The 57671-nt window shown below is 47.4% G+C and carries 48 protein-coding genes, 1 rRNA gene and 1 riboswitch; of the genes, 12 read left to right on the plus strand and 37 right to left on the minus strand.

Annotation, left to right across the window (positions count from 1 at the left end; all coding sequences use genetic code 11):
* Positions 1-349: ribosomal RNA gene (locus tag BVG16_RS33175) — 16S ribosomal RNA — on the minus strand; the annotation flags it as partial.
* Positions 350-829: 480 nt separating this feature from the next.
* Between BVG16_RS33175 and murQ the strand changes: the two genes are divergently transcribed.
* Positions 830-1717 carry an N-acetylmuramic acid 6-phosphate etherase gene (gene murQ, locus BVG16_RS19380; RefSeq protein WP_078500697.1) on the plus strand — a complete coding sequence of 296 codons (888 nt, stop codon included), beginning with the start codon at positions 830-832 and terminating at the stop codon, positions 1715-1717.
* Positions 1718-1752: 35 nt separating this feature from the next.
* Positions 1753-3201 (plus strand): PTS transporter subunit EIIC, encoded by a 1449-nt coding sequence (locus BVG16_RS19385; protein WP_078500699.1) that lies wholly within the window; start codon positions 1753-1755, stop codon positions 3199-3201.
* A gap of 107 nt (positions 3202-3308) precedes the next feature.
* On the opposite strand, the gene BVG16_RS19390 is transcribed toward BVG16_RS19385, so the two are convergent.
* The 10 genes from BVG16_RS19390 to BVG16_RS19435 form a co-directional block, all read right to left on the minus strand.
* Positions 3309-4709, minus strand: a complete 1401-nt coding sequence (locus BVG16_RS19390; RefSeq protein WP_078500702.1) for an NCS2 family permease — start codon at positions 4707-4709, stop codon at positions 3309-3311.
* 128 nt (positions 4710-4837) lie between these two features.
* Positions 4838-4937: riboswitch (purine riboswitch) on the minus strand.
* A gap of 165 nt (positions 4938-5102) precedes the next feature.
* Positions 5103-6017, minus strand: coding sequence for a DMT family transporter (locus tag BVG16_RS19395; RefSeq protein WP_078500704.1), 915 nt, complete (start codon positions 6015-6017; stop codon positions 5103-5105).
* 12 nt (positions 6018-6029) lie between these two features.
* Complete coding sequence (ebgA, locus tag BVG16_RS19400; protein WP_078500706.1) at positions 6030-9176, minus strand: beta-galactosidase subunit alpha; 3147 nt, start codon at positions 9174-9176, stop codon at positions 6030-6032.
* Between the two features lie 36 nt (positions 9177-9212).
* Complete coding sequence (locus BVG16_RS19405) at positions 9213-10025, minus strand: carbohydrate ABC transporter permease (protein WP_078500708.1); 813 nt, start codon at positions 10023-10025, stop codon at positions 9213-9215.
* A gap of 28 nt (positions 10026-10053) precedes the next feature.
* On the minus strand, positions 10054-10974 hold the full coding sequence (locus tag BVG16_RS19410) for a carbohydrate ABC transporter permease (RefSeq protein WP_078500710.1): 921 nt from the start codon (positions 10972-10974) through the stop codon (positions 10054-10056).
* 251 nt (positions 10975-11225) lie between these two features.
* The gene (locus tag BVG16_RS19415; protein ID WP_078500713.1) at positions 11226-12497 is read right to left on the minus strand and encodes an ABC transporter substrate-binding protein; all 1272 of its coding nucleotides are present in this window, start codon (positions 12495-12497) and stop codon (positions 11226-11228) included.
* Between the two features lie 153 nt (positions 12498-12650).
* Positions 12651-13835, minus strand: a complete 1185-nt coding sequence (locus tag BVG16_RS19420; RefSeq protein WP_078500715.1) for a response regulator — start codon at positions 13833-13835, stop codon at positions 12651-12653.
* Positions 13813-15549 (minus strand): sensor histidine kinase, encoded by a 1737-nt coding sequence (locus tag BVG16_RS19425; RefSeq protein ID WP_078500717.1) that lies wholly within the window; start codon positions 15547-15549, stop codon positions 13813-13815. Before BVG16_RS19425 ends, BVG16_RS19420 begins: the two co-directional genes overlap by 23 nt.
* Before the next feature lie 183 nt (positions 15550-15732).
* Complete coding sequence (locus tag BVG16_RS19430) at positions 15733-17445, minus strand: amylo-alpha-1,6-glucosidase (protein WP_078500719.1); 1713 nt, start codon at positions 17443-17445, stop codon at positions 15733-15735.
* Between the two features lie 664 nt (positions 17446-18109).
* A complete protein-coding gene (locus BVG16_RS19435; protein WP_078500721.1) occupies positions 18110-18916 on the minus strand; it encodes a helix-turn-helix domain-containing protein in 807 nt (268 codons plus the stop codon).
* A gap of 261 nt (positions 18917-19177) precedes the next feature.
* Here BVG16_RS19435 and BVG16_RS19440 point away from each other — a divergent pair, with 261 nt between their 5' ends.
* Together BVG16_RS19440 and nagA are read left to right on the plus strand one after the other, a co-directional pair.
* Positions 19178-19951, plus strand: a complete 774-nt coding sequence (locus BVG16_RS19440; RefSeq protein WP_078500723.1) for a DeoR/GlpR family DNA-binding transcription regulator — start codon at positions 19178-19180, stop codon at positions 19949-19951.
* A gap of 23 nt (positions 19952-19974) precedes the next feature.
* On the plus strand, positions 19975-21105 hold the full coding sequence (gene nagA, locus BVG16_RS19445; protein ID WP_144027437.1) for an N-acetylglucosamine-6-phosphate deacetylase: 1131 nt from the start codon (positions 19975-19977) through the stop codon (positions 21103-21105).
* A gap of 64 nt (positions 21106-21169) precedes the next feature.
* Here the strand turns inward: nagA and guaA are convergent, their stop codons facing one another.
* The 5 genes from guaA to BVG16_RS19470 form a co-directional block, all read right to left on the minus strand.
* Positions 21170-22708 carry a glutamine-hydrolyzing GMP synthase gene (gene guaA / locus BVG16_RS19450; protein WP_078500726.1) on the minus strand — a complete coding sequence of 513 codons (1539 nt, stop codon included), beginning with the start codon at positions 22706-22708 and terminating at the stop codon, positions 21170-21172.
* Between the two features lie 96 nt (positions 22709-22804).
* Positions 22805-25243 carry a transglutaminase-like domain-containing protein gene (locus BVG16_RS19455; protein ID WP_158081729.1) on the minus strand — a complete coding sequence of 813 codons (2439 nt, stop codon included), beginning with the start codon at positions 25241-25243 and terminating at the stop codon, positions 22805-22807.
* Entirely contained in the window at positions 25230-26474 is a 1245-nt protein-coding gene (locus BVG16_RS19460) for a DUF58 domain-containing protein (RefSeq protein ID WP_078500728.1), read from the minus strand. The genes BVG16_RS19455 and BVG16_RS19460 overlap by 14 nt, the downstream gene beginning before the upstream one ends.
* A complete protein-coding gene (locus BVG16_RS19465) occupies positions 26471-27460 on the minus strand; it encodes an AAA family ATPase (RefSeq protein ID WP_078500729.1) in 990 nt (329 codons plus the stop codon). Before BVG16_RS19465 ends, BVG16_RS19460 begins: the two co-directional genes overlap by 4 nt.
* A 98-nt stretch (positions 27461-27558) precedes the next feature.
* Positions 27559-28779 (minus strand): polysaccharide deacetylase, encoded by a 1221-nt coding sequence (locus BVG16_RS19470; protein ID WP_078500730.1) that lies wholly within the window; start codon positions 28777-28779, stop codon positions 27559-27561.
* Positions 28780-28942: 163 nt separating this feature from the next.
* Between BVG16_RS19470 and BVG16_RS19475 the strand changes: the two genes are divergently transcribed.
* A complete protein-coding gene (locus BVG16_RS19475; RefSeq protein WP_078500731.1) occupies positions 28943-29548 on the plus strand; it encodes a DedA family protein in 606 nt (201 codons plus the stop codon).
* A 575-nt stretch (positions 29549-30123) separates the two neighbouring features.
* Here the strand turns inward: BVG16_RS19475 and bcp are convergent.
* From bcp to BVG16_RS19495, 4 genes are all read right to left on the minus strand, one after another.
* Positions 30124-30591, minus strand: coding sequence for a thioredoxin-dependent thiol peroxidase (gene bcp / locus BVG16_RS19480; protein ID WP_078500732.1), 468 nt, complete (start codon positions 30589-30591; stop codon positions 30124-30126).
* 211 nt (positions 30592-30802) lie between these two features.
* Positions 30803-31588 carry an ABC transporter permease gene (locus BVG16_RS19485; protein WP_078500733.1) on the minus strand — a complete coding sequence of 262 codons (786 nt, stop codon included), beginning with the start codon at positions 31586-31588 and terminating at the stop codon, positions 30803-30805.
* A gap of 4 nt (positions 31589-31592) precedes the next feature.
* On the minus strand, positions 31593-32387 hold the full coding sequence (locus BVG16_RS19490; RefSeq protein ID WP_078500734.1) for an ABC transporter permease: 795 nt from the start codon (positions 32385-32387) through the stop codon (positions 31593-31595).
* Positions 32380-33426, minus strand: a complete 1047-nt coding sequence (locus tag BVG16_RS19495) for an ABC transporter ATP-binding protein (RefSeq protein ID WP_078500735.1) — start codon at positions 33424-33426, stop codon at positions 32380-32382. The genes BVG16_RS19490 and BVG16_RS19495 overlap by 8 nt, the downstream gene beginning before the upstream one ends.
* 162 nt (positions 33427-33588) lie before the next feature.
* On the opposite strand from BVG16_RS19495, the gene BVG16_RS19500 reads away from it, so the two are divergent.
* The 3 genes from BVG16_RS19500 to BVG16_RS19510 all read left to right on the plus strand — a co-directional run bounded on the left by BVG16_RS19500 (position 33589) and on the right by BVG16_RS19510 (position 36987).
* Entirely contained in the window at positions 33589-34659 is a 1071-nt protein-coding gene (locus BVG16_RS19500) for an LCP family protein (protein ID WP_408635359.1), read from the plus strand.
* Positions 34660-34706: 47 nt separating this feature from the next.
* A complete protein-coding gene (locus tag BVG16_RS19505; RefSeq protein WP_198957505.1) occupies positions 34707-36017 on the plus strand; it encodes a glutamate-1-semialdehyde 2,1-aminomutase in 1311 nt (436 codons plus the stop codon).
* A 283-nt stretch (positions 36018-36300) separates the two neighbouring features.
* The gene (locus BVG16_RS19510) at positions 36301-36987 is read left to right on the plus strand and encodes a TerC family protein (RefSeq protein WP_078500737.1); all 687 of its coding nucleotides are present in this window, start codon (positions 36301-36303) and stop codon (positions 36985-36987) included.
* A gap of 52 nt (positions 36988-37039) precedes the next feature.
* On the opposite strand, the gene bioC is transcribed toward BVG16_RS19510, so the two are convergent.
* From bioC to BVG16_RS19575, 13 genes are all read right to left on the minus strand, one after another.
* Entirely contained in the window at positions 37040-37936 is an 897-nt protein-coding gene (gene bioC, locus BVG16_RS19515; protein ID WP_078500738.1) for a malonyl-ACP O-methyltransferase BioC, read from the minus strand.
* Positions 37920-38654 carry an alpha/beta fold hydrolase gene (locus BVG16_RS19520; RefSeq protein ID WP_078500741.1) on the minus strand — a complete coding sequence of 245 codons (735 nt, stop codon included), beginning with the start codon at positions 38652-38654 and terminating at the stop codon, positions 37920-37922. Before BVG16_RS19520 ends, bioC begins: the two co-directional genes overlap by 17 nt.
* A 1-nt stretch (position 38655) precedes the next feature.
* On the minus strand, positions 38656-39843 hold the full coding sequence (bioF, locus tag BVG16_RS19525) for an 8-amino-7-oxononanoate synthase (protein WP_233147104.1): 1188 nt from the start codon (positions 39841-39843) through the stop codon (positions 38656-38658).
* A gap of 12 nt (positions 39844-39855) precedes the next feature.
* Complete coding sequence (gene bioB, locus BVG16_RS19530; protein ID WP_078500743.1) at positions 39856-40854, minus strand: biotin synthase BioB; 999 nt, start codon at positions 40852-40854, stop codon at positions 39856-39858.
* Positions 40855-40857: 3 nt separating this feature from the next.
* Positions 40858-41583, minus strand: a complete 726-nt coding sequence (bioD, locus tag BVG16_RS19535; RefSeq protein WP_078500745.1) for a dethiobiotin synthase — start codon at positions 41581-41583, stop codon at positions 40858-40860.
* A 155-nt stretch (positions 41584-41738) separates the two neighbouring features.
* Positions 41739-43064, minus strand: coding sequence for a stalk domain-containing protein (locus BVG16_RS19540; protein ID WP_078500747.1), 1326 nt, complete (start codon positions 43062-43064; stop codon positions 41739-41741).
* 80 nt (positions 43065-43144) lie between these two features.
* Complete coding sequence (locus tag BVG16_RS19545) at positions 43145-43381, minus strand: hypothetical protein (protein ID WP_078500748.1); 237 nt, start codon at positions 43379-43381, stop codon at positions 43145-43147.
* 87 nt (positions 43382-43468) lie between these two features.
* A complete protein-coding gene (locus BVG16_RS19550) occupies positions 43469-44350 on the minus strand; it encodes an inositol monophosphatase family protein (protein ID WP_078500750.1) in 882 nt (293 codons plus the stop codon).
* 229 nt (positions 44351-44579) lie between these two features.
* Positions 44580-45350 carry an enoyl-ACP reductase FabI gene (fabI, locus tag BVG16_RS19555; protein ID WP_078500752.1) on the minus strand — a complete coding sequence of 257 codons (771 nt, stop codon included), beginning with the start codon at positions 45348-45350 and terminating at the stop codon, positions 44580-44582.
* A gap of 140 nt (positions 45351-45490) precedes the next feature.
* Positions 45491-46468, minus strand: coding sequence for a UV DNA damage repair endonuclease UvsE (gene uvsE / locus BVG16_RS19560; protein ID WP_078501136.1), 978 nt, complete (start codon positions 46466-46468; stop codon positions 45491-45493).
* 97 nt (positions 46469-46565) lie between these two features.
* Positions 46566-46859: a hypothetical protein gene (locus BVG16_RS19565; RefSeq protein WP_078500754.1), complete on the minus strand. Its 294-nt coding sequence runs from the start codon at positions 46857-46859 to the stop codon at positions 46566-46568.
* A gap of 99 nt (positions 46860-46958) precedes the next feature.
* Positions 46959-48095 carry a D-alanine--D-alanine ligase gene (locus BVG16_RS19570; RefSeq protein ID WP_078500756.1) on the minus strand — a complete coding sequence of 379 codons (1137 nt, stop codon included), beginning with the start codon at positions 48093-48095 and terminating at the stop codon, positions 46959-46961.
* Positions 48096-48149: 54 nt separating this feature from the next.
* A complete protein-coding gene (locus BVG16_RS19575; protein WP_078500758.1) occupies positions 48150-49166 on the minus strand; it encodes an amidase domain-containing protein in 1017 nt (338 codons plus the stop codon).
* 276 nt (positions 49167-49442) lie between these two features.
* Between BVG16_RS19575 and acnA the strand changes: the two genes are divergently transcribed.
* A complete protein-coding gene (acnA, locus tag BVG16_RS19580) occupies positions 49443-52157 on the plus strand; it encodes an aconitate hydratase AcnA (RefSeq protein ID WP_078500760.1) in 2715 nt (904 codons plus the stop codon).
* A gap of 63 nt (positions 52158-52220) precedes the next feature.
* Here acnA and BVG16_RS33180 read toward each other — a convergent pair whose 3' ends face one another.
* The 3 genes from BVG16_RS33180 to BVG16_RS19590 all read right to left on the minus strand — a co-directional run bounded on the left by BVG16_RS33180 (position 52221) and on the right by BVG16_RS19590 (position 53729).
* Positions 52221-52382 carry a hypothetical protein gene (locus tag BVG16_RS33180; protein WP_198957506.1) on the minus strand — a complete coding sequence of 54 codons (162 nt, stop codon included), beginning with the start codon at positions 52380-52382 and terminating at the stop codon, positions 52221-52223.
* A gap of 225 nt (positions 52383-52607) precedes the next feature.
* Entirely contained in the window at positions 52608-53318 is a 711-nt protein-coding gene (locus BVG16_RS19585; protein ID WP_078500762.1) for a pirin family protein, read from the minus strand.
* Between the two features lie 21 nt (positions 53319-53339).
* The gene (locus BVG16_RS19590) at positions 53340-53729 is read right to left on the minus strand and encodes a DoxX family protein (protein WP_078500764.1); all 390 of its coding nucleotides are present in this window, start codon (positions 53727-53729) and stop codon (positions 53340-53342) included.
* A 178-nt stretch (positions 53730-53907) separates the two neighbouring features.
* Between BVG16_RS19590 and BVG16_RS19595 the strand changes: the two genes are divergently transcribed.
* Complete coding sequence (locus BVG16_RS19595; protein WP_078500766.1) at positions 53908-54216, plus strand: winged helix-turn-helix transcriptional regulator; 309 nt, start codon at positions 53908-53910, stop codon at positions 54214-54216.
* Positions 54217-54285: 69 nt separating this feature from the next.
* On the opposite strand, the gene BVG16_RS19600 is transcribed toward BVG16_RS19595, so the two are convergent.
* Complete coding sequence (locus tag BVG16_RS19600) at positions 54286-55029, minus strand: IclR family transcriptional regulator (protein WP_078500768.1); 744 nt, start codon at positions 55027-55029, stop codon at positions 54286-54288.
* Positions 55030-55279: 250 nt separating this feature from the next.
* Here BVG16_RS19600 and BVG16_RS19605 point away from each other — a divergent pair, with 250 nt between their 5' ends.
* A complete protein-coding gene (locus tag BVG16_RS19605; RefSeq protein ID WP_078500769.1) occupies positions 55280-56263 on the plus strand; it encodes an alpha/beta hydrolase in 984 nt (327 codons plus the stop codon).
* A 101-nt stretch (positions 56264-56364) separates the two neighbouring features.
* Positions 56365-57624: a Fe-Mn family superoxide dismutase gene (locus BVG16_RS19610; RefSeq protein WP_078500770.1), complete on the plus strand. Its 1260-nt coding sequence runs from the start codon at positions 56365-56367 to the stop codon at positions 57622-57624.
* Positions 57625-57671: the final 47 nt, after the last annotated feature.

Here is a 57671-nt window from a genome sequence, read left to right on the forward strand (position 1 = left end):
STRCSSATNDATACTNTRYCHNAGCDTCCCAGTGTGGCCGTTCACCCTCTCAGGTCGGCTACGCATCGTCGCCTTGGTGAGCCGTTACCCCACCAACTAGCTAATGCGCCGCAGGCCCATCTGTAAGTAGCAGATTGCTCCGCTTTTCCCAATCCGATCATGCGATCAAATCGTGTATCCGGTCTTAGCTACCGTTTCCGGTAGTTATCCCAGTCTTACAGGCAGGTTGCCTACGTGTTACTCACCCGTCCGCCGCTAAGTTATCCCCGAAGGAATAACTCCGCTCGACTTGCATGTATTAGGCACGCCGCCAGCGTTCGTCCTGAGCCAGGATCAAACTCTCCATTAAAGTGTTTGACTTGCTCATTTAAAACTAACTGACAAGAACTCGAAAGTTCTTCATTTAATGCTTTAATTCACTCGTTGTTCAGTTTTCAAAGATCAATTTTTCTTTCTTGTGTTGAACCGTTGTTCTCAGCGGCAACTTTTATAATATACCATATTGAAGTTTATTATGCAAGCTTTTTTTGAAAAAGTTTTTTGAGTTCTTTTTATCATCGCTTGCTTCGTTGTATCGCGTCTGAAGCGGTAAGGAATACTTTATCAGCATATCTAGCGGATTGCAACTTGTAAAAAAAGCCAATTGTATATTTCATGTTTGTTTTCGAGAAGCTTCATTATATGTGTAAAACAAAGCGTATATGCAATGAAATTATATTCCGAAACATTATTTCAGTAAAGAATAATTATGTTGAAATAATATTTCAGATCATATACAATAACACACATAAAGCGTTTACAAAATGCGCAACCAAAGGAGACAGACGATATGTTGGAACATTTAACAACAGAAGCTCAAAATGAGCGGACGATGAATTTAGATGAAATATCCATTGAACAATTTCTAACCATTATGAATGAAGAAGATGCAAAGGTCTCACGCGCTGTGCGAGAACAAATCCCAAAAATCGCACAAGCTGTCGCTAAAATTGCAGCGTCCCTCCGTCAACATGGACGATTGATCTATATCGGCGCAGGTACAAGCGGAAGAATCGGACTACTCGACGCGGTGGAATGTCCTCCAACCTTCGGTACAGCCCCAGAAGAGGTCGTTGGATTAATCGCCGGCGGCGAAAGAGCATTCATTAAAGCTGTCGAAGGCGCAGAAGATAGCCGGGAGCTAGGAGTCGAAGATCTGAAGAAAATCGAACTAACCCATAAAGACACGGTTGTCGGGATCGCAGCCAGCGGTCGCACCCCCTATGTCATTGCCGGACTTGAATATGCGAATCAGATTGGCGCAAGCACCGTCGCATTATCTTGTAATAAAGATTCACTCATTAGCAAAGCAGCTCAAATCGCAATTGAAATCGTAAACGGTCCTGAAGTGCTCACAGGTTCAACACGCCTCAAGTCCGGAACATCGCAGAAGCTCGTATGCAACATGCTCTCGACCGCAGCGATGATCCAAGTCGGCAAAGTCTACGGCAACTTAATGGTTGATGTGCAGTTGACGAACGAGAAACTCGTTGAACGTGCGAAGCGAATTATTATGGAAGCGACATCTTGTGATTACGCTACAGCTGAACAATATTTAGCAAAGGCTCACAATACACCCAAAGCAGCCATCGTCATGATCTTAACAGGTGCTACGTATAAAGAAACGATTGAAAAACTAGAGAACGCGAATGGCTTCGTACGTCAAGCAATTAAATAACCATCTAAGACCAAATCATCGGGAGGAATATCACTATGAATCCACATCGTGCACTTGCTCAGGAAATTCTGTATGCGATAGGCGGCGCTTCTAATATCAAGAGCTTCACGAATTGTATTACCAGATTACGCATTAACCTCGTCAATCGAGACATTATTGATGAAGCGAAACTTAAGAGCATCAAAGGCGTTCTAGGGGTTGTCGATGATGAGACGTATCAAATTGTTCTTGGACCAGGGACGGTTAAGAAAGTAGCGGACGAGTTCGGGGATATCATTCAATCTGGCGCTGGTGCCGATGAACCGCAACAAGCTACGGCGACGCAAGCTGGCGGACATGATATTAAGGCGGAGCTAAAGAAAAAGAATAATACACCATTCAAAAACTTCTTACGTAAAATCGGTAATATCTTTATTCCATTGATCCCTGCACTCGTCGGCGCCGGTCTTATTAACGGGATTGCAGGCCTCATGGCCAACCTGATGAAGACAGGCTTCTCGCCTGAATGGATGGTAACGCTTCAACCAATCATTAGTGTTATCGGTTCCGCCTTCTTTATGTACCTGACGGTATTCGCCGGGGTTAACGCTGCTAAAGAATTCGGTGGTACCCCCGCCCTTGGTGGTGCAGTCTCCGCAATCATTATCGCACCAAGTGTTGCGAATATTACGTATAGTTATCCGATCTTCGGAGAAATAAAGTTGAATCCGGGCCAAGGTGGGATTATCGGAGCTATTCTCGCAGCGATCTTAATCTCCTATGTGGAGAAATGGGTTCGCAAACGCGTTCCTGCAGCGATTGATATTATCGTCACACCGACGATTGCCCTGCTTGTTGTGGGATTAATTACGATCTTTGCATTCATGCCGCTTGCAGGTATCATCTCAGGTGGAATTGGTTCAGCGACAACTTGGTTGCTTGCACATGGTGGTCCGTTATCTGGATTCGTACTTGCTGCAGCTTTCTTACCTCTTGTTATGTTCGGGTTACACCAAGCACTTATTCCGATCCATGCGGAGTTAATCGCGCAATTCGGTTACACGGCACTCTTGCCGATCCTTGCTATGGCAGGTGCTGGACAAGTTGGTGCAGCGATTGCGATCTACCTGAAATTGAAACGTAACAAAAGTATGCGTAATCTGATTAAAGGGGTTCTCCCTGTTGGATTCTTAGGGATTGGCGAACCGCTAATTTACGGGGTATCCCTCCCACTTGGTCGTCCTTTCATCACGGCTTGTCTTGGCGGTGGATTCGGTGGTGCAGTATTAGGGTTCTACGCCATGTCTGGTAACTTCATTGGTTCCATGGCAATTGGTCCGTCTGGTTTAGTTCTCGTTCCACTGATTACGGGACCACTCGGCATCGGAGCTTCCATCATTGGGTACCTGCTCGGTCTTGGCGCTTCTTATATCGCAGGATTCCTACTCACTTACTTCTTTGGCTTTACCAAAGAGCTGATGTTAGAGCATAACAAAGACAACTAAGCCATACGGTTCTTACATCAACAATCCTGAATCCCAAATAAAAAAGCCGAGTGCCATCGTCACCTTCCTGACGATACACTCGGCTTATTTTTATAAATACGATCGATTTAACCTTCTCCGCCTACGAATACATAACGAGCAAGTACCATGACGAACAAGATCCACATTAACCAGTGTACTTTATGATTGCCTTTGCCTGTGGCTTGTCCGATTCCCGCTAGCAATACATAAGAGATGATTCCTAAAGAAATACCGTTTGCGATACTGTACGTGAATGGCATGAACGCAATCGTTAAGAATGCTGGGATACCAATCGTCATATCCTTAAAGTCAATTTCACTAACCGATTGAACCATCAGCACACCAACGATAATCAATGCCGCTGCTGTTGCCGAGCCTGGAATCAATGCTACAGCTGGAGCCAAGAACAATGCCGCTAAGAAGCAAATACCTGTTGTAACGGAAGTTAATCCTGTACGTCCGCCTGCTGCTACCCCTGCTGAACTCTCAACGAATGTTGTTACTGTACTTGTACCTAATGCTGCGCCGCCCGCGACTGCGATCGAATCGACGAACATCGCTTTACCTACGCGTTTGTTGCCTTCTTCTTTATTTTCCATAAATCCAGCGCGTGTTGCTGTACCTACAAGGGTACCAAATGTATCAAATAACTCTACGAATGTGAACGTTACTACGATGGATACAATCCCTACACCCATCATCCCTGCAAAGTCGAATTGCCAGAAGTTCAACTGGCTGAAATCAGGCATCCATGTCGCTTGTGTTGTACTTGCTGCTTTGAGATGGTCATAGAATAATGCCCAACCGATTAAAGATGTACCAATAATACCGAAGAAAATCGCACCTGGTACGCGAAGTACCATTAAGATGGCGATCAATGCAATCCCGATCAGTGCAAGTAGTACGTCTGGGTTCGAGAAGCTGCCCATAGAGAATACTGTTTCAAATCCTAATAACGGTGTAAATGTACCTGCTTTGATATCCCCTACAGATTCTACAGCTACAGATAACAATCCGCTGTTTTTCAGACCTACAATCGTAATGAAGAAACCAATACCAACTGTAATCGCATGTTTCAATCCATCCGGGATCGCGACTAAGAGCAGCTGCCGGAGCTTCGTCACGGTCAAGATAAAGAAGATAATCCCTGACATGAACACGGCTGTCAATGCAATTTGCCAAGTAATTGGATGATTGCTCGATGCCGTTGAAATAACCACAGAAGCAAAATATGCATTAAGGCCCATACCTGGTGCAAGTGCTACGGGGAAGTTCACGAAGATCCCCATCGCGATGGTGAATACACCCGCTGCAATTGCTGTAGCCAAGAATACGGAGTACCATTCCATTCCTGTTTTGCCGAAAGCTGATAAGACATTCGGGTTGACCGCCAAAATGTAGGCCATGGTCATAAAAGTTGTAATCCCCGCCAATACCTCTGTTCTAACATTTGTTCCGTTTTCCTTTAACTTAAAGAAACGATCCATTGTAGAGACTCCTCCTAAAAGTTTTGTAAGCTGTCGCTTAAGATAGGGAACAACAAAAATAACCTAGGACTAATATCTCCTAGGTTCCGCATCCAAAAGAAATGGAAGCACGCCAATATACACAGGCAGTACTTCTTCTCTCTTTTCGTAGCCAGATCATTACGGTGACCTTGTAGAGACTCTCGGGCCGATTCCCAAGAATATACGAAAAATCGCTTTTCATTTTGTTATTCTTCTCACATTGTAGGGGAAAAACGCGATTGTTGTCAACCAAAAAACGAATATTTCTAAGAAGAAATAATTGTAACGTTCGGAAATACCGCAAATTTAAACTATATCCATCCGAAAAAGACCACCTCCAGACGTACTGGAAATGGTCTTCCTCTATGCTTCTTAAGACATATGGGATTGTTGTGCTTTGGGTGTCCACTTCATTTCAGCGAATATCATGCCTCCGAATATTAACGCACAGCCTACAACGGCCCAGATTCCTAGCTCTTCTCCGGCAAAAGTCAAACCTGTTATCGCCGCAAAAACCGGCTCGGTCGCATAGATGATCGCAACGCGTGAGGCGGAAGTGTACCGTTGTGACCAGGTCTGTGCCCAGAAAGCGAAAGCCGTAGATAACCCGACGGACACCGCTAGAGCCAGCAGTACATCCGGATTGGTGATGGAAGTCCATAATTCGGATGGCGTTCCGGCCGATTCCGTAAGCAGCGATGACACGAAAGACAATACGCCCACCGTGCCCAATTGAATCGTAACAAGCGGCAACGTATCATACTGGGGCGAATACTTGCCTGTCAGGGCAATTTGCATCGCAAAGCATATCGCACATAAAAATACCAGGACGTCCCCTTTGTTCAGCGATAATGCCCCGCCATTAAACGTGAGAAAATATAAACCTATAAAAGCCATGACTGCTGCAACCCAAGTCGTCCATGACATACGCTGCCGCATCAGCCACAACATCGCGAAGGGCACCAGTACGACAGAGATCCCTGTAATAAAACCCGTATTCGTCGTCGTCGTGTGCAAGAGACCGATCGTCTGCAAGGCGTAAGCGCCGAATAGCCAAATCCCTAACACAATCCCGTGCTTCCATAAGTTCCCCGTCCAGTTGTACTTGCTATGTCTCCTCGTTAAGCCCATGACCACGGCGAAGAGCAATGTCGCTCCTAGAAAGCGAAAGGCATTAAAGGCAAGTGGAGGTAACGTCTGGACCGCTTTCTGAACAATGATGAACGTTGAGCCCCATACACAAGCAACGAATAGCAAGCATATATACGCAATCCAAGTACGTTTCACGTCGCCTCCCTCCTATCGATCATCACGCTCGATCATTGTATTTCCTAATGTGACGGGGCGAATCGCTTCCGCATGAAATGGCTGCAATCGAATTTGGAATTGGAAAGGCTCTGGCTTGAGCGCATACGCAGGAAGCTGCGCAGGTCCGCAGCTGTTACTGCCAAGCCCGTTCTGACGATAATCTAAATTCAACGTAATCGTATCGCGTTCACCGAGCTCATGAAGATGTCTCGCCTTCTCCAAATCCTGTGTCGTGTATCGATGCGCGCTAAATTCCAACACGGGATCTCCGATAGCCATGAATCCAACACCGCGGATTTCATTCAAGGCCACCCACCTCACATCCGTGCGGTTTCCATTCTCTTGTGGAAATACGTACGGGAATTGCAGATCTCTGACGTTCTTGTGATATAAACCAACCGCACTGGCAAGCTTGCTATCGGCATAGCTCTCCCCAGGTCCGCGTCCGTACCATGTCGCGCGATCGTAGGCTTGCGGAATTTCAAGCTGCCACCCAATACGAGGGAGCATGTCCGGCAGCTTCCCTTCCGGTTGACCTGCGGCTTCCCACGTCATCTCACCGCTTGGATACACGGTGAATGTCACCACGCAGCGAATGCCGTAATCATGTACGGGCGGCGCAATCCGCAATTGAAATTGAACGATGACTTTGCCATCCTTCACTTCGTAGGTACAAGCATCCACGCGCTGCATCAGACGATCCAGATGCGCCTTCTTCCATCCTTCCAAGACGTACATGTCATTATCGATCGGCGCTCTCCAGAAATTCAGCTTCGGACCTTTATGAAGCAATGACTTTCCTTCATAATTCCAAGACTGAATCGTTCCCGCTAACAAATCGAACGTGACAGAGAACTGCTCTCCCTGAACATATAGTGTGGATTCCTTTTGCTCATAATGCAGCGGTGTGAACAAGTCCTGTCCTTTCCCAGATAAAGTAGGTATCAGATTGGTACCGTTATTCGTTGGTAGCAAGAACTGCGCCCATGCGACTTCATGTCCACGTGCAGCCCATGACTCTTCTTGTCCTAGCGAAAATCTGACGTATAACCATCGCTCTGCATGCATGGATGCGGATGCTGCGTTTTCGGCGGCGTTTATCGGCAGCTGAATTTGCTCAGACCCACCCGCTTCGATATGCGGCAATGTACAGGTTCCGCTTGCTTCGAGCCGCTCCCCGCTCTTGATGGACCAGCTCAGCTGAAGATGATCTAAGGAAATAAAGTCATATAGATTGCGGATCGATAATCGACCCTGTTCAAGATCTACGGCTTCAACGATCAGCGGTTCGATTACTTTCTTATACTCCAGCAATCCCGGAGAAGGTGTGCGATCCGGCTGAATGAGGCCATCAATGACAAAATTGCTGTTATTCGGCTCATCTCCGTAATCTCCGCCATACGTATAATAAGGCTCTCCCGATTCGCTGTGATGGAGTAAGCCGTGGTCGATCCACTCCCACACGAAGCCGCCCTGCAATCGACGATATTTTTTATAAATCTCGTCATATTCTTTCAGCCCGCCGGGTCCATTCCCCATGGCATGCGCATATTCGCATACGATATGCGGCTTATCCAAATCGTCCTGTTGGCCGAAGCCCTCCAGCTTCTCGGGTGAAGAATACATCGTACTGAATACATCGCATACCGCGGCTTCACGGTCTCCTTCATAATGAATGAGCCGGGTAGGGTCCGCCTGACGGCACCAATCACTCATGGCTCTCTGATTACAGCCAAAGCCGGATTCATTGCCCAGAGACCACATGATGATCGACGCATGATTTTTATCCCGATGCACCATTCGTTCCATACGATCTACATACGCTGCTTCCCAAGCCGGATCATCGCTTAATAGGTCTACTTTGCCGATTAATTCCGTTCCATGGCATTCCAAGTCCGTCTCATCCATCACGTATAGACCATATTGATCGCATAAATCATAGAACCTTGGATCATTCGGATAATGGGCCGTACGCACCGCATTGATGTTATGCTGCTTCATCATCAGCACGTCCTGCTTCATCACCTCATAAGGAACGTAGCGTCCTAACTCCGGATGATGATCATGGCGATTGACACCTTTGAGCATAATGGGAACCCCGTTCACCAGCATTTGTCCTCCGCGAACTTCAACGCTGCGGAACCCGATCCGATAAGGGATCACTTCAATCGTATGATCCTGAGCATCTAGAAGAGAAATCAATAAGGTATATAGATAAGGAGCTTCTGCGGACCATAAGTGCGGTGCTTGAATCGCTGTGTTCAGTTCGAGAAGCTGCTCCTGATTATTCCCCAGCGTAACGGACTCACTCATACCAGAAGCTGCGTGCTTCCCTGTCGCATCAAGCAATTCATAAGCAATCGTATACCCGCTGCCAACATCTGTTCCATGGTTCGCGTTCAGGTGGAACGCCATCGCGAGATCTCCATTTACGTAAGCATCATCTAATAATGTACGCACCGTAAAATCCCGGATACGAACGTTCGGCTCTGCGATAATAGATACATCCCGGAAAATCCCGCTAATCCACCACATATCTTGGTCTTCGATATAGCTGCCATCGGACCATTGGTATACCCGCACTGCGAGCGTATTCTGCCCAGTCCGCACATAAGAAGATATGTCGAATTCAGACGGCAACCGGCTGCCCTGACTGTAACCCACATATTGACCGTTTACCCACACGTGAAACGCGCTGTCAACGCCTTCGAACCGCAGCGTCTGACGCATTCCATCCCAAGAAGCTGGGAGCGTAAACGTTCGAAGGTACGACCCTGTCGGATTCTGGTCCGGCACATGCGGCGGATCAATCGGGAACGGATAATACAGATCCGTATAATGCGGGCTTCCGTATCCTTGCAGCTGCCAATGCCCAGGAACTTCAATACTCGACCAAGCACTTGAATCAAAGTTGTCCTCGTAAAAATCCTTCGGCGCCTTCTGCGGATGTTCGTCATATCGGAATTTCCACGAACCGTTCAACAAGCGGAACCAAGGAGAGTTGCCTCGATCAAACGTACTTGCTAACGATGTATTGGGATAAGGGATGAAATAAGAACGGCTATCCTCACGATTAACGTGCAGGACATCCAATCGACTCCAATCGTGAGCCGTGTTCGCAAAAACTCTATGCTGCATATGCTGTATCCTCCTATAATGTCATTTAAAAGTCGCTTATCCTTTAATACCTGTCGTTGCAATGCCCCCGACAATGTAACGCTGCGCAAAGAAGAAAATCGCAAGCGGCGGCAGGCAGATTAAGAATGTCACAGCCATAATGGATACCATATCGACCCCGAACATGCCTCTAAATTGCGAAAGTCCGAGGGTTAGGGTGTATTTGCTCTGGTCATTCAAGAAAATCAACGGACCAAGGTAATCATTCCAGCTATTCAATACATGGAATACGCCGACGAGAATTAATGCCGGACTCATTAACGGAATAATCAGCCTTACGAAAATCTGCAGCGGGTTGGCTCCGTCGATCCGTGCTGCCTCTTCCAGCTCCACCGGAATCCCCATAATGAATTGGCGCAAAAGAAAGATGAAGAATGGCGCCCCGAACCATGCGGGGACGATTAACGGCTTCAACGTATTGATCCATCCCAAGAAGTTAAATTCCATATACTGCGGAATCATCGTCACTTCCCACGGAATCATCATCGAAGCGAGCAATATCATAAAGAGTGTATCTTTCCCGCGAAACCGGAATCTGGCAAAGCCATAGGCAACAAGTGCCGACGATAAGAGCTGTCCAAGTAATGACATCCCGGTTACGATCAATGAGTTCTTCAAGTAAATGTTGAAAGGCTGCGTCTCCCAAGCTGTTGCAAAGTTACTCCAGTGAAAAATGGATGGAATCCACTTTGGCGGGAAGACATACAGTTCCTCAGGCGATTTGACCGCGGTTGTAATCATCCAGAAAAATGGCGCTATAAATAAAATGGAGAACAGAATAAGTAAGCCATAGATCACTATTTTTTTCATTGTTTTCACCCCGTAAGTTCGTTTTGCGTTATCGCTTACCGTGTTTCATTTCCCCTTCGTAGTACACCCATGCAGAGGATGACTTAAAGACGAGCATCGTTAAGGCCAACACGATCGCGAACATGAACCAGGCATTCGCTGAAGAATATCCCATTTTGGAATATTTAAAAGCATTCTCGTACATATACATCGCGTAAAAATACGTTGAGTTCGTAGGACCTCCACCTGTCATCACGAGCGCCAAGGTCAACTGCTGGAAGGCAGCAATGATAGTCGTAATTAAGTTAAAAAGAATGGTCGGACTTAACATCGGCAGCGTGATTCGTGTGAATTGCTTCCATTTGCCTGCACCATCGATCGATGAGGCTTCATACATGTCTTTCGGGATATTTTTCAATCCAGCTAAGAAGATCAGCATCATGGTTCCTTGCCCCCATAGGCTGGCGATTACCATCGCTACCGGCGCCCACGTCGTGCTAATCAGCCACTTTGGACCTTCGATACCGAACACGGATAATATATAGTTCAGGATGCCGTACTCCCCATCAAAAACCCAAGCCCAGATCATCGCGAGCGCAACGCCGGAGATCACGGATGGCAGGTAGAATGCTGTACGGAATATCCCGCTTCCTTTCACGTTCTGATTGAGCAGCATGGCCAGAAGCAGCGCAACAATAATGTTAAGCGGAACGAATAAGGCAGCGAATTTCAGCGTGACCGTAAGTGAAGTCCAGAATAATGGATCACTCGTAAACATTTCTTTGTAATTAGCAAGGCCAATGAATGTTTTCTGTCCTATAACCGGCCACTCATAGAAACTGATAATGAGCGAAAAAATAAGAGGGCCTAAGGTAAAGGCAAGAAACCCGATGATCCATGGCATAGTGAACAAGTAAGGAATGCTCGCTTGCTTCCATCGTGCAGAAGTACGCTTTTTGATTGATTCCATGTCGATCGTCCCTTTCAGATGTTGTTCGGCGCGTGCCGTGTACTGCACTTGTTGTGGTTTCATTGTAGTCAAAATGTAAGCGTTTTTACACGGTCGTCTGTCTGCGATTAGGGGCCACTTTGTTTGAGGGAAATAAGGGGTTACGGATCCTTTAGAGGCATTTTGTTCGGTCTCTGTCGCCTTTTTGTTCGATGTACTTTCTAGGCGCAGCAAAGAGCCCGATGCGTATCTCACCGGGCCCCTTCATCCATCTATTTTTCTACATATTTTTTGGCGTCCTTCACAGCGGCATTCAGTACATCCTGCGCATTTTCACCCAACATCACCGAATCGATTGCCGTGGATAAATAACGGTTCACAAGCTTCCAATTGCTGTTGAGCAAGAACGAAGGCGTGTCGTCCGAACGCTCCAACATATGATAGAACGGGATATACAATGGGTTTTGATCGAATCCCATCTCCTTCACAATGCTTTTACGGATCGGTAGATCCGCATTGCTGCGCATTTTGATCGCTTCATTCGATATGAAGAATTTCGTAAATTCCCACGCCAGATCCTTCTGTTTCGATTGCTTCGCCACCGAAATGGCACTTAGCGCAATAATTCCCTTCACAGGTTTGCCTGTAAATGCAGGCATTTCAACCGTACCGAAGTCCACCTTCGCCGCCTTGAAGCTCTCTAGCGGCCAAACACCGCTTTCCCACATCGCAATTTTACCTGCCTTGAATACATCATCACCGCTTAATTGGTTTTTACCCCCGGCAAGTGTTGCCGATCCATCCTTCAACATATCGCCGAACAATTGAATGGATTGCGCTGTTTCAGGGCTGTTCATATAGCCTTCGATCTCTTTGCCATCCTTGCTGACGAAGCTTCCTCCGTTACTCCACACAAATCCTTGCATGTCATACGGATCATTAATTGTCCGGACCCCGAACCCATATTGCTTCTTCGCAGGATTGGAGAGTTTCTTCGCGGCTGCTCTGAAATCATCCCATGTCCAACCATCTTTCGGGTAGGGCACTCCAGCATCATCGAACATTTTCTTGTTATAGTAAATAGCGCGCGATGTAAATCCGCTTGGCAATCCATAGGTCTGACCATCCACCTTCACGTAATGGAACAAACTTTCATAAATATCGTCTAATTTCAAGCTGGCATCCTTCGTAATAAAAGAATCTAACGGCTCCAAGTTGGTATAATACGTGGGGAAGTCCCACATTAACATCACATCGGGTGGATTTCCTGCGCCAAAGGAAGCTGCAAGCTTCTGATCAAATCCGTCGGCATAGGGCTCGATTTGCACCTTTACACCCGGATGCTGCTGTTCGAACAATTTGGCAATATCCTGTTGAACCTTGAGGCTGTCCCCCGTATCCCACGTTGCGAAACGCAATACCTTTTCCTTCTCAGCATCCTTAGCCCCTTCACTGCCTTGATTAGAAGTTCCTCCGCCACAGGCGCTAACGGTCACTGCGATGAGCAATAAAAGTACTGTGATCATGGAGCGTTTGTTATTCATGGATGTTGATCCCCCTCGAACAAGTTTATTAATTCTTTGAATACTTTCACTTTAAGAAAAATAAAGCGTTTTCAAAACAGCTTTTTGTTTTCCTTCGGGGGTGATTTTGTTCGAAATATACGTCCTCTCCGTGAAAAGGATCTTCTTGTTTGGTTAACGTTCTTCTTTTTGTTCGGCACGATATTGAGAAGGGGTCAGCCCGCAATACCGCTTGAACCATTTGCTTAAATATTTGCCATCGACCATGCCGATTTGTTCCGCAATGCTCTGCAAGGTCATGGGAGTATTCGCCAACAAATCCATCGCCATACGCAGACGCATACGATAAAGCAGCTCAATAAAATTCTCACCCGTTACCTTCTTGAAGAGCGTGCTGAAATGGCTCCGGCTTAAGCCTACGCGATGCGCAACGTCGCTTACCGACCAAGGCTCCCGCAAATCTTCGGCCACAAGGCGAATCGCATGGGTAATCGTGTCAGGCCATGAATTCACGTTCAATTCAAATCTTTTCTCCAATTCGGCTTCTTGATGGAGCTTCGTCACCGCACCTAACCAATCTTCCATCCCTTGTAACGGACCGATGGCGCTCCAATGCAGCGATAGTGTGCGGCTCTTTACATCCTTTAATAAGGCGTCCACAGCTTCCCGGTTTTTAGAGGGGATAAAATAATAACATCGGTCCGTACCGCATCGGATGCTCTCACAGGTGACGCCCAGTTGGCTGCGCAGCTCTTCCCACGGTACCTCTGCCGCATCATCACCGAACGATTTCACTAAGTAGACCCTATGCGATTCTTCCATCCACGCCCAGGGTTCAGCCCATCTTGCTTGGAGCTCTGTACGAAATTCATTACGAAAACCGCACAACCATGCGTAAAAGGAAGCCTCCCAACGTGTGCGATCCTCTTGGGCCTGGGTCACATGGCCTCCTTCTACCGGCTGCTCAGCCATAAGCTCCTCTTGGAACTTCTGCAGATAGAAATTCAATTCCTCGTCCTCAAAAGCCGTCTTTAACAAATACCCGGATACGCCAAGACGAAGACCTTGCTGTGCATATTCAAAATCGCGATGGCAGCTCAGCAGCAGAATTTTGGTGGATGGGGCTTCCTCTTTCACAAGCTTGGTTAATTCAATGCCATTCAATTCCGGCATGACAATATCCGTAATGATGACTTCAGGACGGTGTTCATGGAAGGCTTCCAAGCCCTTCTGTCCATTCGGCACATCGGCTACGACCTGCATATTAAAGCGCGCCCAATCGACGGTCGCGATAAGTCCTTTGCGCACAATGCTCTCATCGTCCGCGATGAGTACTTTAATCGGAGATTTCGTTGTCATGTTCGTCCCCCTCTTTCTTCGGCCAGCGAATGGTAATGACCGTCCCTTGACCCTCTTTTGACTGAATCGATAACCCATACAACGGCCCAAAGTGGAGTTTAAACTTCTGATCGACGTTATTCACTCCAAGTCCTCTTCCCCGCTTGCTTTGATACGTTCCACTCCGCATCTTCTCCAAACTAGCTTCCGTCATTCCCTTGCCGTTATCTTCTAACGTGAGGACGAGCTCTTCGCCTTCTTCCATCACCGTGATCCGAATTTGACCGTTGCCATCCTCAAATGCATGGAAAAATATATTTTCTAATAGAGGTTGAAGACTCATTCGCGGAATCAGATAATCCATCAGATGCTCTTCAATTTCTAGAATATAGTCAAATTCGTGTTCGTATCGTATCCGCTGAATATGCAGGAAATGGTCAATGACTTCCAGTTCTTTGCGAAGCGTAACAAGCTCCTGCGTAATGTCCAGATTTCCTTCCAGCAGCATCGCCAGGTGATACAGCATCTTCCGAATGTCTTCATTCCCTTGGAGTTTAGCCTTCCACTGGATGGAATTTAACGTATTGAACAATAAATGCGGATTGATCTGATAGTGAAAAGCACGCAATTCGGCTTCTTTCTTCAACTGTTCCGTCACGGTGATCTCATCGACCAAATCTTGAATCTGACCTACCATGCGGTTGAAGCTGTGCGCAAGCACACCTAACTCATCTTTATCCTGGATAGGAATTCGCGTTTGCAAGCGGCCTTTTCCCGCCAGGAACATCGATTCCTTTAACCGTTTGATGCGTCCTGTTACACGTGCTGAGAATAAATAACTAAGCAGCAGGGCGAGTAAGCCTGAGAGCCCAAGCCCTACGAAGGTGTAGGAACGAATGACATTCGAGGATTGATAAAATGCTTTGTACGGCAGTCGCGCTTCAATCTTCCAATCGCTCGTGCCGACGGATTTCGTCCATACGATATCATTTTCCTTCGGTTGAAAGGATGTAGGTGACTGATACATCAGCTGCCCGCTCCTATTCGTAATCGTCAACATGGCTTGGGTATTCTGCTCAAAGATATGGAACATCTCATACAATTTATCGGCTTTCATCTCAATTAAGATGCGGCTGTCCTTCAAAGCTCCTTGTTGATTCCGAATCGGTACGACCAGACCTAATACTTTTTCTTTCGCATTCCATTCCTTGTAATGTTTCGGCGTGTAGAAACCAGCCCAATATTCCCCGATATAATCGGAGGGAATGGCCTTCCACCACGATTGCTCTTTTAGAATATCCGTGTTGATTTCGTTCTCCCCATAGAAATATCCAGATCGGGTGATAATAAAAATACCGCGTTGCGTCACAGTTTTAAGCGCTTTCAAAAAATCTTCTAAATCATTCTGTTCATGCAACTCGGTATACGTATGCGGAATCTCGCTGCGGATGACCACGCGGGAAGGATTCAGCAAGTAGGAGTGCACGTATTCCCCTGTCGACTCCATCCGGCTTAACTCCGAATTCAATTGATATTGTAGCTGTGTCACGGCATTACTCCCGTATTTTCCCAGTTGATCTTGCAGCAGCTCCGACGACTTCGTGAAGGATAAGAATCCAAGCGAAATAAGCGGAAGCAACGCTGCCGCCAGGAATAGAGTAACTACCTTAAACCGTAAGCTTCGGCGTGGCGCCGTCAACCCGTGAACAACGGAATGTATCCACATATGATTCATAACCAATCCCCCTGCGCTGCCTGACATCACCGGCTAGAATTAAAAAGTGACAACTTTTGGCGGACTAAAGTAAATGAAGTTTATCACAACACATTGCGCCTGACAATCCAGAGTTTTTACCAGAAAACGCACGTCCCTCATAGGGAAACGTGCGTCCATTCCTGCTGCTTCGATCCTATAGAATCAGTGTAACTCCTTCACATATTCATGCGCCAACATGAGATATACGCTAGACGTCCACGTAAACGCGCGGTCTCGAAGCCCCTTGCCGCTCACAGCATCGAAATTTTCCGCCATGCCGCTGATATTGGCCATATGGCAAAAACGGCGAGCGGCTTCACTTGCCAGCTCCGTATAACCGCTGTTCGCTAATCCATCGACGAGCAACATCATGACAGGAGCCCAGATCGGTCCGCGCCAATAGCCATCCGGTTCATAATGTGGGCTGCTTAGGCTTTCTGTTGCGAATCCGTTCGGAGAGAAGAATTTCGCTTCATCCGACAGTTCGGCAATAAGCGCCTCAAGCACTCCCTGAGGAAGGCGGTGTCCAAGTATAATCGGCATCAAGACGATCAGACTCTCTCCACCGAGACGCTCGTGAGTTCCTGAACGTACTGCACGCATACGGCCGTCCTGCCAAAAATGACTGAGCATACGGTCCAGTGTAGATTGTGCCAGTGCCTTCCATTCCCCTGCCTCATGCGGACGGTTAAGCCGATCGGCAATCGTTGCAAGCGCCTCGCACTGCAGGACTAAATAGGCGCATAAATCCGGACTTTCGACCGCACCACGCTCATGAAAAATCGTACTGTTATCCCATCCGCTGTCATTCCCATGATTGTACTGAGGCACGCCGTCCCGATCATCATCCCGATCGTTGTACCACCATCTTGTCCAGCGAGCGAGCGGTTCATAGATTTCTCGCAGCTGTTGATCTCCAATCCAATCGCTGCGTTCCATCATCCAGGCTAACGTCCAACCGTGGATCGGCGGTTTGTTGCAGTTCCATAACTCATATTTGTCGTTCACGAAATCAGGCAAGAGTCCGCTCTCATCCTGACGATCAAAGAAAATCATGAATTGATCCCAAGCCAGCTCCGGATTGGAACGAATGAGTGCCATCGCATTGAAGCAATGATCCCAGCTCCAAATGTTCGTCATCCAATTCTTGGACATGTACATGGCCGGGCGGGTTAAGCATCCTCCGCGAGGGACAACAGCCGACCATGTAATATAAGCGGCCAGATCACGGCCAGGCTCGAGAGGCGCAGGCACCGTGAGCGTGTCCCTAAGCCATGTATCATATTCGGCAGCCATACGGTGTTCAAATTCGTCGAAGGTCTCTACGGCTTTCCGCTCCTTCCACGTCGTGCGGTACTCCTCCATCGCGAACTCGGCTACGCCTGAACTCTGTTCCGGTACGAAATGGGGCTTCACATACGTGCATCGCGTGCGCACCCATGGAGCATCCATCTGGATATCCCCTTGACTTGCAGTGACCATGAACCGAACCTCGTTCAAGAAGCTGTTCACTTCCCAGCGTTGCGCTTCACGCTGCAGGGCATAGTCATAATGCCCTCCACTCAGCGTCAGGCGCACCCCGACCCCAGCCGTCCGGCATCTCATGGTATGTGCATCGCTAATACAAAAATCCGCATATCCAGCGTCAGCCGTCAACCGCAGCTTCGTCGGCGTTGCATCCGCGGAGAAAGCTACAGTCTCCGTTCCATCCACCAATTCAATAAGAAACGCCGCTCCGCTGGATTCATCTCCCCCACGTACAGTGCGCAAATATAAACCTTCCGGCCGATCATTCGACGCCGGCAAGTATGAAATCGTCAAGAATGAGCCATATCGGCTAAAAGGAATCGTTCGAAGATCAAATGTAAATGACATAGGCTGCTCCTCCTCTACATAGATAACGCTTACAACAAAGCGGATACGAAATGATTAAGTTCCTCCCCTCATTGTAAGGGTTCATCCTGTGATTGTAGTTGTACAGCCGTACGAATGTGGTCGTCTGAATGTTAGCTCTCATCGACTATGGTGATCATGGGTGTCATTTTGTTCGGTTATCTTCGTCTATTTGTCCGATCGATTCCTCTGGCCGCAATCGATTCTATGAACACAAAAAAACCGTTGTAAGCAGCTCACGCATACACACAACGGTTGTTAATGATTAACGAATATCGAGGTCAATTTTGGAATCGACAGCCAGTTTGCTAATAAACATCATAAACGGTTCATTCTCTTGTTGATCGCTGATCATCGACTTTTTTCATTCGGATAAGCCTTGGTATTCATCTATATTGGATGAATACAAGATAGGACATCCGATTGAGCCTTGTTACTCATCTATGTTGGATTTACGCAGGATAGGAGCCACGAATGGAGGTTTATGGGCGTTATTCATCTTTTTTTATTGGATATATACATTATAGACGTTTAGATATAGGCAAATCCGTTAAAGTTAGTGGATTTATCCAACATAGCAAACATTCCTCTTCCTCAATAAATAAAGTGCCGAAAAGTCCTCTGGACTTTATCGACACCAATGAACTTATACCTCTTGTTCAAAAGCTTTCTTTGCACATGCGTCGATTACATCATCACTAAGAAATGGAGCTATCGGCACCAACGAACTTATACCTTCTTGTTCAAAGGCTTTTTTTGCACATGCGTCGATTACATCATCACTAATAAATGGAGCCATCGGCACCAATGAACTTATACCTTCTTGTTCAAAGGCTTTCTTTGCACATGCGTCGATGACATCCTCACTAATAAATGGAGCTATCGGCACCAATGAACTTATACCTTCTTGTTCAAAGGCTTTCTTTGCACATACGTCGATTACACCCTCACTAATAAATGGAGCCATCGGCACCAATGAACTTATACCTTCTTGTTCAAAGGCTTTTTTTGCGCATTCGTCGATGACATTCTCACTGACAAAGGGGGCTATGGACAGGAGATCGCTTATTTTAACGCTTTCCTTTACATGTTCAACAAATTCATCAACTTGCTCCGTTCGAAGTAATGGCGCGATTTCCGAAATCTCTTCGAGAGATACTTCATGATGTTGTAAATACTCCTCCGTTGTATTATCCATCATATTTTTAAGTATTTGCGTCCCTTTACCTTCGTCGAGAATCTCATCGATACTGACATCAAAAATTTCTGCGATCTGAGGAAGTTTAGATATATCAGGCATCGTTTCTCCTCGTTCCCAATTACTCACCGCTTGGTAACTGATACAAAGTCGATCAGCTAACCCCATCTGGGTTATCCCCGTTCTCTTTCGTAATTTCGCAATATTCCTGCCTACTTTCGACATATTAAACACTGCAATCTCCCCTTCGTTCATGATGCTTCCAGTGTATCTATTGCTCTCAATTTTGTATATCAAGTGATGCTTGAGTTACAAGGTTAAACTAAAATCCTCGATTAGCTCATTGATTTTGGTCATAAAAAAAACTCCCTTCTATTTGCTAAACAACGCAGATAAAAGGGAGTAATTTTTTTTGTACTCAAATTAAAACTTATAAAAACTTATAGATCAGAAATAAAAACTTATATAATTGCAAAGAGCTTCGTTTTATGATACCTTTGTTGTGAGGTGACCAACATGGATCAAACGCAACGATTAGCGAGGATTCTAGAAATATTGGAAGATCGAAAGCAATTGTCACAAGAAGAATTGGCCCTGATGTTCTCCATCTCCAAAGATACGGCGCGAAGGGATATTCTCGCATTAACGGAGCAGGGCTTAGTCGACCGTATTCGAGGCGGTATTTCCCTGCCGGTCATGAAAGCCCAAATCGCAAGTTATACGGATCGTCTAGTAAATCATGCAACCGAAAAACAAGACATTGCAGCCAAAGCCGTTGAATTGATCCCAAACGGAGCAACGATCATGCTCGATGTTTCCACGACGGTGCATTTCATTTCCAAACAGCTGACACAGACGGGATTGCTCGTCGTCACCCATTCGATCGACAATGCGATTTCCGTCTCGACCCGACATCAAGACAACAAAGTCTATTTGCTGGGCGGTTATTTCAATCCCGATTCCCACCTTTTATATGGCTCTTCGATCGGCGAGCAACTGCATCAGTTTTATTTTGATTATGCGTTTATCGGCGCTTCAGGCATAACCGAAGATGGGCTATTCTATTCTGAACTGGAAGATATCCAAGTGAAAAAGTCGATTTTGGAGCATTCCAAAAGAGTCTGTCTCGTGGTGGATGCATCGAAAACGAATCAGACGTCGTCTTTTAAAATCAGCTTCGAAGGAATCGATCTTCTTATTACCAACCAGCGTCTGCCTTCGGCGATCCAAGAAAAACTAGATTTGTACCGCATTGAAGTCATCTTAACCTCAGAGGAGGAGCACCTGTGAAGACGATACTATCCAATATTACGATGATTCAGAATGGTGCGCTTACGCCTGCCAGCGTCTGGATCGAAGATCACAAAATCAAATCCATACTTCCTCCAAATCCGGGAATGGAAGATGTTCAAAATGCTGATCGTATCTTGGACGGACAGCATCACCTATTGATTCCAGGCATGATTGACGTCCATATTCACGGCGCAAAAAATCATGACATGATGGATGGAACGACGACTAGCATTCAAGCGGTATCCAAAGCATGCGCCGAAACTGGATGCACTGGATTTCTGGCTACATCCGTGAGCTCTTCACTGGATGACCTTCTCGCCATGATTCGCAGCGTCAAAAAAGTCGTCGGTCGTGAAGAGGGCGCCAAAATTATCGGAATCCACCTGGAAGGCCCTTACTTGAACGTTGCGCGTAAAGGTATGCAAAACCCGAAATATTTGAGACATCCTGATCTTCATGAAATGGAGCTAATCTTCCGCGAAGCCGGAGATCTGATCAAGATGGTCACGATCGCTCCCGAGCTGCCTGGCGGCATCGAACTCATTCATGATTTAACACGCAGAAATGTCGTGGTCGCCATCGCCCATTCCGACGCTACGTACGAGGAAGCACAATTGGCTTTCCATGAAGGAGCCACCCATATTACCCATTGCTTCAATGCCATGCCGAGCATCCATCATCGCTCTCCCGGACTTGTGACTGCCGCATTAGAGAACGATCAGGTCAGCGTTCAAGCGATTGTCGACGGTGTGCATTTGCATCCTGGCATTATCCGCCTCATGCATAAAATCAAAGGACCGAACCGCATGGTCTTAACGACCGATGCGCTGCAAGCTATGGGGGTCGGCGATGGCGAATATCTATTCGGTGGTCATCATGTGGCCGTCAAGGACGGCATTGCGAGACTGCAAGATGGCACGTTGGCATCCAGCACAGTAACGATGAACCGTTCCCTCAAACTGAGCACAACGTTTGGTATCTCGCTGGAAGACAGCATCATGATGTCTTCTACCACACCGGCGTCGATCCTTCAGTTGAATCAAACCGGGCGAATTGAAGCAGGTTACGATGCAGATCTCGTCCTGCTCGACGAGAACTTCGAAGTCGTCGAAACGTTCATTAAAGGCGTACCCTATTATGCATCGTTGTAAAACAATAGCGCAAAAAAGCCGAAATCCCTTGGAAACCAAGAGATTCCGGCTTTTATTCTATTTCCTATTCCCACTCAATCGTTGCAGGCGGCTTGGACGTTACATCATACACGATACGGTTGACGTTCTCGACTTCGTTGACGATACGAACAGAGATTTTCTCAAGAATATCCCAAGGGATACGTGCCCAGTCCGCTGTCATGCCGTCGATGGAAGTTACGGCACGAATACCAACCGTGTAGGAGTACGTACGCGCATCACCCATAACGCCAACGCTCTTCATGTTCGGCAACGCTGTAAAGTATTGCCAAATTTCGCGGTCAAGACCTGCTTTTGCAATCTCATCACGAAGAATCGCATCCGATTCACGAACAATCGTAAGCTTCTCTTCCGTTACTTCGCCCAATACGCGGATCGCTAGACCCGGACCTGGGAATGGTTGACGGTGTACAATCGCATCCGGCAAACCACATTCAGAACCGACTTTACGCACTTCATCCTTGAACAATGCTTTTAACGGCTCAACAAGCTCAAAGTGCATGTCTTCTGGCAGACCGCCAACATTATGATGCGATTTGATCGTGTGCGCTGTCGCTGTTCCGCTTTCTACGATATCCGTGTACAACGTACCTTGTGCCAAGAAATCGAATTGACCCAATTTCTTCGATTCTTCATCGAAGCAGTAGATAAATTCGTTACCGATAATTTTACGTTTTTGTTCTGGATCTGATACGCCAGCAAGCTTGGACAAGAAACGATCGCGAGCATCAATTTTCACGACATGCATATCGAATTTGCCGACAAACGTCTCCATGACGCTCTCGCCTTCATCTTTACGCAACAGACCGTGATCGATGAACATACAAGTTAATTGATCGCCAATAGCTTTGTGAAGCAAAATCGCAACAACGGAAGAATCTACGCCGCCGCTCAATGCGCACAATACTTTGCGATCTCCTACTTGGTTACGAATATCGCGAATCGTATCGTCGATGAATGTCTCCATACTCCAGTTGCCTGCGCATTCGCAAACATTGTACAAGAAATTACGGATCATTTCATTACCGTATACAGAGTGACGTACTTCCGGGTGGAATTGAACCGCGAAGAAGTTTTTCTCCGGATGACTCATGGATGCAATCGGAGCATGCTCCGAGCTGCCAATTGTTTCAAATCCAGTTGGAAGCTCCACCACATGGTCACCATGGCTCATCCATACCAATTGTTTGCGGTCCAACCCCTGAATCAGGCGGCAATCCGCTACAAAATCTACATCCGATTTTCCATATTCACGTTTGTTAGCACGTTCAACTTTTCCTCCAAGCTGATGCGCCATCAGCTGCATACCATAACAAATCCCAAGAATTGGAATTCCTAATTCGAAGATTTCTGGGTCCACTTGTGGTGAATTTTCTGCATACACACTTTCAGGACCACCAGAAAACACTAAGCCTTTTGGCGCAATCTCACGAATACGTTCTGCAGAAGTATTAAACGGCAACAGCTCGCTGTATACCCCTAAGTCGCGAATACGTCTAGCAATAAGCTGGTTGTATTGTCCTCCAAAATCAAGAACAACGATAATTTCATTCGGTTTATTCATTTAAACGTGCCTCCCTCAATTCATGAAGTTAATTATACGAAAGGTCAATTCCTACCGTCAAGGCAAGTCCGCTTGAATTATAGGCTTTCTTAGGACTTATAGTCTCGAACGTTCAACCTCGATTTTGCGTCGGCAGGTCTGAATGAACCGATGTCTCGTGACTCGATCGCAATGCTGATCATTAAATGCAATCTGCTCCATGGCATACACAAGCTGCCATAAGACCGCCTTCTCCTTGTCAGCTTTGCCTTCCAACCGCTTAATATATTCACGCATCGTCATATCCGCTGTCTTCGCTCCGTACTGGCGATCCCATTTGCGCCATAAAAGCGCGGCTACGCGCTCAATTCGCGTTGGATCTTGATGCGAGGATTGAAAACGATAGATAGCCCATTGAAACTGAATTTCCAGCCAATAGCGTTGCAATAACATGATCCCTAACAGCAAGAATGCCACGGAAACCGTAGATATCCACACCCATGGCCCTACAACCGACTGCATAGCGGGCATGAACCAATCCTTTAGATTCGTCCAACTCTCTTGAATGCGATGCATCGCGCTTGTCCAGAAGCTCTCTTGCTTCACTGATGGTGCGGTCACTGTAGCGGTGCTACCAGACAACCCTTTGAAATTCTCAGGGTCAGATGTATCGGATTTCGGAGCCTGAACGGCCGTTACTTGTTCAGAACCAATTCCTTTCTCCTGATCTCCTGCTTGAAATCCCGGTGTTGGTTCGAATGCGATCCAACCCCTGCCTGGAAAATACACCTCCACCCATGAATGCGCATCCTGCATCCGTACGGTATACACATTAGGTTGTTCTGAGGATGACTCACCAGGCGCGAATCCTTTAACCCAGCGGGCAGGAATGCCCTGCGTTCTTAGCATCACGACCATAGCTGTCGAGAAATGATTACAGTAACCCTTTTTCTGCGTGAACAAAAAGTCATCCACAAAATCCTTGCCTGCAGCCGGCACAGAGGTATCCGTAAGGGTATAACTATAGTATGTCCGAAGATATTGTTCGATCGCTTTGACCGCATCCAATCGATTCGTCTGTCCTACCGTGATTTGCCGAGCTAATTCCGATATTCGGGATGGCAATGATGCTGGTAATTGAAGATAATTGCTCGTAATCTCTTGAGGATCCGCCCCGTTGCGGGTACGTAAATCAACATCATTGGGTGTCGGCACGCGAACATCGATATCATATCCGGCCAGCTTCACCCCTTGTGAGCCCGCATTGACACGGTAAGCTTGACCCTCTGCATTGGATTGAACGGTTGCCTGCGTTTGGGCAGCGGTCGTCCCTGCTCTTGAACCCAGCTTATTCGCAGCAAAATACAACTGAATAATCTGCTCCATATCTCCGCCCGTGAAGATGGTGCCATTCAAAGCAGCCCCCGAATCCTTCGATGTAAATCGAATGGACTGTTTGATCATGGTGGACACGCCCTTTTCCTCCGAACGATCCACGGAGAAATCCGGCATTTTCCCATTCTGATCCACGTCTGTCCAAGTTTCCACGGCAGCTGACCAACCGCGTCCATCATAGGTACGCTTCGTCTCTCCGCGCCAATAGGTGCTTACAGGTGTTGTGGCCTGAAATACGATGGCGGTATCGGGAACGAGTGCACTGCCAAGTTCCGTGTCATTCTCGCTATACCCTGTTTCGGCTGCCCCATTCGCAAGCGATACCGTCTTCGACAATGGCGAGGTAAGTCCCATCCATGAGGTAACCCGATCGCCTAAATTCGTCGAAGCCCATTTCTCCAAGCTCGCCATAGAAAAATTCCATGTTATAGGCTCTGCAGGTTTGGCACCGGTTCGCTCAGACAACAAGAACCCTGCTAGGATGCATACGGCCACGATCCCGATCGCACTTGCCATCCATCGACCGGGCCAACCCAAAGGATGATGGGACGTGGAAGCAGTCTTCTGTTCGGAATCCCCCCATTTCTCCATCGCAGTCATCCTTAACAAAGCAAGTAAGAGCAAAGACTCCGCTACCGCGCGAATAAATCCCGCTGTCGTATCGATGCCGAATCCCCATAACAATATCAACAGGTATATGAGCGTAATCCCGATGAACAACATACTGCTCTGCCTGTGCAGCGCTAACGACTGTACGGAGGTCACGAGCATCGCCCAGCCTAGAATTAAGAGTGCCGTACGCAGCTCGCCGCTATTGATGAAGCCCCCGCTATCCAGATGGATAAGCCGGTTTATATCCGTCCCGATCGTGGTGATCAGGTGATTCAACGCATTCAGCCATGACTGCCCCGCGGTCGCATAGACCGCAACCCACGTCCCGACGCATACCGTCAATTGCAAGGTTACCTGCACGATGGCGTGCATTCGTAGACATCCGATCACAAGAAAACAAACCAATGCCACGAATAACGGTGTGATCTGATAAAATTGCATATCCGCTTGAATCTGGTAGAGCGGAATAAGCCATTCAGCGAATAATCCGAACAATAAGATCGAGATCACCGAATGACGAATGAAACGACTGGAATTAGGCACTGACATCTTCGGCACCTCCCTGATGCGCAGGCAGCCGGACCCGTCTCGGTTCGATGCGATATACGAGTCCCCCAACGCGCTGAACGCGATCCATCCACTCCTGCTCATCCTGGGAGAGGATATCTTGAGCCATAATCCACACCCATTCCAACTGAAATCCGCGAGATGTCAGCCATTGCGAGATTTCCGCTGTTTCCCGGTCCAACCTTTCCGATACGATGATGAATGTCGTCTCCCGCGGTTCTCGCATGGCCGTGTGACGAACCGCAGTCAACAATGATGCCTGACCCTCGGGTTGAAGCTCTGCGAAATATCTCATCATGTCTTCATGCAGATAATCCTTCATCCAATGTGTTCTTCGTCCATCCGCTTGATGACCTACAAAAGAAATTTCCGTTCCCTCCGTTAAGAGCTGCTCTAATCGAGCGACCGTCCAAGCAACCGCCATTTCAAACCGTGGATGATGTCCTGATGCCGCATCAAAGACAAAGCAGGTATAAGCCTTTCCCTCTTGATCCGGAAGCCTCAATTGCCAACGTCCTTGCTTCGCGGAACTTTTCCAATGAATCCTCTTCCACGGATCGCCATGAACATATTCGCGGATATCTGAGCCGAGGGAGGGAGAATCAACGCCCAAACGCTGCATGCTATGTTCTGCTGTTAAGGAGGGGACGGTGTACCCGGTAAGCCAATGCGTCCAAGGAATACGCGCCGGATAGATGAGAAAGGATTCATGAGCTGCAGCTGACTTCTTCTTCGTAAACCAACCGAATAAGTCGCCTGTCTTCACTTCCAATGGTGCAAAAGGGTATCTCCCCCGTTCCAATCCACCAATACGATAGGCATACGTAAATTGTTGACGGAATCCCGGCATGAATAGCCGTGTATGCTCTGCAGCGAATCGCGGGATGTCTTCCCCATCGTCCCCGTCCGATGAGCGAGGACGTACATCATCGATGCGATCTGTGATCATGATCCATAATAATGGAATCCATGAACGAATCGTCACCGTCATCGTTACGACAAAGCGATCTCCGGCATGGATTCGATCTCGCTCCAGACGCCGTTCCACGCGTATGCTGCGCAGCGCAAGCGTATGTATGAGCAGTCCCCAGCCGAACAAACACGAAAATACGGTGAATAGAAACCATTCCACCGTTCCGTTTCGCAATAAGGCCAATGCCATAGCGGCACTCCATAGAGCTAGCGCCGCCAATCCTTTCATGAATGCACTCATCCTCGTCTCGCCCCCGATTCCGATCGGAACATCGGCACAGGCGCCTGACCGATAAGATGCGCGAGCAGCTCCTCGCCCGGCACGCCCATCATGCGGGCTTGCGGCGACAGCACGAGACGATGCGCCAAGACGGCCATTGCCGTCTCCTTCGCGTCGTCAGGCACGACATAGGCGCGCCCATGCATATAGGCATGGGCCTGCGCTGCGCGCATCCACGCGAGGGATGCGCGGGGGCTCACCCCGAGCGCAATGTCTGCATGCGCTCGCGTGGACTGAGCGATCAGCACCATATAGTGCTTGATCGCTTCATCGACATGCACCGCGCGGACTTCGCGCTGCATGCGCACGATGTCTTCGGCCATCACGATGGGCCGAAGTGAGTCAATCGGGTGGAGCTGCTGCATGCGATTCAGCAGCTCCACCTCCTGCATCGGATCCGGGAAGCCGAGCTTGATCCGGAGCAGAAAACGATCCAGCTGCGCCTCCGGCAGCCGGTATGTGCCTTCAAAATCCAGCGGATTCTGTGTCGCAAGCAGAATAAAGGGCTCCGGCAAACGGCGGGTCACGCCGTCGACAGTGACACGGCGTTCTTCCATCGCTTCCAGCAAGGCGGACTGGGTGCGCGGCGACGTACGGTTAATCTCATCCGCAAGCACTAAATTAGCCATCAATGGGCCTGAGCGATATTCGAACTGGAGGGTCGCTGGATTGTACACCGACACGCCTGTGATATCCGAAGGCAGAACATCAGGCGTAAATTGAATCCGTTGGAACGAACAGCCAATGGATTGCGCAACGGCGCGGACCAGCATCGTTTTTCCTACCCCTGGCACATCTTCGATCAAGACATGGCCGCCGCTCAGCATCGCTAGGAACGTCTTTAGGATCGCATCCCGTTTGCCGATCATGACGCTCTCAACGCGTGTAATCATTTGTTCAATAAATTCTACAGGCCGTTCATCATTCGATAGAATTGAATAAGACATGGCTGATTCCTCTCTTTCCATTCCCATTAGAAATGAGCATACTTTCTAATAGTTTCGCCATGTCTTCATAGATTTAGACCTTCAAGATTCATAGAATATTACTCCACAAGGATCAACCGCTTCTGATCTTCCTCCGCATAGCTAAGCACATGATATTGTAAGACGGACATGAAATCTCGTAGATTCACTTGCGTTGTATTCGAATCCATATGTATATCTATGGGAATATGCAGCTTCTCATCTCTCGGTAAGTAGACCGTTGCCATATGCTGCTTCAGATCAATCTCTGCCCGAATCGTCCCTACTTCGACCGAAGCGATTTGCGTCTTCGCATCCCATCCTATTTTCCCACCCATCTGGTCCGTCAATGCCCGCAACTGCACATAATACTGATCCTCCAAGTATCTGAACTCCCCCGGTTTTAATTGCCACGTTGTATTGCCTCGTTGAATATGTAAAGCGGTGATTGTACTAGCACGCTCTCCTGCAGCATTCGGCCATGCCGCGACACTCTTCCTTAACAGCTCCTCTGCTGTGTCCAGCGAGATGCCAGCCTTTTTCCATTTGGATGTGCTCGCGAGGCGGAACTGAACGGGCTTCATATCCGACGGAATCGCAGCAAATTGATAGCCTTTATCCTTATAGTACTTAATGATTGAAGGCAAGGCCTTCACACTCTCGCCATGCCCTGACCCATCGTGCAGCAATACGACCAAATTCTTTTTCAACGAGCTCTTCTTCACCTCTTGAATAATCTCTGAAGCTGGAACGTTACGCCGTTTCGAATCCCCGCTGTCCACATCCCAGTCATAGACCGCAAACCCGGCTTCCGCCAAATACGTAAAATAATTCGCATCAAAATTGCCGTAGGTTCCACCCGGCGCACGCAGAAGCGCAGGACGCTGGCCTACGATTTGTTCCAGTATCAGCTGCGTCTTCACGATCTGTCGCCAGAACTCCCGGAAATCCGTATACAAGGACTTGTATTGATGATTATAGGTATGGTTGCCAAGCTGATGCCCTTCGTTCACGATGCGTTTGATGAGGTCAGGATGTGATTCCGCCTCATTCCCCAGGACAAAAAACGTAGCTTGGATGTTTTCTTTGGCTAATATATTTAAAACGTCTGGCGTATTTTTGCTCGGTCCGTCGTCAAAGGTTAAGTAGACGGTTTTCTTCTCGGATTCACCTGCTGCTTCTTGCGCAAGAGCTGCTTGCGGTAAGAGCATGCTTCCGATCAAGATCAAGAACAACCATACACTTCCCCACCGCATCCAATTCCATGTCAATGGCTGTCTACTGCTGCCACGCTTCTTCATTCACTTACCTCCCATATATTTCTATGCAATTGATTATCTGCTAGAGTATATGGAGAAGTATGAGAGACTATGACAATGGAAATGATATGAATTGCGTTATAATAGAAATCTCCTATTCGTAAGTGATTCGACAGATTAAATACGTAAAGGATGGATCGTTCCTATGCATCACATTGAGCAATTATTCCATGATTACGGGTATTATGTATTATTCTTTGGTCTGCTCCTCGAGTTTATCGCCTTGCCATTTCCAGGTGAGACCACGATGGCCTACGCGGGCTATTTAGCGTATCAAGATCAGCTGAATTGGGTTCTTCTCATGATCCTGGCGTTCACTGGCACTACCATAGGCATGACCATTACCTACGCCATCGGGCATTCCATCGGGATGCCTTTCGTACGTAAATATGGCAAGTGGTTCCTCTTGAGTCCGGAAAAAATCCAAAAGACCGAGCGCTGGTTCGGAAAGTATGGAAATGGTCTCATTTTCATCGGGTATTTCATCCCGGGAATTCGGCATATCACCGGGTACTTCGCAGGCATCATTCGTCTTCCATTCCGCAAATTTGCCATCTATGCCTATACGGGGGCTTTGTTCTGGGTCATTATATTTATCGGTGTCGGTAAAATATTCGGACCGCAGTGGGATGCTGTGTTCAAAGTGGCAGAGCATTATACCCTCTATATTGCGATTGCTGTCGTCGTTCTCCTCGTACTCCTACTAGGTTATCGATACCGTAAAGGAATCCGTGCATGGTTCAACAAATAGCAAATCCTTATAGAATCGATGACGATGAGAAAACCTCTACCCTCGGCTTTTCGAAAATGAGCGACCAATTGTGGTAAGCGAGCCTTCCTCGATTTTTTCATCCGGATGAGCCTTATATTCATCTATATTGGATTCATACAGGATAGGACGTCTGGATGAGCTTCGTTACTCATCTATGTTGGATGAATACAGGATAGGATTCACGAATTGAGGATTATTGGTGTTTTTCATCCTAGTATGTTGGAAATATACACTATAGACGCTTAAATATAGGCAAATCCGTTAAAGCTATTGGATTTATCCAACATAGCCATCTTCATCTTCATCATCGTTATGGTTAATAACATTCCCGCACGGGGTTTTTCGCACCGCGCACAGTTCCCCTCGCCAGGAGGAATTGCTGTAAAAATAACAACAATATAAGTATGGCCATCTACTAGTCTTGTGTTGTATAACATACAATATGATGATGTCATCCCTCTAATGATTTCGCCAACCTCTCGAACCTTAATGCCTTCTTATCGTAAAAAAAAAGGATGAAGCAGCACCCGCTGATCCATCCTTTTTCGTTATATTTACATCTGTTTCACGGCTTCGAGCACTTGATGAACATGCTCTTTCACCCTTACCTTGCGCCATTCGGCCGCAAGCTTGCCTTCCTCATCCACCACAAAGGTAGATCGGACAATGCCTTCGAATTCCCGTCCATAGAGCTTTTTCCATTGCCATACGCCGAACAATCGGCATACTTCATGCTCCGTATCGGCCAGCAGCAAAAACGGCAGCTCGTTCTTCGCAATGAACTTCAACTGCAACTTGCTCGCGTCGCCGCTGATACCAATCACTTCGGTATTATACTTCGAAAATTCCCCCGTAAAGTCCCGAAAGTCACAAGATTCTTGCGTACACGCGGGTGTCGAACTTTTCGGATAAAAATAAATGACAAGCTTCTTCCCGCGATAATCGCTTAGGGAGACATTCTCCCCGTTCGATGCGGGCAATGTAAAGTCAGGAATAGGTTGTCCCAATTGTAAATCAGCCATGTTGTACCCTCCTTGGGATGATGTCGATTGCGTGCGATGCTCATAAGTCCGCTGCGTCTGAATCGTCCTTCCAATCGCTCTTGTCACCAGATTTCTTCATGATCTAAGCCCTGTAAAGGGTGAAATCCGGTGACAAAGGCGAACGCTGCCGCTTCTACAGAACGATTTCAGCCTCTCCGCTAGGTTGTCGTCATCAGTAACGCAGTGGCCCCTACGATCCCGCCCCACGGTAACTCCGCACGCCGTAGTTCCAGACCAGAATACCGCCGGTTAAGAAGATCATCCCCATCACCGGGGTCAACAACGCAAAGGATTTTGTAATATTCTGATCCAAGAAATACGCTGCCGGATACACGCCGACGAAGGCAAAAGGAATAATCCAGGTTAAGATCACTTGAATCACGCGGTTATAAATAGTTACAGGATATCGCCCGTAACCTTGAATATTGAACATCAACGGCAAGATGCCCGTCGGTGCATCGGAGAAGAAGGAGATCGCCGTCAACGCGGTGTAAATTCCAACATAGATCATCACCGATCCCAAGACCATTAACATCAGCACGAGTAACTCTACGATCCCAAAGGGAATGCCGAGCTGTGACCAACAAATCGCCATGATACCCGCTCCAACGAATGAACCGATAAGCGACGGCGGATCGATATTTTCTAGGATCACTTGAAAGAGACTGTGCGCGGGCCGCGTGAGCACACGGTCCATCTCCCCTTTGACGATATACCTTTCACTGAAGCCCCATAAATTAATGAAGCAGCTAAAAATTCCGTAAGGAATCATAAAGTAACCATACACGAAGATCACTTCTGCCTCTGACCATCCGCCAAGCGTATCCGTGTGCTGAAATATCACCAAGATAAAAATTAAATTCGTTGCTTGAAACAGCAAATCTGACAGCACTTCAACCCAAAAATCGGCGCGGTAGGTCAGTCGTGTTTTCAAATAATTCTTAATATACTCCCACACGAGAGATCCATAATACATCTGCTTAACCCCCTTGCACGAACAGACGATGCCGCGCTTGGCGCCACATCAACAATATCGGTATGATTAGAATCGCAAACCACAGCAACTGGATACCGAGCACATGCCAAATACCCACGCCTTGGATTCGCCCTGTAAAGACAGAGCTTGGCAAGAACGTGATCGCCTGGAAAGGTAGAAATTTCATAATTCCGGATAACCAGCCCGGGAACAAGGTAATCGGAACAATTACGCCGGAAAATAAGTCCACGAGTACGCGCTTCATGCGCATCATGCCTTCGTTATTCTCCACGAAGAAGGATAGCAGCCCGGTAAAAATATTGATTTGCGAATTAATTAGAAAGCTCATTAATAACATAAATAAAAAGGCTGTCCATGCTGCGGGGTCCGTCGGTAATTTAACGGGGAATAAGATGCATGCAATGATCATCCCGGGTCCCATGAAGAGGATTAGGCGGAATAACCCTTCACCGAGTCCTTGCATCATTTTGACGATGACGTAGTTATAAGGTCGGATGAACTGTATGGCTACACTGCCGTCACGTATGTCATTAGCGATCTCGCGATCCAGGTTATTGAAATAGAACGCTCTTGCCATCCAAGACACGGCCACATAGGTTGTCATTTGATCCACCGTAAAGCCGCCCAGCACGGTCTGGCTCCCATAAATGGCTTGCCATGTAAAATAGTACACCCCAATATTTAACGTATAGATTAAGATGCCGCTGTAGTAGTTCACGCGATACGCGAGCATCATGAGAAATCGAATACGAATGAAATCCAAATAAGCGCTAAGCATTCGACACCTTCTCCTCTTGCAGTAGGTGCTCTTTCGGTTCCTCCGCTGAACCCGACTTATAAATCTCGCGTACGATATCATCCGTGTTCGTCTCAACGATTTTGATATCGGTGATTTCCGTCGTTCCCACCACACGGCTCAGCACATCTGAGACATTCACTTCGAGCGGAATCCACACTTTGGCGGTATATTCATTTTCGGCTGTCCACGCGACTTCAAGGCCAGCGGTAAGCATCTGCAATTGATCCATGATGAATGGCGAGGCAAATTGGAAGTGAACCTCACGCCCTTTGCCCCATTTTGCCTTCAGTTCTTCAAGACCGCCGTCATAAATAATTCTGCCGTCATCCAACATAATCACACGCGAGCATAAGGCTTCGATATCTTGCAGGTCATGCGTGGTCAAAAGAATCGTCGTCTCATATCGCTGGTTCATTTGCTTCAGGAACTCGCGAATTTCCGTCTTCACGACAATATCCAGCCCGATCGTTGGTTCGTCCAAGAATACAATGGAAGGGTTATGCAGCAAAGAAGCTACCAGCTCACAGCGCATACGCTGTCCTAAGCTTAACTTGCGCACCGGACGATTTAATAAATCCTGTAGTTGGAGACGTTCGACTAATTCGTCCAAGCGTTTCTTAAATTCCTGCTCGGGCACGCGATAGACTTTGCGAAGCAGTTGAAAGGATTCAATTACGCCGATATCCCACCACAATTGACTGCGTTGTCCGAACACGACGCCGATGCCTCGTACGAATTTCTCGCGTTCTTGGTGAGGAATGAAGCCATTCACGCGAATGTCACCTGAGGTCGGCACAAGAATGCCGGTCAACATTTTGATCGTCGTCGATTTGCCTGCCCCGTTCTCGCCAATGTAACCGCAAATCTCACCCCGTGGAATTTGAAAAGATATATCTTTCACGGCAGCGACCTGATTGTATTCTCTGCGGAACAAGTCCAGCATCGCGCCTTTCAGACCTTCTCTATTCTTTTGAACCTTAAATTCTTTCCTTAAATCTTTCACATCAATCGCTAACACGATGTTGTAACCTCCTGGAACAATGCCTAAAATCCGACAATTAATTTGATTTTTCACCAAAAAAAAATCTATAATGTAATGATACTTTAAATAGATTATTATGCAAAACCATTTTATTCGAAAGAGAACAGAAAGGGATGAATGCAACGTCTTATGAAAAAGATGAGCAAACGCGCGAAATGGATTACAGGCTCCATTATCGCAGTACTGGCTATTGTATTGATTTTTGTAGGAATCTATACGTACCGGGTCTATCATAGTTTGGATAATTTGAATAAAAAGCCAGAGGACTCTATTTTTACGAATAATAGTAAGGAAGAAGTTGCTCCGAAATGGACAGGTACGGAGCGCGTTAATATATTACTCATGGGCGGAGACTCACGCGGCATGCAGAAGAATGAGGTTCCTCGTTCGGACTCTCTGATCGTCGCCTCCGTGGACCCCGTTACAAAAAAGGGAACGTTGTTATCCATTCTGCGGGACACGTACGTAGATATCCCGGGTCATGGCAAAGAACGGATTAATGCGGCTCTTGCCTATGGCGGGCCGAATCTAGCAATGAAAACCGTAAGCGATTTGCTGGGTGTACCGATTCAATATTATGTTTATGTCGATTTTAAAGGATTTATCGCACTTATTGACGCCATTGACGGCATCGACTTTTATGTAGAAAAAGATATGAAATACAGCAGTAAAGCAGATAAACATGAGTATGACATTGATTTGAAGAAAGGCATGCAGCATCTAGATGGGAAATCGGCATTACAATATGTTCGATTCCGTCATGATGCGATGTCCGACTTCACGCGGACGGAACGTCAACGGGAGTTCCTCAAAGCGGTAGCGTCTAAGATGCAGACCACATGGTCGATCATGAAGCTGCCAGATATTCTCGAGAAGGTGAATCCGTTTATTGAAACAAATTTAAACATCGACGATATGTGGAAGCTTGCAGCATTAGGGTATGATAGCCAGATCGGCAGCAGCGAGCAAATCCCGCCAATGAAGCTTATCAGTGAAGATAATGCCGGCGGAGCCGCTGTTATCGGTATTAAAAATGAGCAGGCGCTGAAGGATTTTGTTCAGGAAACGTTCACCAAGGATACAGCACCTCCTGCCACGCCAACGGATGGCACGGGTACTGGAACCGGCTCGGGAACGGGCACAGATCAGACGAAGACAGACAGCAATTCAAGCAACCAGAGCAATTCAACCAGCTCAACTTCAAAGTAGCGGCTGGATGACAGAATATGTAGGAACAAGAAAGAAGGAGAATTTCGATGAATCGAGTACGTTCTGAACAATGGTATCAGGAAGCTTTAACACATATCGTCGGTGGGGTGAACAGCCCTTCCAGGTCTTTTAAGGCGGTTGGCGGTGGCGCCCCCGTCTTTATGGAACGCGGACAAGGTGCTTATTTCTGGGATATTGACGGCAATAAGTATATTGACTATTTGGCCGCTTACGGACCGATTATTGTAGGTCACGCGCATCCGCATGTAACGGAAGCGATCACACGTGCAGCGCAAAATGGTACCTTATATGGGACACCGACGACGTTAGAAGTTACATTTGCCAAGATGTTAAAAGACGCGATTCCTTCTCTCGATAAAGTCCGATTCGTAAATTCAGGTACGGAAGCCGTGATGACAACCATTCGTGTGGCTCGTGCTTATACAAAACGTAATAAAATTATCAAATTTGCCGGCTGTTATCATGGCCATTCCGATTTAGTGCTAGTCGCCGCAGGATCAGGTCCTTCCACGCTAGGCATTCCGGATAGTGCAGGTATTCCTGCCACCATTGCCCAGGAAGTCATTACCGTGCCGTTTAACGATCTTGATGCATTACAAGTCGCCTTGGAACGTTGGGGCGATGATGTGGCGGCTGTCATGGTCGAGCCGATCGTCGGCAACTTCGGTATGGTTATGCCGGCTCCTGGATTCTTGGAAGGACTATGTCGCTTAACCCGGCAGTTCGGAGCACTTGTGATATACGACGAGGTGATTAGCGCATTCCGATTCCATTACGGCAGCGCGCAGACGTTCGCAGCATTCGATGATTTTGCAGCTATTGAGCCTGATTTAACTGCACTCGGCAAAATCATTGGCGGCGGCTTGCCGATTGGTGCCTATGGCGGTCGAAAACAGGTGATGGAACAAGTTGCCCCACTCGGCCCAGCCTATCAAGCGGGGACGATGGCGGGTAATCCCGCTTCCATTACAGCAGGGATTGCTTGTCTCGAAGTGCTGCAAAAGCCAGGCACATACGAGCGTATGGACGCCCTTGCAGCCGCACTTGTCGACGGCTTAGAAACCTCTGCCGCGAAGCACGGCATGCCATTGACAATTAATCGGATCCGCGGTTCGTTCTCGACGCATTTTTGCGACCATCCTGTGACAAACTATGAGGAAGCACAAACTTCTGACGGCGAGATGTTCGCACGTTTCTTCCGTGAGATGCTTGAGCAAGGCATTTGCCTAGCGCCTTCGAAATATGAGGCATGGTTCCTTACAACAGAACATACCGAGGACGATATTGCCAGAACAATCCAAGCTGCCGATCATGCCTTCTACCAAATGTCACGATAATTAGGCAATGATGTAAATTGTTATATCTGGGAGATTGCTTCATTCTGCTGGATATGATAGGATATAAACAACTTAATACGTCTCCAAAGGGGAGTAGCAAGAGACAGTAAAGTCGTCATTACGGGATTTCATCCTCGGCTTTATTGGCAACGATCATGTTGTTTTGCGAGACCTTTGCCACCTATGGTAAAGGTCTCTTTCTTATTTTTGGAACTTTGACGCTGTTACCGTAGGTGGTAACGGCGTTTTTTATGTTATTCACTATTATAGGAGGAATGGAAAGATGGATTTTTTTTCACTTGATTTTTGGTCGGCTCTATTCGCCATCGTCATGATTGACTTGGTACTTGCCGGAGATAATGCGATCGTGATCGGACTGGCAGCGCGTAATCTTCCGAAGAGTCAACAGAAGAAAGTGATCATTTGGGGAACTGTCGGGGCGATAGCCATTCGTGCTACCGCAACACTACTCGTGGTTTGGTTATTGAAGATTCCTGGACTTTTACTTGCAGGCGGACTTATTCTGATTTGGATTGCATTCAAGCTCATGGTTGAAGAGAAGGATCATAACGTCGAATCTGGCGGAAGCATTTGGGCTGCCATTCGAACCATTATTATCGCAGATGCGGTAATGGGTCTAGATAATGTACTTGCTGTTGCAGGTGCTGCGCATGATAGCTTCTTGCTGGTTATCCTTGGCTTGGCGATCTCGGTTCCTATCGTAGTCTGGGGAAGTACAATCGTGCTTAAGTTTATTGAGAAATATCCGGCAATCATCACCGTCGGCTCTGCGGTACTTGCTTGGACGGCTTCCAAAATGATCGTTGGCGAATCGTTCATGAAGGATTTCTTCACGAATCCTGTCCTGAAGTATGGTTTTGAAATTCTCGTCATTATTCTGGTTGTAAGTGCAGGTTTAATTGTAAAACGGCGCAGATCGCTAAAGCCAGCGGCTGAACCGCAAGCATAATTACATGCTATACGGCACTTCGAGCTCCAGCTTCTTGGAGTTCTTAGTGCCGTTATTGTTTATGCAGATACATTCCCATCCCTACATCATATGTAACTTGAATCCCCGTGCCACTGCTTGCAGCATAATTCTGTCTATATTGTTCTCCCATAGCTCGGAACAAAGCTCGGCTTGTGCTCATCTGCCATGAACGCTGAACCGCATTGCCTGCCCCCACCCGCTTCACACTGTACAGAAAATCTTCGACCTGAGGATACTCCATCACATAGAGCGATTCCTTCCAATGGAATAGACCCTCACTCGCGGGACCTTCATGATCCGTAAAAATGTCATGCCAAGCTCGTTCATCTAAATACGACTGACCGTGAGGGGTAGGAGTCAATGATAGTTCTTGTTCCGCCCTGGCAAAGGAATCATGCAGCTCATGAAAGGTTTGCGGACCGAACGTGGCAAAAGCCATGACTCCATTCGGCTCTAATAACTTCACCAGTGCCTGACAAGTTTCTGCCGGATGGTTGAACCATTGAAACGTTGCATTGGAGACAATAAGATCATAGCCCTTCTCCTGCATCGGTATTGCCTCATGCATGATAGCTTCCTGTTCCTTTGCCCAGGATTCCGCATCCCGAGCAAGACATGTCATCCGGGCTTGATCCCCCGGTGTTATGCGCTTCCTTGTCTCCTCGATCATTCGGTCTGAAAGATCCAATACCGTAAGATGTGCTTCAGGATATTGATGAAGCAGTTGAAGGGTCACAGCCCCTGTCCCACATCCGACTTCAAGAATTCGCCTCGGAGGCCGCTGCATGGGAGCCGCCATGATATGACGCAAGAGTTCATCCCCCATCCATCGCTGCACGACGGCATAATGATCATATTGTTCGGCATATCGATTGAAATTACGACGAACGCGTTCTTTATCCATTTCTATTTCAAGAGATGCTCGCATCGGTTATCCATCTCCTTAATGTCGTTAAAAATACATCCCGTTGATGATAAAAGGGGACGTGTCCTACACCCTCCATACGTTGAACTTCATGCGACAGCAAATCCGCCGGCATCGCACCGATCGGACAGATATCATCCAGCATCCCGTGCATCCAATAGATGCGTTGGCCTTGTTCCCGAAGATATTTCCATGGCATGTGCAAGTTGACCTCTAGCAAGTACTGAAGCGCAGCGGACAGTCCTTCCCTGGTAAAGTCATGACGAAGACCCTCGGCATCATCCGAGGACATCTGCAATAAGGCATGAAAATCTCTTACTGTAGATCCAGGATCTGCTTGAAGGCGAAATTGCATGCGTTCTACGATCCGCCGAGGCCATCCCTGCTGCCGATCGGTTGATGTAAATTGAAGCGATGAAGATACCATGATCACGGACCCAAGTTTCTTTAATACGTCTTGATCCTGCATACTTGCTTGGTACAGCGCATCAATCATGAGCATGCCTCCCATCGACCATCCAACGACATGCAATTCCTCTGTACTGGGATCTATCAGAAGACGGCATACAGCTTGCCGCACGGTCCGTTGAAGTTCTTCAACGGTGTTGCATCGATCATAACAAATAAAATCATGCTCCAGCCCATCTAGCTCCTGTTCGAAACCGTTCCAAATTGCTGGCGATGTTCCGAAACCATGTATCCATAACAACTTTTTCCCCATTTTATATCAACTCCATTTGCTTCCCTGCCGCTGTAATTTGCTCGACAGCCCAACATAAATCTTTTTCCCGATGTGCAGCCATCACGGTAAATCGAAGCCTTGCCGATCCTTCAGGAACTGTCGGCGGGCGAATGGCAACCGATGCAATCCCTACGTCCTGTAAGGCTTGACTAAAGGCTACGGCACGAGCATTATCCCCAATGATCAAGGGAATGATATGACTTTCCGAATCCCCCGTATGAAACCCAGCAGCTTGGAGATCCGTACGGAACTTGTGTGCTCGATGAACAAGCTGTTCGCGCCTCCAGCTCTCCTGCTGGGCACGAATCCAATTTGTACGCACCGCATGCAATACCATCGGCGGCAACGCTGTATTATATATCAAAGTACGTGCACGATTGACTAAATACGTGGTTAATACGGCATCTCCAGCGATGTATGCACCATAACCACCATAGGCTTTGCTGAACGTGCCCATCTGTATTTCAACCTGATCTTGTAGGTGCATCGCATGCACCAAGCCTTGCCCGGCTTCTCCGTAGATTCCACCGCTATGCGCTTCATCCACCATGAGTATGGCTCCGTACTTGTCTTTCAGAAAGACGAGCTCTTGAAGCGGTGCCATCGTGCCGTCCATACTGAACAGCGCATCCGTAATCAGAAGCTTCCGGCATCCCTTCGGCGCTTTCAGTAACTGATGCTCGAGCTGATCCAGATCGCGATGTCTGAATCTGACATGCTTGGCACGGCTCAACAGAATGCCATCCACAATGCTTGCATGATTAAGCCTGTCGCTGTATACCATGTCATGCCGTCCAACTAAGGCCGGAATCACGCCTGCATTCGCCATATAACCACTGCTGAAGATCAATGCGCTCTCAGTTCCTTTGAACGCTGCCAGCTCCTGTTCAAACTGCTCATATATGGGATCGTTCCCGACTATCAGCCTTGACGCCCCGGCTCCGCTCCGCATGTTTTCTCCGAACTCTGCATGCATCCCGATCGAAGATCCTTCTGATGCAAACCCGAGGTAATCGTTGGACGCTAAATTCAACAATCGACGCCCGCCACGTTCCATCCAACCCTGCGGCTGCAAAATCGCGGGTACGAGCTTCCGGGTCAAATGATCACGCTCTAACCGATCTAACTCCTCCTGCATCCAGCTCCACTTCGCGTTAGTTTCTTGCATGCCCTAAGCCCCCTACAACGCGCATAGCTCAATCTCAAAGCCTAAGTCCTCAATCATGCGATGATCATCTGTTGCTTCTTGACCTTCGGTCGTTAAATAATCCCCAACAAAAATAGAGTTTGCAGCGTAGAGCGCAAGGGGCTGCAAAGAACGCAGATTCACTTCGCGGCCACCCGAAGCCCGAATCTCTTTGGTAGGACAGATGAAACGGAATAAGGCTAACACCTTCAAACAATACCGTGGATTCAGATGCTTCAGTGTCTCTAATGGGGTACCCGGAATGGAGTTCAAAAAGTTTACCGGGATGGAATCCGCATCCAAGTCACGCAGCGCATACGCTACTTGAACAACATCTGCTTGGGACTCTCCCATCCCAACAATACATCCAGAGCAAGGGGACATGCCGGATGCTTTGGCGTGATCCACCGTTGTTACCCGGTCTTCATAGGTGTGCGTGGATGTAATGTGAGCGAAATGACCTGCACTCGTATTCAAATTATGATTATAGCGATCCACGCCGGCTGATTTTAGACGATTCGCTTGATCTTGTGATAAGATGCCGAGACATGCGCAAATCTTCATCGGCATCGTCGATTTAATTTCCTCTACCGCAGCGATAACGTGATCCAACTCCCGTGGCGTGGGACCTTTGCCGCTTGCCACAATACAATACGTCCCTGCTTGCATCTCCATCGCTTTACGCGCGCCATCCACGAGAACGTCTTTCTCAAGTAATGGATATTTCTCCACCGGCGCCTTCGATACAATAGATTGAGAACAATAACCGCAATCCTCTGGGCATAGTCCACTCTTGGCATTAATAATTAAATTCAATTTGACCTTCTTGCCAAAATAATGCTTACGAACCCGAAACGCCGCTTGCAGGATGGCTAGCAGCTCATCATCATCAGCCTCAAGCACCGACAACGCTTCTTGTTCTGTTAAAAGTTCACCTCGCAGTGCTTTGTCTGCATATGTATTCCAATCAATTGCGATCCCTACAGTACTCATTTTCTACTCCCTCTCTAATCCGATAATTTGTTCTAAATTCACGCGATTCCCAATACAGGCAGCCCACGCAGCGTACCAAGTATCGGTTCGTTCTTCGGGCATCCAAGGTAAAATCCCAAGGACCTGTACACCTCCAAAATGCTCAATCATCATGGCATTGTTCATGACCTGTGCAACTTCATTTTCTTGATATCCGTTTAAAATTACCCCTGCAATATCCAAGCCCTTCTGACGCGCAAAATGGATGGTCTGCAAGGTATGATTTACCGTACCCAATCCACTTCTTGCGATGATCAATAACGGTAAAGCCAATTCCTGAGCTAAATCTGCAATGAGATGCTGATCTGTGAGCGGAACACCTAATCCGCCTGCTCCCTCTATGATCCAATACCTATCTTCAGATAACTTTCGATGCCCTTCTTGAACTAATGCATCAAATTGGATAAGGCAGCCATGCGCTCTTGCTGCAATCCATGGTGCCAATGGCAGCGGCAAGGTAATCGAGACCATCTCCGATTCGGACTGATGACGAATCCCGCTCCCTCTCCATAATCTGTAGCTGTCTGCATCCACAGATCCAACGGTTACCCCTGACTGTACCGGCTTCCATAATCGGACTCCATCATGCCCCATCATGTTCTGTAATGCAGCTGCAATCCCATAAGCAACTTGGGTTTTCCCTACATCCGTATCTGTTCCGGTAATAAAACAACCACGATTTCTATTCAATCGTTAACACCTCACATTGTGGTTCATGACGTTTTAATTGTCAACCTATTATATTTGATGAGGTTGACAATTGGAATAGCTGCACGCAAAAAAACTTCCGTACAGGTGTGTGTGACCACGCCATGACGGAAGTTTTAATTTGCACTTTTATACAATTATGGATTAATGAATACAGTATGCGCTTTGGTACGATTTTCGATTTGAAATCCTAGTCCATCAGCAAGTAGTCGCAATGGCACGTAAGTCTTCTGCTCTTTCCCTACTTTGTACAAAAATGCTGGTGCATCTACGGCTAATGTCTGTCCATTAACTTGTGCAGATTTCGCTCCGATCGGCAGTGTAAGCACCCGATCCCCGTATGTAATGATAGCGGTCGACGTTTTATTGTCCCATTGGGATGTAGCGCCTAGCGCATCGACGATATCCTTGATTGCTACGAAAGTTCGATTATCCCGAATGACCGGGAGATTCTTCGTATTCAATTCCTGTCCGTTGACGACGATCGTTGCTGGACCTCTATCTACCACCACTTTCGGTTGGCGATATGTTCCCCAGATCGTATTTGCGAATACCTTCGCCATCACTTCATAACCTTTCTGGGTCGGATGGATGTCCTGCTCCATCAGGTTCGTATGCGTTAATTCGCCTTCCTTGCCCTTGAATTGCTCGGCAACATGAGCTACCTTCACCTTTGCGCCCTGATCAACCATGGACTTGGCGAGTTCATCGACGTTCTTCGTGAATTGATCCGCTGCTGCCATCAGGCGATTGTATACTCCTTTTTGAAAATTCGGCATCGGTTGATATTGATCGGCAATCACAATCTGCGCGTCCCCGTTCAGCTTTGTAAGGTCCTGCAATACTTCAGTCACATTCGCTGTATACTGCTTCAATAGTTCTTGAACTATCGTATTGCCTTCGGTTTCACTCGCTGCACCGATCCTTGCTAATAACGCCCCAAAGTCATTGCCGCCAATCGTAATCGTAATGACATCCGCGTTGATGATGTCCTGCTTCGCTTGGGCAGCGCTGCTCTCGATCATACTCGCACGCGGATCCTCAGCTACCGATTTCAGATCTTGATACCGAAATGCCTGATCCGTCGAGACGGCTTTCACATAATTTCTAAGTCCTTCGCTGGTTAGACCAAGAATACCATAGTTGCTCAAATGAGCACGTCCCTGATATAACGCCTGTTCCAAGACTCGATCCATAAATCCGTAAGGTAGCGGATTCTTCTCATTCAGGAGCTGCGGTTCAAAGCCTACCGTTAATGAATCGCCAAGTGACACCATGTTGAATGCTGCCGAGCTTCGTGTTGCAGCAGTATTCGGCTGTTCCTGTGCTGCGGCTGCACTCCCCACCACACTGCCGATACTGAGCCATAATGCTGCGCCCGCAGCAATCCAAGTCTTCCATGTTCTTTGCCGTAATAACAAAACACGCTCACCTACGCTTTCAAATTCTCTACTATTTGCCAATTATATCATAGTCTCCAAGTCGGAATACATGAGAAAAAGGGTAAGTCCCCATGAACGAATCATGTGTCCTTACCCTTCTGTTATTCCTCAACGTACCGATCGTAGCGTCGATCCACTTCCTTCGCCATTCGGCGGTATATCTTCGTCTCTTCTGCCACAGGATCGTGCGTTGTCTGAATTCGAATTTCATATTTCGGTGAAATTTGCTGTCGCTCCCGGGCCTTCCGATCGACCGATTCCATTTCGCCTTCCGTCAATAGATCGCTTAATTGCTGTTCCAAATCTTGGGCAGCACGTTGTTTCTGTTCTTGATCCATGGGTAGAAACCACCTTTCGTAATCTAACTTCTTTACGATTAGTTGTTCGCTTCATCCAATCGAATTATTGATCCTGGAAAGATCTTGTTACAAGTCCATCCCCGTTACGTTGGCTTGTTCCAGTACCGTGTGCAATTCATCATGAATATGCCCATTGGTAGCAATCACATTCCGAACGCCGAGGTGGTACGGGTTACCCGCTGTGTCGGTCACGCGACCGCCTGATTCCTGGATCAGCAGCATCCCTGCAGCTAAATCCCATGCATTCAGGTTCAATTCCCAGAAGCCGCTCAGACGCCCCGTAGCCACATAGGCTAGACTCAATGCAGCAGAACCGATGGTACGGATATTCCGTACACGCGGTGCAACCGCTTGGATGCCTGCTAAGTTCAGGGGAAGCAACACCGTTTGTTCCGTCGGGAAACCTGTAGCAATCAGACTGTCTTCCAGCTTCTGCTCCTTGGATACTTTCATAGGCACACCATGCACGTATGCCCCTTTGCCTTTCTCCGCTACGTACAGCTCATCGCGAGAAGGATCATAAATGACACCTACAATGATTTCGCCTTTATGAGCAAGCGCAATGGATACCGAATAGAGAGGCAAGCCGTGGACATAATTCGTCGTTCCATCGATCGGATCCACAATCCATAAATATTCCGACTCTTCTACATCATGAAGTGCGGAAGCAGCCGCAGCCGCTCCGATTCCTGTGCTCTCTTCACCGAGAAACGCATGATCGGGGAAATGCGTCAAAATCAAGCGACGGATGAGTTTTTCTGCGCCTTTATCCACTTCTGTGACAAGGTCATGGGTTGATACTTTTATATCCAATTTTTCATAGCTTCCAAGTTTGCTCTTAATCCACTCTCCCGCTTTCGCTGCGCAATTGATCGCAACAGCGGTGAAACTCTTACTGCTAACAATATACGGTTCTTGATTTGGGTTCGTTTGATTCAAGGCATTCACTCTACTTTCCTATTGAATCTGAATCTTCATACATTAAAATTATACGCTTCGCACGTCAGCAAGTTTCGCCAAGATTACCATATGCGGTCAAAAACCAACTCATGCCATCTAGGTTGTCCAACTTCACGGAATCCTGCGAAGCTAAAGCGGAAAAAAGTCCGTTCCTTAGAAAGCGCGATACGCCTTGCAGAAACGAACTTCATCCCCATTGCACTTCACAATGATCTACTTAAACACCGACAATATTAAAACCGCCGTCTACATAAATAATTTCACCTGTAATACCGCGAGACAATGGGCTAAGCAAGAACATCGCTGTGTCCCCAACTTCTGCCGTTTCTGTTGTACGACGAGAAGGTGCTTTTTCTTCCACTTCACGCAAGATGGAGTTGAAGTCTTTGATTCCTTTGGCGGCCAACGTACGGATTGGGCCTGCGGAAATTGCATTAACACGAATGTTGAATTGACCTAAGTCATTCGCTAAGTAACGAACTGATGCTTCAAGCGCAGCTTTGGCTACACCCATCACATTGTAGTTCTTCATCGCGCGCTCAGCACCCAAGTAAGTCATCGTCATGATGCTGCCGCCTTCCGTCATTAACGGATACAAGCGTTGGGATACAGCTGCTAGAGAGTAAGCGCTGATATCCATCGCTAAGGCAAAACCTGCGCGGGATGTGTTCACATACATGCCTTCAAGCTCTTCTGTCTTCGCGAATGCAATACTGTGAACGACGCCATGAAGCACGCCGAATTCTTCTTTTAATTGGGCCGCCAACGCATCGATATCCTCATCGACGGTAACGTTACAAGGCACTAGAATGGAATTCGGGATGGTTGCCGCTAATTTGCCGACACGCTCCTGCACCCGTTCACTTTCATATGTAAATGCAAGACGCGCGCCTTGCGCTGCTAGCGATTGTGCAATGGCCCATGCGATACTGCGATCATTCGCAACACCCATAACCACGATATTTTTACCTTCTAATAATTGACTCATTCTAAAAAATCCTCCTCTCACCGATTCGAATAGCTTGTCCCTGCAATTGGAAACAATCTAATCTTACAGTTCTTTGTCCAACGTACCTTATTTTCTAGCGAATTTCAAGTATTGGGGCCATATTCGACGTTATATCATGTTTACGGCTCAATTTCGACAGTGGCCTGGTCAACGATATGCACACCCTCATGAACACGGCTTTTCATATCCTCCATGAGCTTGAACAGAGCCTCATCTTTCATCTTCGCCTCAATCATCACATCCACATGCGTTTCCGACGCTGCAATGCCGCGCAAAAAGGCAAGCAAAGGTTCGATATCCACATAGTCCGCATGCCCGCGAATATCTTTCTCGCTTTTGGGACTGGATACATGAATTTTAGGCGGCAGCGTAGAATGCGCTTCCTTCCAAGTCGCTTGAATGCGCGGCCAGAGCTCCATCGGTGCTTCTCCCTCATTGTTAACCCATTGGTGATGAATATCAAGCACCATGGGCACACCGAGCTTCTCGCTCACCTCTAAGGTCTCAACGGCATTAAACGTCTTATCGTCGTTCTCTAGCGTAAGACGTCGTTGAATGCGTGGCGTCAACGCTAAGAAATTGTGAATGAAGCGCTCCCCGGCCGTCTTTTTATCCCCATAGGCTCCCCCGATGTGGATATTATTCTTCGCATGCTCGTCCATCCCCATCGCTTCAAGCATCCGTACATGGTGAGCCAAGTCCCGGATGGAATTGTGAAGCACTTCTTCTCGAGGGGTACTTAACACCGTAAAATGATCGGGATGAAAGGACAGTCGTATTCCTGCCTGTTTCGCATAATCCCCAATAGCCTGAAACGCGGGCGCCAAATACGGAAACGGGTCCCAATCCTGCAGCTCTTGATGTGTGGCTAGCGGAATCAACTTCGATGACATCCGATAAAGATGAATATCAGACGCTCGATTATGCTTCAAGAGTCGCAGGGTATTATTCAGATTCTCTTCTGCAATGCGCGTAAGCCGATGCAAGCCCGCCTCACGATCTTCAAGCTTAGCGAAATGGGTATACGTCATCGTGCGGGATGGCGAAGCATTCTTAATAATCGTGGACATCGCAACATAGCCAAAGCGAACGATCAGGGGCCTTGTCAACGTATAGGTCCTCCTTATACATCAGATGATAGGTATAAGTCTGCCCCATTTCGCACTACTTCTTATCGGGATCTCCAAAAAACATCTAATAGGCTAACGCCGTCTGAACACGTGCCTCTTCTTCGTTCAATTTGCGAATCAGTTCCATTTCCACCTGTGTCACTTCTTCACCCTGGAAGTTAATTTCCGCGATTGATGCGACAATTTTGACGATCGCAATTGCTTGATTATCCGGCGTATAAGCAATGACCTTCTGACCCGCAGGAAATACGCGGAACCCGCTTTTCATCATTTTGCCTTTCCCGTATTCCAACAGCTCGTACAACTCTTGATCTGACTTGAATTTGCAGACAGAATTAAATTCGGTTTGAAATCCCATGGACATGTCCTCCTCGTATCTAATTTAAAAATAAAACAGGGAAGTTCGAACTCCCCTGCTTATCATCACCGTGTAAAAACGTTGCAATTTATAACTAACTTAGCTTTTGGCTACGGTCTCCGGTTTGTTGTTGCCGTAGTCGATTTGTTGTTTCTCTTCGTAACGCTCCAGCGCCAATTGAATCAGTTGATCCAACAGATCTTGATAGGATAAGCCTGTTTCGCGCCACATGAGGGGATACATACTGAATGGCGTGAAGCCCGGCATGGTATTCACTTCGTTGATCATGATCTGATTATCTTGCTTCCGTACGAAGAAATCCACGCGGGATAGGCCTGACCCATCAATCGCTTGGAAAGCCCGAACCGCTAATGTACGCAATTCTTCCGTCAACTCATCCGGAATATTCGCCGGAATCATCATCGCGGAGTTCCCGTCAATATACTTCGCTTGGTAGTCGTAGAATTCACTCGATGAAGTGATTTCACCCGGTACGGAAGCTTTGGGCTCCTCGTTCCCAAGAACACTCACTTCGATCTCGCGCGCGTCGATGAACTCTTCGACGATAACCTTACGATCGTAACGCAGAGCAAGCTCAATGGCCGCGATTAACTCCTCACGGTTACGCGCCTTCGATACCCCTACGCTGGAACCTAAATTAGCCGGTTTGATAAAACAAGGATACCCTAAGGAAATTTCAACTTCCATCGTATGATAGTTCGCGTCTTTCTCCCATTGCTTGCGCGTGAAGTAACGATACATACACTGCGGGAGACCTGCTTGCGCGAATAATTTCTTCATAATAACTTTGTCCATGCCTACAGCGGATGCAAGCACGCCTGCTCCTACATAAGGAACATTCGCGATTTCGAATAAGCCTTGAATCGTGCCGTCTTCTCCGAACGTGCCGTGCAGCAGAGGGAACATGACATCAATGCCTTGCACACTGCCCTTCAAAGATACATCCGTTCCACCTGCGAACAGCGGCATGATTGCCGCACCCATAGGCTTGGTCTCGTCTGCATCGTATTGCAATAAACCCGTATGCTCAACAGGTGCTTGCAGCAAAGGGCCGTTGCGCCATTCGCCATCCTTTGTAATATAGAAAGGAGCTATCTCGTATTTGTCGAAGTCAAATGCTTTCATTACCGCAAGCGCTGTCGATAAGGATACCTCATGCTCGCCTGATTTACCTCCGTAGATTAGACCTACGCGTATTTTCTTTATGCCACTCATGACAACCTCCGCAATGAACATGTTTTGTAGACCCGTTCCCAGGCCCTTCGTCCGCTAAAACCAATCTAAAATATGAAAAAACCGATATTGGGTATGTTCTGTCCAAGCATAGGAATCCCGATAATCCCAGTATCGATGCCGGCCGTTATTCGTATGAGCATTCACGAGCGGCATGCCGTCCGGATCAAATGCTGTCACCATAGCACTATGTTGGAACCGGCCGTCCCCATCCCAATCATAGCTTATGACATCCCCAAGCTTTAAATCCGTTGGCCTTGCGACCACATCGGCTTGCAAATGAGATGTGCTATGATCCAAATAGGAATTCAATGCGTTCGCTACCGCCCAGCTGTAGCTCCAGGATTCCTGGCCATTCACCATTCCTCTGTACCACCAACCGGATTCTCTTTTACCAGTATAGTAGATTGGTGCCCCCCCTGCAAAGAGGCATTGTGAGATGAAATTCGTGCAATCCACTTCAAAAGCAAGGAATTCGGGGTTATTTTCATTCCACCATCGATCCGCATATTGTACGGCTCTTTCCCGGGAATACGACGTAGCCCGCATCGATCTGGCGAACCCGAGAATATCCGTATTCAACAGGGGGATGGACGGACTGCGATCGTGGTCCGGCTGACCTGCATCATGCTCCAGTTCTTCCTTCTCCGTACGTCGCGCCTCCGGATGCTTCTCTGGTACTTTTTGCTCCACCCGTGTAATGATCCAGGTATTGCCGTCTTTACCCAGCGTTACTCTTTCTTGCTCGATCCGTTCTTCCACATGTGCAACATGTTTTTTCTCATAGATGCGGCGAATTTGATATTCCAAATCCACGACAACTTCGCCATCACCCTCTCGTGCCTTAACGAGTTTTGTCCGCGTTTCACTGCGCAGCGGCACCGCGTCCCGTTGTCGGTACCATTCCTTTAACATATGCATGCGGTTACTTTTGCGCATTAAATAATCCAAATCTGTTATAACGAGGTTGTTCGAAGGCAATCGATAATCGATCTCCGTGCGGTTAAATTGGTTAACATACGCATACAACACATTTTTCCATTCTTTTGGCATAAAAAAGGACCTCCCCATCCATTTCGCCGTTCCTAAACGTAAGCAAGGTTGATTCATTCTATGACAGGCAGAGCTAATTTATGTTGACATGTTCACGTCATCGTAAAACCCTTGATATATATGGCTAAATGAGAATAATTCGCAGTTAAAATCCAGTGAAAAACCCCTTTACTCCATCATAGTGAGCAGGTATACTTAAGGTAATCATTATTATGAAATCACGTTTCATCAGATGAAACACAACCGATTTCAAGACCATTTTAGGAGGCGCACATCATGTCCAAAAAGGATCACTACTCCGTAGCCCGCGAGCTGCAGGTGAACGGTAAGAGCTACCGTTACTACAGTCTTCAAGGCTTAGAAGAACAAGGCATCGGCAACATTACCCAGCTTCCCTTCTCCATCAAAGTGTTGCTGGAAGCTGCTGTTCGTCAATTCGACGGCAGAGCCATTACCCAAGAACATGTGAAGCAAATCGCGAGCTGGGCGGAAGGCCGCGATGAGAACAAAGAGATTCCGTTCATCCCTGCACGTATCGTATTGCAAGACTTTACAGGTGTTCCTGTCGTTGTCGATCTAGCAGCCATGCGCGATACCGTCAAGAAAGCGGGCGGAGATCCGAAACAGATCAATCCGCTTGTCCCTGTAGACCTTGTTATTGACCACTCAGTTATGGTCGATGCTTTCGGTTCTGACAGCGCTTTGGAATATAACATGAATGTAGAGTTCGAACGTAATGAAGAGCGTTACCGCTTCTTGCGTTGGGCGCAAACAGCATTCAACAACTTCCGTGCTGTACCTCCGGGAACAGGGATTGTCCACCAAGTGAACTTGGAGTACCTTGCATCCGTAGCAGCAACGAAGACGGTTGACGGCGTTACAGAAGTATATCCAGATTCCCTCGTAGGTACGGACTCCCATACGACCATGATCAATGGACTTGGTGTTGTAGGTTGGGGCGTCGGCGGGATCGAGGCAGAAGCCGGTATGCTTGGCCAACCGCTCTACTTCGTGACACCTGAAGTTATCGGCTTTAAATTAACAGGAAACTTAGCTGAAGGATCTACAGCAACAGACCTTGCGCTTACGGTTACCCAATTGCTTCGTAAAAAAGGCGTTGTTGGTAAATTCGTAGAGTTCTACGGTCCAGGATTGTCAAACATCAGCCTAGCTGACCGCGCGACAGTCGCGAACATGGCACCTGAATACGGCGCAACCATCGGATTCTTCCCTGTCGATCACGAAACGTTGAACTATATGCGCAGTACGGGCCGCACGGAAGAGCAAGTCGAGCTCGTTGCGAATTACTATAAAGAACAAGGCATGTTCCGTACCGACGCGACGCCGGATCCGATCTTCTCCGATGTGGTTGAGTTGGATCTAGGTACGATCGTACCAAGCTTAGCAGGTCCGAAGCGTCCACAAGACCGCGTTGAGCTAACGAACATGAAAGAAGCATTCAACAGCATCATCCGCACACCGATCGATAAAGGTGGATATGGCTTGTCGGATGACAAGATCGAAGAAAAAGTAACTGTTCAGCATCCAACGGGCGAAACCAGCCAAATGGGTACAGGCGCGGTTGTCATCGCGGCAATCACAAGCTGTACGAATACCTCCAACCCTAGCGTAATGTTAGGTGCAGGATTAGTTGCGAAGAAAGCCGTTGAACGCGGTCTGAAAAAACCAGGCTACGTCAAAAGCAGCTTAACGCCAGGATCCCTTGTTGTTACCGAATACTTGCAAAAATCCGGCTTGCTGGAGTCGCTTGAAGCTTTGGGCTTCCACGTTGCAGGGTATGGCTGTGCGACATGTATCGGGAACTCCGGTCCATTGCCAGACGAAGTCGGCCAAGCCATCACGGACAACGATATGACGGTTGCTGCCGTGTTATCTGGTAACCGTAACTTTGAAGGCCGTGTACACGCGCAAGTCAAAGCGAACTACCTTGCATCTCCACCACTTGTCGTGGCTTATGCCTTAGCTGGTACGGTGAACATTGATTTAGCGAACGATCCAATCGGCTATGATCAACAAGATCAACCGGTTTATTTGAAAGACATTTGGCCAACGTCCCAAGAGATTCAAGAAGCGATCTCTACCGCGCTGACACCACAAATGTTCCGTGATAAATACGAACATGTATTTACGCAAAATGAGCGTTGGAACAACATCGCTGCACCACAAGGCGAGTTGTACGAGTGGGATGAGAAATCCACTTATATTCAGAACCCTCCGTTCTTCACGAACTTGGGTACGACGTTAAATGATATTACGGAAGTGCACAACGCGAAGGTTCTTGCTCTGCTTGGCGATTCTGTCACGACGGACCATATCTCTCCTGCCGGTAACATCAAAGCCGACAGCCCAGCAGGTCAATACCTGATCGAGAATGGCGTGAAAAAAGAAGATTTCAACTCCTACGGTTCCCGTCGTGGTAACCATGAAGTGATGATGCGCGGAACCTTCGCGAACATCCGCATTCGTAACCAAGTGGCACCAGGAACTGAAGGCGGTGTAACGACGTACCTGCCAACGGACGAAGTCATCTCGATCTACGATGCATCGATGAAATACCAAGATGCAGGCACGAACCTGGTAGTTCTTGCAGGAAAAGAGTATGGTACAGGAAGCTCCCGTGACTGGGCGGCAAAAGGTACTTTCTTGCTTGGTGTGAAGGCTGTTATTGCCGAGAGCTTCGAACGTATTCACCGCAGCAACTTGGTAGGTATGGGCGTTCTTCCGCTCCAATTCCAAGAAGGCCAAAGCTGGAAATCCCTGAACATCACGGGTCGTGAAACCTTTGATATTCTTGGACTCTCCAACGATGTTCAACCAGGTCAATCCATCACCGTTGTAGCGACTCGCGAAGACGGCACAAGCTTTGAATTCCAAGCCGTAGCGCGTCTTGACAGTATGGTAGACGTGGATTACTTCCATAACGGCGGTATCCTTCAGACCGTTCTGCGTCAAATGATCGCGAACCAATAATATTGCACGGATTCATACAAAAGGGTCGAATGCTTCCATACTGGAAGCGTTCGACCCTTTGATTTATTTCTTATTATTCTGGCTTGCGACCCAGAATGCGAAGATAAGCAATGGAATCAGAATAAACCAAGGAATGGTAATGGTTCCACCAACGAATAAGGCTAAGATCATGACAACAACAATTCCGATGATGATATAAAGACAACCCCGACCGAACGTCTCCATCTTACCCATAGCCTCCTCTAACTGGATTTGGAAGGAATAACCTATGAGAAAACCTCTATCGAAGCTACTCGAAGATGAGCGACCGCGTTTAGAAGTAGGTTTATGTGGTTATATATACGCTCGCTTTCCAATTATGTTTCCATTTAAATACAAAAAAACGTTCATCTGAGCGAAACCGCTGCAGATGAACGTTTTATCTTTTAGAAACAGATGTACGTATTCAATTTAGTAAGCGCCCGTTAAGTCAATCAGCATGATACGCGCATCTGTACTTGCCTGAATCAACAGATCAGATACATCTGTAATTCGAGCCGAATCCCGTCGCATTAGCTTCTCTTCCCCATTAAGCGTAACCTCTCCATCGATAACAAAGAAGAAGATATTCCGTCCTGGTTCGGTACGGAAAGCCACGGACGCATCCGCATCGATATCGGACAAGTATATCGTCATGTCTTGATGGATGGAAGCGATGTTCTCGCCGCCTTGGGTCGATACGACCGGCAATAAAGCATTTTTCATCCGCTCCACATCAAACTCCGTTGTCTCGTAAGACGGATGGATATGGGCATGACTCGGCATGAACCACATTTGCAGAAAGTTCAAGGTCTCCGTCTCCGAAGCACTCATCTCCGAATGGTAAATACCTGTGCCCGCCGACATCCGCTGAACTTCACCAAACCCCGTAACCGCATGATTCCCTAGACTATCCCGATGCTCCAGCTTCCCGGTTAGCACAATGGATACGATCTCCATCTCACGATGCGGATGCATCCCGAAGCCTTCTAACGGCGCGACGAAATCATCATTTAGGACACGCATAGGTCCAAAGCTCATATTGCTTGGATCATAATAATCCGCGAATGAGAAACTAAAATTACTTTTCAACCATCCATGGTCTGCCATGTAACGTGAAGCTGCTGGATATACTTGAATCATCCTGATTCCCCCTATCTAAGATCAGTTCAACAAGGTGTATTGACCGCCGCCAATCATAGCGACACCAACGGCAACCGCGATTAAGACGAGATTGTATTCGATCCCGCCGGAAGTTGCCCACAATCCATTTTTCCCATGAACCGTAAAAATAGCAACCAACATGGTAATCACGATTAGCGCAGCCCCGACAACGAGCCATGCACCTGAAGCGAATAACAACCCGCCCAGAATTTCACCACCGCCTGCTAACAGAGCCATCACGGCGCCCGGCTTCATCCCAATCGATTCTAACCAACCTGCCGTTCCTTTCAACCCATGTCCGCCGAACCAACCGAACAATTTCTGAGCCCCGTGCCCCACAAATAAAAGACCAATAATCAAGCGAATAATAAGAAGACCTGTATCTAACATGAATTTCCCTCCAACACTTATTTTTTGTTTGTAACTCACTTTTTAAATATACCCACTTCACTAACTTTTGTCAAGCAACTAAATTTATTTATTATTATTACTATTTTTCTGTTGCTGTATATGCTAAAATAAAGATAAGGACATTGCACAGCGCAATTTCTAGAAAAGGGGTGATACGATGGATTACTCTAAAATGTGCCCAAAATACGAGCACGCTTCCGAGTTGCTCGGCAAGAGATGGACAGGTCTAATCATTCGAGTACTACTCGGCGGTCCGAGACGCTTCAAGGAAATTAAAGAGCAGATTCCGGAAATGAGCGACAAAATGCTCACCGATCGAATTAAGGAACTTGAAAGTTGCGGTATTCTGATTCGAAATGTATATCCGGAGACGCCAGTTCGCATTGAATATGACCTAACAGATAAAGGCAGAGACCTTGAGCCTGTCATTGAGCAAATTCAATCTTGGGGCGAAAAATGGATGTAAACCACGAAGAAGAGCCAATACCATGCAGTTATTCACTGCAATGATATTGGCTCTTTTGCTGTTCATTCCCTATTTCAACATCTTCCCCATCCGTCCTGCGGCTTCGCTAATCATCGGGGCTAATTCCTTCATCTTCTGCATGGACAACCGGCTCACAGGTCCCGATACGGATAAAGCTGCCGCCAAATGATGCGAGCGGTCATAGATCGGTACAGATACCGCCGCTGCCCCAGGCTCCCGCTCTTCAAAGCTCGTCGCATATCCCAACGCTTGAATCTCCGATAATTGGCTCACATAGTGCCCATTCTCTTCATCTGACACCCATTCTAGAGATTCCAACAACTCTGCGCGAACCTCTTCTTTGGCAAATGCAATAAGAACTTTACTGGATGCTCCAACCGATAAAGGCGCCCGCATACCTACAGGAGCCACACGCCGAATCGCTTGATTACTCTGCACGGCTTGAATCCGAATCCGTTCTTTGCCATCTTGCAGATAAAGACTGACCGTCTCTCCCAAGACATCACGCAGTCGTTCCATTTCGGGCAACAGAATGTGAGCAGGATCGTCTTCTTGCGATTGGTTCGCTGCCAATTCCCAGACCCTCATACCCAACCGGTATTTCTCCGTAGCCTGATTGCGGGTGATAAATCCCTTCTCTTCCAACGTGGTTAACAATCGATGCACCGTACTCTTATGTAATCCGATTTTACTCGATATTTCCGTCAGTCCTAAATCCGTATCCGTTGTAAAACAAATGAGGATATCTAATGCCCGCTCTACCGCTCGAACGGTCAATTTCCGTTCTTCCATCAGAGGATTCCCCCCTTGTAATAGTTTCATAGAATGAAACTTAGTTACATACAGTATAACGCATTTGTCATCTATCCGTAAAGTTGAGATTGTTGTGTTACAGCTGGATTACAAGCACCTTACAAATAGCGAGCACCCATTGACCCTAGGTCTATCTCATCATACGATATAACTATAAACAGGAATTTGAAACGCTTTCATAGTGTGATTTTAGGCCTAAAGACATCAAAGAAATTTGGAGGTGTACGCGATGACTTCATCTACATGGACAGAACCCGTATTACAAGGTGAGTTGCTTCAACCGAGTGTACCCGCCATTCCCTATCGCCGGCTCCGATTCAAGCATGTCACGGTCGCGCTACTACTCTCTCTTATATTTGTTATCGCATTTGCTTTTCTAGCATTGCATGGATATATTGCCTGGGTGCTCTCGAATCCCACGGTTGCCACAATTACTTCAAATCCTTATATGGCAAAAAGATTACAGTATGAGACGGTCGCTTTCCCTGCGCTGGATCATAGCACAAACTTGGATGGTTGGTATATTCCAGCAGCCAATTCGAAGAAAACCATTGTATTTAGCCATGGCTATGGCGCTAATCGCGAAGAACTATGGGTACCGATGTATGATTTAGCCCAATTTGCACATCGTTTGAACTATAACGTGGTCATGTTCGACTACGGATTTGCATCCACAACACATAAACTCGCCGCAACAGGCGGCGCGATTGAAAGTCAACAATTGTTAGGTGCTGTCGATTACGCGAAGCAGCGTGGTGCTAAAGAAGTAGTCGTCTGGGGATTCTCGATGGGTGCCGGCACGGCCCTTCAAGCCGCTCTGAAAACCGATGATATTAACGCGATGATTCTGGACAGTACTTTTCTACTAGAACCTGACACGCTGTATCACAATATTAGTCAGCACATTCAATTGCCTCGTGATGTATCACTGCCCATCTTACGTTCGTTATTCCCGGTTATTAACGGAACCAGCTTAAAGCAAATTCCTTATGAAGAAGTCAAACAGCATGATTACAAAATGCCCATCTTCTTCATTCACGGCACGAACGATGAGAAAGCACCTTATCCGATTGCGGAACATCTTGCTTCCAATCAGAGCAATGCGGCATCCGAAGTATGGATCTCGAATGGATCACTGCATGAAATGATCTATCGCCAGCATTCGAAAGAATACTTGAAACGTACAGCCGCCTTCCTCAATGAAGCCTTATAAGTATATCGCAGATAATTTCTGCTTATTATGAACCAGCATGTCATAGGCCATCCATCCTTCGAATATCTTGTTAAGAGATGTTCCAAGGAGGTGCTGATGACATGCTGTTTGTTTATGGTGCGCTCATGCCTTTGCGCGTACTAGAAGAAATCCTACTATGGAAAACGCAAGAAAAAGATAATATCGATTTAATCCAGAAATCCCTCCCCACCCTTGAACCGCAATATGTTGCGTGGCTCTCACAATGGGAGCAAGTAATCAACAAGACGATCGACTATACGCCCTATTACATACATAAATTACTCCAAGCTCAACCTCCCTATCCAGAAGAATTACAGCATCAGGTGGATTTCCTCTTAAATACCGCGATCTCCCAATCGGTCGAATTTATGAAGCAGTTACGACAAATCATGGAGAGCAGTCCGGCCATTCAGCGGAATCCTTTAATTCAAATTATGTTACGACGGATCTTACAGCAATCCGAATATTTCATCCTTGCCATGCAGCCTGTTGTGAATCCAAGTGTCGGTCTACAACCTGCGCCTAGCGTAGAAGCTGAGAGAGAGGAGGCTGAAGCCGTGCATGTCCCTCAGAATCATGGTCATACAAACCCTGCCCCTATACAGGATAATCTCTATCGTGAGGACGCAGCTGAAGCTAATCCGGATGAAGCTCGCCGAGAGAAGATATGGTCTGATTTCATGAAAAAGGACCCTGTCGAAGAACCGAGGACACCGGTTCCTATTGGCGGCCATCGTCTGCCTCCCCTCCCTTATCCCTATAATGCGCTAGAGCCTCATATCGATGAGATGACCATGCAAATTCACCATGACAAACACCATAAAACCTACGTCGACGGATTAAATAAAGCAGAGTTATCCTTAGCCGATAGTCGGAATAAAGGGAACTATGACTTCATCAAATATTGGGAGAACGAGCTCGCATTTAATGGCTCTGGACACTACCTCCATACTCTATTCTGGGATATCATGAGTCCGAACGGCGGCGGGAAACCTGAGGGAGAATTGCTCGAGCAGTTGAACCAAGACTATGGCAGTTATGAACAGTTCAAAGCTCAATTCACTGCAGCTGCGGAAAAGGTTGAAGGCAGTGGATGGACCATACTTGTCTGGTCGCCGCGCAGCGGCCGTACGCAGATTCTTCAAGCGGAGAAACACCAGAATTTAACCCAGTGGGATAATATTCCGCTGCTTCCGCTGGATGTCTGGGAACACGCCTATTACTTGAAGTATCAAAACAACCGTCCAAAATATATTGAAAATTGGTGGTACGTGATCTGCTGGCCTGAAGTGGCGGAGCGCTATAAAAAAGCCAGACAGTTAAAATGGCAGCCTTGGTAACGAGGTTCCTATCTCCATAAGAATACCCTCGCGGAGGTTCTCCACGA

It is taken from the genome of Paenibacillus selenitireducens (genome assembly GCF_002021565.1).
GTDB classification, from domain to species: Bacteria; Bacillota; Bacilli; order Paenibacillales; family Paenibacillaceae; genus Paenibacillus_K; species Paenibacillus_K selenitireducens.

Excerpts from the sequence above, each read along its gene's own strand:
- BVG16_RS19500 (WP_408635359.1), top strand. The coding sequence starts at position 33,589 with ATGAGCAAACGCGCGAAATGGATTACAGGCTCCATTATCGCAGTACTG.
- BVG16_RS19475 (WP_078500731.1), top strand. The coding sequence starts at position 28,943 with ATGCATCACATTGAGCAATTATTCCATGATTACGGGTATTATGTATTA.
- BVG16_RS19490 (WP_078500734.1), bottom strand. The coding sequence starts at position 32,387 with ATGCTTAGCGCTTATTTGGATTTCATTCGTATTCGATTTCTCATGATG.
- BVG16_RS19585 (WP_078500762.1), bottom strand. The coding sequence starts at position 53,318 with ATGATTCAAGTATATCCAGCAGCTTCACGTTACATGGCAGACCATGGA.
- fabI (WP_078500752.1), bottom strand. The coding sequence starts at position 45,350 with ATGAGTCAATTATTAGAAGGTAAAAATATCGTGGTTATGGGTGTTGCG.
- BVG16_RS19605 (WP_078500769.1), top strand. The coding sequence starts at position 55,280 with ATGACTTCATCTACATGGACAGAACCCGTATTACAAGGTGAGTTGCTT.
- BVG16_RS19545 (WP_078500748.1), bottom strand. The coding sequence starts at position 43,381 with ATGGATCAAGAACAGAAACAACGTGCTGCCCAAGATTTGGAACAGCAA.
- BVG16_RS19600 (WP_078500768.1), bottom strand. The coding sequence starts at position 55,029 with ATGGAAGAACGGAAATTGACCGTTCGAGCGGTAGAGCGGGCATTAGAT.
- BVG16_RS19435 (WP_078500721.1), bottom strand. The coding sequence starts at position 18,916 with ATGAACGAAGGGGAGATTGCAGTGTTTAATATGTCGAAAGTAGGCAGG.
- ebgA (WP_078500706.1), bottom strand. The coding sequence starts at position 9,176 with ATGCAGCATAGAGTTTTTGCGAACACGGCTCACGATTGGAGTCGATTG.
- BVG16_RS19455 (WP_158081729.1), bottom strand. The coding sequence starts at position 25,243 with ATGTCAGTGCCTAATTCCAGTCGTTTCATTCGTCATTCGGTGATCTCG.
- acnA (WP_078500760.1), top strand. The coding sequence starts at position 49,443 with ATGTCCAAAAAGGATCACTACTCCGTAGCCCGCGAGCTGCAGGTGAAC.
- BVG16_RS19465 (WP_078500729.1), bottom strand. The coding sequence starts at position 27,460 with ATGTCTTATTCAATTCTATCGAATGATGAACGGCCTGTAGAATTTATT.
- guaA (WP_078500726.1), bottom strand. The coding sequence starts at position 22,708 with ATGAATAAACCGAATGAAATTATCGTTGTTCTTGATTTTGGAGGACAA.
- bioF (WP_233147104.1), bottom strand. The coding sequence starts at position 39,843 with ATGCAAGAAACTAACGCGAAGTGGAGCTGGATGCAGGAGGAGTTAGAT.
- BVG16_RS19520 (WP_078500741.1), bottom strand. The coding sequence starts at position 38,654 with ATGGGGAAAAAGTTGTTATGGATACATGGTTTCGGAACATCGCCAGCA.
- BVG16_RS19485 (WP_078500733.1), bottom strand. The coding sequence starts at position 31,588 with ATGTATTATGGATCTCTCGTGTGGGAGTATATTAAGAATTATTTGAAA.
- BVG16_RS19505 (WP_198957505.1), top strand. The coding sequence starts at position 34,707 with ATGAATCGAGTACGTTCTGAACAATGGTATCAGGAAGCTTTAACACAT.
- BVG16_RS33180 (WP_198957506.1), bottom strand. The coding sequence starts at position 52,382 with ATGGAGACGTTCGGTCGGGGTTGTCTTTATATCATCATCGGAATTGTT.
- BVG16_RS19575 (WP_078500758.1), bottom strand. The coding sequence starts at position 49,166 with ATGCCAAAAGAATGGAAAAATGTGTTGTATGCGTATGTTAACCAATTT.
- BVG16_RS19425 (WP_078500717.1), bottom strand. The coding sequence starts at position 15,549 with ATGAATCATATGTGGATACATTCCGTTGTTCACGGGTTGACGGCGCCA.
- BVG16_RS19590 (WP_078500764.1), bottom strand. The coding sequence starts at position 53,729 with ATGTTAGATACAGGTCTTCTTATTATTCGCTTGATTATTGGTCTTTTA.
- BVG16_RS19390 (WP_078500702.1), bottom strand. The coding sequence starts at position 4,709 with ATGGATCGTTTCTTTAAGTTAAAGGAAAACGGAACAAATGTTAGAACA.
- BVG16_RS19460 (WP_078500728.1), bottom strand. The coding sequence starts at position 26,474 with ATGAGTGCATTCATGAAAGGATTGGCGGCGCTAGCTCTATGGAGTGCC.
- bioB (WP_078500743.1), bottom strand. The coding sequence starts at position 40,854 with ATGAGTACTGTAGGGATCGCAATTGATTGGAATACATATGCAGACAAA.
- BVG16_RS19440 (WP_078500723.1), top strand. The coding sequence starts at position 19,178 with ATGGATCAAACGCAACGATTAGCGAGGATTCTAGAAATATTGGAAGAT.
- BVG16_RS19570 (WP_078500756.1), bottom strand. The coding sequence starts at position 48,095 with ATGAGTGGCATAAAGAAAATACGCGTAGGTCTAATCTACGGAGGTAAA.
- BVG16_RS19610 (WP_078500770.1), top strand. The coding sequence starts at position 56,365 with ATGCTGTTTGTTTATGGTGCGCTCATGCCTTTGCGCGTACTAGAAGAA.
- bcp (WP_078500732.1), bottom strand. The coding sequence starts at position 30,591 with ATGGCTGATTTACAATTGGGACAACCTATTCCTGACTTTACATTGCCC.
- bioC (WP_078500738.1), bottom strand. The coding sequence starts at position 37,936 with ATGCGAGCATCTCTTGAAATAGAAATGGATAAAGAACGCGTTCGTCGT.
- BVG16_RS19595 (WP_078500766.1), top strand. The coding sequence starts at position 53,908 with ATGGATTACTCTAAAATGTGCCCAAAATACGAGCACGCTTCCGAGTTG.
- BVG16_RS19430 (WP_078500719.1), bottom strand. The coding sequence starts at position 17,445 with ATGTCATTTACATTTGATCTTCGAACGATTCCTTTTAGCCGATATGGC.
- BVG16_RS19420 (WP_078500715.1), bottom strand. The coding sequence starts at position 13,835 with ATGACAACGAAATCTCCGATTAAAGTACTCATCGCGGACGATGAGAGC.
- BVG16_RS19410 (WP_078500710.1), bottom strand. The coding sequence starts at position 10,974 with ATGGAATCAATCAAAAAGCGTACTTCTGCACGATGGAAGCAAGCGAGC.
- BVG16_RS19405 (WP_078500708.1), bottom strand. The coding sequence starts at position 10,025 with ATGAAAAAAATAGTGATCTATGGCTTACTTATTCTGTTCTCCATTTTA.
- BVG16_RS19470 (WP_078500730.1), bottom strand. The coding sequence starts at position 28,779 with ATGAAGAAGCGTGGCAGCAGTAGACAGCCATTGACATGGAATTGGATG.
- nagA (WP_144027437.1), top strand. The coding sequence starts at position 19,975 with ATGATTCAGAATGGTGCGCTTACGCCTGCCAGCGTCTGGATCGAAGAT.
- murQ (WP_078500697.1), top strand. The coding sequence starts at position 830 with ATGTTGGAACATTTAACAACAGAAGCTCAAAATGAGCGGACGATGAAT.
- BVG16_RS19565 (WP_078500754.1), bottom strand. The coding sequence starts at position 46,859 with ATGGGATTTCAAACCGAATTTAATTCTGTCTGCAAATTCAAGTCAGAT.
- BVG16_RS19415 (WP_078500713.1), bottom strand. The coding sequence starts at position 12,497 with ATGAATAACAAACGCTCCATGATCACAGTACTTTTATTGCTCATCGCA.
- BVG16_RS19510 (WP_078500737.1), top strand. The coding sequence starts at position 36,301 with ATGGATTTTTTTTCACTTGATTTTTGGTCGGCTCTATTCGCCATCGTC.
- BVG16_RS19385 (WP_078500699.1), top strand. The coding sequence starts at position 1,753 with ATGAATCCACATCGTGCACTTGCTCAGGAAATTCTGTATGCGATAGGC.